The 57,309-nt window shown below is 70.4% G+C and carries 52 protein-coding genes and 5 pseudogenes (1 of these 57 running past the window's edge); 34 read left to right on the top strand and 23 right to left on the bottom strand.

Annotated elements, in window-relative coordinates:
* The first annotated feature begins 152 nt into the window (after window positions 1-152).
* From OG972_RS37655 to OG972_RS37695, 8 genes and pseudogenes are all read left to right on the top strand, one after another.
* A complete protein-coding gene (locus tag OG972_RS37655) occupies window positions 153-821 on the top strand; it encodes a DUF4097 family beta strand repeat-containing protein (protein WP_266989210.1) in 669 nt (222 codons plus the stop codon).
* 13 nt (window positions 822-834) lie between these two features.
* A complete protein-coding gene (locus OG972_RS37660) occupies window positions 835-1,815 on the top strand; it encodes an ATP-binding cassette domain-containing protein (RefSeq protein WP_266989212.1) in 981 nt (326 codons plus the stop codon).
* The gene (locus tag OG972_RS37665) at window positions 1,812-2,603 is read left to right on the top strand and encodes an ABC transporter permease (protein WP_266989214.1); all 792 of its coding nucleotides are present in this window, start codon (window positions 1,812-1,814) and stop codon (window positions 2,601-2,603) included. The genes OG972_RS37660 and OG972_RS37665 overlap by 4 nt, the downstream gene beginning before the upstream one ends.
* A 548-nt stretch (window positions 2,604-3,151) precedes the next feature.
* Entirely contained in the window at window positions 3,152-4,387 is a 1,236-nt protein-coding gene (locus tag OG972_RS37675; RefSeq protein ID WP_266990969.1) for a cytochrome P450, read from the top strand.
* A 153-nt stretch (window positions 4,388-4,540) separates the two neighbouring features.
* The gene (locus tag OG972_RS37680) at window positions 4,541-4,723 is read left to right on the top strand and encodes a hypothetical protein (protein WP_266989216.1); all 183 of its coding nucleotides are present in this window, start codon (window positions 4,541-4,543) and stop codon (window positions 4,721-4,723) included.
* Window positions 4,724-5,002: 279 nt separating this feature from the next.
* Window positions 5,003-6,669, top strand: a pseudogene (locus OG972_RS37685) (IS200/IS605 family accessory protein TnpB-related protein).
* 12 nt (window positions 6,670-6,681) lie between these two features.
* Window positions 6,682-7,360: pseudogene (locus OG972_RS37690) on the top strand (adenosylcobinamide amidohydrolase).
* A gap of 41 nt (window positions 7,361-7,401) precedes the next feature.
* Complete coding sequence (locus OG972_RS37695) at window positions 7,402-8,310, top strand: NAD(P)-dependent oxidoreductase (protein WP_266989218.1); 909 nt, start codon at window positions 7,402-7,404, stop codon at window positions 8,308-8,310.
* Here OG972_RS37695 and OG972_RS37700 read toward each other — a convergent pair.
* From OG972_RS37700 to OG972_RS37720, 5 genes and pseudogenes are all read right to left on the bottom strand, one after another.
* Window positions 8,274-8,801, bottom strand: coding sequence for a nuclear transport factor 2 family protein (locus OG972_RS37700; protein WP_266989220.1), 528 nt, complete (start codon window positions 8,799-8,801; stop codon window positions 8,274-8,276). The genes OG972_RS37695 and OG972_RS37700 overlap by 37 nt on opposite strands.
* Before the next feature lie 65 nt (window positions 8,802-8,866).
* Complete coding sequence (locus OG972_RS37705) at window positions 8,867-10,120, bottom strand: sulfite oxidase (protein ID WP_266989222.1); 1,254 nt, start codon at window positions 10,118-10,120, stop codon at window positions 8,867-8,869.
* 36 nt (window positions 10,121-10,156) lie between these two features.
* Window positions 10,157-10,324, bottom strand: a pseudogene (locus OG972_RS37710) (homoserine O-acetyltransferase); the annotation flags it as partial.
* A 291-nt stretch (window positions 10,325-10,615) separates the two neighbouring features.
* On the bottom strand, window positions 10,616-11,497 hold the full coding sequence (locus OG972_RS37715; RefSeq protein ID WP_266989224.1) for an RNA polymerase sigma factor SigF: 882 nt from the start codon (window positions 11,495-11,497) through the stop codon (window positions 10,616-10,618).
* Window positions 11,498-11,800: 303 nt separating this feature from the next.
* Window positions 11,801-12,337, bottom strand: a complete 537-nt coding sequence (locus OG972_RS37720) for a helix-turn-helix domain-containing protein (protein WP_266989226.1) — start codon at window positions 12,335-12,337, stop codon at window positions 11,801-11,803.
* 615 nt (window positions 12,338-12,952) lie between these two features.
* Here OG972_RS37720 and OG972_RS37725 point away from each other — a divergent pair.
* From OG972_RS37725 to OG972_RS37785, 13 genes and pseudogenes are all read left to right on the top strand, one after another.
* Window positions 12,953-13,876 (top strand): NADP-dependent oxidoreductase, encoded by a 924-nt coding sequence (locus tag OG972_RS37725; RefSeq protein WP_266989228.1) that lies wholly within the window; start codon window positions 12,953-12,955, stop codon window positions 13,874-13,876.
* Window positions 13,873-14,637 (top strand): GNAT family N-acetyltransferase, encoded by a 765-nt coding sequence (locus OG972_RS37730; protein ID WP_266989230.1) that lies wholly within the window; start codon window positions 13,873-13,875, stop codon window positions 14,635-14,637. The genes OG972_RS37725 and OG972_RS37730 overlap by 4 nt, the downstream gene beginning before the upstream one ends.
* 250 nt (window positions 14,638-14,887) lie before the next feature.
* Window positions 14,888-16,063, top strand: coding sequence for a PP2C family protein-serine/threonine phosphatase (locus tag OG972_RS37735; protein WP_266990971.1), 1,176 nt, complete (start codon window positions 14,888-14,890; stop codon window positions 16,061-16,063).
* Window positions 16,064-16,143: 80 nt separating this feature from the next.
* Window positions 16,144-16,815: a TetR family transcriptional regulator gene (locus OG972_RS37740; protein WP_266989232.1), complete on the top strand. Its 672-nt coding sequence runs from the start codon at window positions 16,144-16,146 to the stop codon at window positions 16,813-16,815.
* Complete coding sequence (locus OG972_RS37745) at window positions 16,812-17,585, top strand: SDR family NAD(P)-dependent oxidoreductase (RefSeq protein ID WP_266989234.1); 774 nt, start codon at window positions 16,812-16,814, stop codon at window positions 17,583-17,585. The genes OG972_RS37740 and OG972_RS37745 overlap by 4 nt, the downstream gene beginning before the upstream one ends.
* Window positions 17,586-17,642: 57 nt before the next feature.
* Entirely contained in the window at window positions 17,643-18,683 is a 1,041-nt protein-coding gene (locus tag OG972_RS37750; protein WP_266989236.1) for an NAD(P)-dependent alcohol dehydrogenase, read from the top strand.
* 109 nt (window positions 18,684-18,792) lie between these two features.
* On the top strand, window positions 18,793-19,134 hold the full coding sequence (locus tag OG972_RS37755; RefSeq protein WP_266989238.1) for a DUF6191 domain-containing protein: 342 nt from the start codon (window positions 18,793-18,795) through the stop codon (window positions 19,132-19,134).
* Between the two features lie 90 nt (window positions 19,135-19,224).
* A pseudogene (locus tag OG972_RS37760) lies at window positions 19,225-19,374 on the top strand (IS5/IS1182 family transposase); the annotation flags it as partial.
* 282 nt (window positions 19,375-19,656) lie between these two features.
* Window positions 19,657-19,785, top strand: coding sequence for a hypothetical protein (locus OG972_RS37765; RefSeq protein ID WP_266989240.1), 129 nt, complete (start codon window positions 19,657-19,659; stop codon window positions 19,783-19,785).
* 37 nt (window positions 19,786-19,822) lie between these two features.
* A complete protein-coding gene (locus tag OG972_RS37770; RefSeq protein WP_266989242.1) occupies window positions 19,823-21,106 on the top strand; it encodes an FG-GAP-like repeat-containing protein in 1,284 nt (427 codons plus the stop codon).
* A gap of 133 nt (window positions 21,107-21,239) precedes the next feature.
* On the top strand, window positions 21,240-22,907 hold the full coding sequence (locus tag OG972_RS37775; protein ID WP_266990973.1) for a transposase: 1,668 nt from the start codon (window positions 21,240-21,242) through the stop codon (window positions 22,905-22,907).
* Window positions 22,874-23,152 (top strand): FG-GAP repeat protein, encoded by a 279-nt coding sequence (locus OG972_RS37780; RefSeq protein ID WP_266989244.1) that lies wholly within the window; start codon window positions 22,874-22,876, stop codon window positions 23,150-23,152. The genes OG972_RS37775 and OG972_RS37780 overlap by 34 nt, the downstream gene beginning before the upstream one ends.
* 359 nt (window positions 23,153-23,511) lie before the next feature.
* The gene (locus OG972_RS37785) at window positions 23,512-24,255 is read left to right on the top strand and encodes a bifunctional 2-polyprenyl-6-hydroxyphenol methylase/3-demethylubiquinol 3-O-methyltransferase UbiG (RefSeq protein ID WP_266989246.1); all 744 of its coding nucleotides are present in this window, start codon (window positions 23,512-23,514) and stop codon (window positions 24,253-24,255) included.
* A 184-nt stretch (window positions 24,256-24,439) separates the two neighbouring features.
* Here the strand turns inward: OG972_RS37785 and OG972_RS37790 are convergent.
* The 5 genes and pseudogenes from OG972_RS37790 to OG972_RS37810 form a co-directional block, all read right to left on the bottom strand.
* Window positions 24,440-24,607: pseudogene (locus OG972_RS37790) on the bottom strand (transposase); the annotation flags it as partial.
* A 61-nt stretch (window positions 24,608-24,668) separates the two neighbouring features.
* Window positions 24,669-25,790, bottom strand: a complete 1,122-nt coding sequence (locus OG972_RS37795) for a bile acid:sodium symporter family protein (protein WP_266989248.1) — start codon at window positions 25,788-25,790, stop codon at window positions 24,669-24,671.
* A 39-nt stretch (window positions 25,791-25,829) separates the two neighbouring features.
* The gene (locus OG972_RS37800; protein WP_266989250.1) at window positions 25,830-26,525 is read right to left on the bottom strand and encodes a phosphatase PAP2 family protein; all 696 of its coding nucleotides are present in this window, start codon (window positions 26,523-26,525) and stop codon (window positions 25,830-25,832) included.
* Window positions 26,522-27,124 (bottom strand): phosphatase PAP2 family protein, encoded by a 603-nt coding sequence (locus OG972_RS37805; protein WP_266989252.1) that lies wholly within the window; start codon window positions 27,122-27,124, stop codon window positions 26,522-26,524. Before OG972_RS37805 ends, OG972_RS37800 begins: the two co-directional genes overlap by 4 nt.
* On the bottom strand, window positions 27,124-27,792 hold the full coding sequence (locus tag OG972_RS37810) for a DedA family protein (RefSeq protein WP_266989254.1): 669 nt from the start codon (window positions 27,790-27,792) through the stop codon (window positions 27,124-27,126). The genes OG972_RS37805 and OG972_RS37810 overlap by 1 nt, the downstream gene beginning before the upstream one ends.
* A gap of 215 nt (window positions 27,793-28,007) precedes the next feature.
* On the opposite strand from OG972_RS37810, the gene OG972_RS37815 reads away from it, so the two are divergent.
* Together OG972_RS37815 and OG972_RS37820 are read left to right on the top strand one after the other, a co-directional pair.
* Window positions 28,008-28,397 carry a BlaI/MecI/CopY family transcriptional regulator gene (locus tag OG972_RS37815; protein ID WP_266990975.1) on the top strand — a complete coding sequence of 130 codons (390 nt, stop codon included), beginning with the start codon at window positions 28,008-28,010 and terminating at the stop codon, window positions 28,395-28,397.
* The gene (locus OG972_RS37820; RefSeq protein ID WP_266989256.1) at window positions 28,394-29,335 is read left to right on the top strand and encodes a M48 family metalloprotease; all 942 of its coding nucleotides are present in this window, start codon (window positions 28,394-28,396) and stop codon (window positions 29,333-29,335) included. Before OG972_RS37815 ends, OG972_RS37820 begins: the two co-directional genes overlap by 4 nt.
* Window positions 29,336-29,741: 406 nt before the next feature.
* On the opposite strand, the gene OG972_RS37825 is transcribed toward OG972_RS37820, so the two are convergent.
* Both OG972_RS37825 and OG972_RS37830 read right to left on the bottom strand, forming a co-directional pair.
* The gene (locus tag OG972_RS37825) at window positions 29,742-31,025 is read right to left on the bottom strand and encodes an MFS transporter (protein WP_266989258.1); all 1,284 of its coding nucleotides are present in this window, start codon (window positions 31,023-31,025) and stop codon (window positions 29,742-29,744) included.
* 315 nt (window positions 31,026-31,340) lie between these two features.
* Window positions 31,341-31,838, bottom strand: a complete 498-nt coding sequence (locus OG972_RS37830) for an NUDIX domain-containing protein (protein WP_266989260.1) — start codon at window positions 31,836-31,838, stop codon at window positions 31,341-31,343.
* A gap of 222 nt (window positions 31,839-32,060) precedes the next feature.
* On the opposite strand from OG972_RS37830, the gene OG972_RS37835 reads away from it, so the two are divergent.
* Window positions 32,061-35,489: a phosphodiester glycosidase family protein gene (locus OG972_RS37835; RefSeq protein ID WP_266990977.1), complete on the top strand. Its 3,429-nt coding sequence runs from the start codon at window positions 32,061-32,063 to the stop codon at window positions 35,487-35,489.
* Window positions 35,490-35,563: 74 nt separating this feature from the next.
* Here OG972_RS37835 and OG972_RS37840 read toward each other — a convergent pair whose 3' ends face one another.
* From OG972_RS37840 to OG972_RS37870, 7 genes are all read right to left on the bottom strand, one after another.
* A complete protein-coding gene (locus OG972_RS37840) occupies window positions 35,564-35,974 on the bottom strand; it encodes a PTS-dependent dihydroxyacetone kinase phosphotransferase subunit DhaM (protein ID WP_266989262.1) in 411 nt (136 codons plus the stop codon).
* Entirely contained in the window at window positions 35,971-36,585 is a 615-nt protein-coding gene (gene dhaL, locus OG972_RS37845) for a dihydroxyacetone kinase subunit DhaL (RefSeq protein WP_266989264.1), read from the bottom strand. Before dhaL ends, OG972_RS37840 begins: the two co-directional genes overlap by 4 nt.
* A gap of 48 nt (window positions 36,586-36,633) precedes the next feature.
* Window positions 36,634-37,626, bottom strand: coding sequence for a dihydroxyacetone kinase subunit DhaK (gene dhaK, locus OG972_RS37850; protein ID WP_266989266.1), 993 nt, complete (start codon window positions 37,624-37,626; stop codon window positions 36,634-36,636).
* 623 nt (window positions 37,627-38,249) lie between these two features.
* Complete coding sequence (locus OG972_RS37855) at window positions 38,250-39,179, bottom strand: LysR family transcriptional regulator (RefSeq protein WP_266989268.1); 930 nt, start codon at window positions 39,177-39,179, stop codon at window positions 38,250-38,252.
* Between the two features lie 63 nt (window positions 39,180-39,242).
* Window positions 39,243-40,079, bottom strand: coding sequence for a formate dehydrogenase accessory sulfurtransferase FdhD (gene fdhD / locus OG972_RS37860; protein ID WP_266989270.1), 837 nt, complete (start codon window positions 40,077-40,079; stop codon window positions 39,243-39,245).
* A gap of 202 nt (window positions 40,080-40,281) precedes the next feature.
* On the bottom strand, window positions 40,282-41,475 hold the full coding sequence (locus OG972_RS37865) for an MFS transporter (RefSeq protein WP_266989272.1): 1,194 nt from the start codon (window positions 41,473-41,475) through the stop codon (window positions 40,282-40,284).
* Window positions 41,476-41,565: 90 nt separating this feature from the next.
* Window positions 41,566-43,857 (bottom strand): FdhF/YdeP family oxidoreductase, encoded by a 2,292-nt coding sequence (locus tag OG972_RS37870; RefSeq protein WP_266989274.1) that lies wholly within the window; start codon window positions 43,855-43,857, stop codon window positions 41,566-41,568.
* Between the two features lie 752 nt (window positions 43,858-44,609).
* Between OG972_RS37870 and moaA the strand changes: the two genes are divergently transcribed.
* From moaA to OG972_RS37895, 5 genes are all read left to right on the top strand, one after another.
* On the top strand, window positions 44,610-45,590 hold the full coding sequence (moaA, locus tag OG972_RS37875) for a GTP 3',8-cyclase MoaA (RefSeq protein WP_266990979.1): 981 nt from the start codon (window positions 44,610-44,612) through the stop codon (window positions 45,588-45,590).
* Between the two features lie 36 nt (window positions 45,591-45,626).
* Complete coding sequence (locus OG972_RS37880) at window positions 45,627-45,881, top strand: DUF6457 domain-containing protein (RefSeq protein ID WP_266989276.1); 255 nt, start codon at window positions 45,627-45,629, stop codon at window positions 45,879-45,881.
* Between the two features lie 94 nt (window positions 45,882-45,975).
* Entirely contained in the window at window positions 45,976-46,239 is a 264-nt protein-coding gene (locus tag OG972_RS37885; protein ID WP_266990981.1) for a MoaD/ThiS family protein, read from the top strand.
* A gap of 55 nt (window positions 46,240-46,294) precedes the next feature.
* The gene (locus OG972_RS37890) at window positions 46,295-46,741 is read left to right on the top strand and encodes a molybdenum cofactor biosynthesis protein MoaE (protein WP_266989278.1); all 447 of its coding nucleotides are present in this window, start codon (window positions 46,295-46,297) and stop codon (window positions 46,739-46,741) included.
* A 97-nt stretch (window positions 46,742-46,838) separates the two neighbouring features.
* A complete protein-coding gene (locus tag OG972_RS37895) occupies window positions 46,839-48,620 on the top strand; it encodes an FUSC family protein (protein WP_266989280.1) in 1,782 nt (593 codons plus the stop codon).
* A gap of 36 nt (window positions 48,621-48,656) precedes the next feature.
* Here the strand turns inward: OG972_RS37895 and OG972_RS37900 are convergent, their stop codons facing one another.
* Window positions 48,657-50,990, bottom strand: a complete 2,334-nt coding sequence (locus tag OG972_RS37900; protein WP_266989282.1) for an FdhF/YdeP family oxidoreductase — start codon at window positions 50,988-50,990, stop codon at window positions 48,657-48,659.
* A 310-nt stretch (window positions 50,991-51,300) separates the two neighbouring features.
* Between OG972_RS37900 and OG972_RS37905 the strand changes: the two genes are divergently transcribed.
* The 5 genes from OG972_RS37905 (at window position 51,301) to OG972_RS37920 (ending at window position 54,921) form a co-directional block, all read left to right on the top strand.
* On the top strand, window positions 51,301-52,713 hold the full coding sequence (locus OG972_RS37905) for an NF041680 family putative transposase (RefSeq protein WP_323135952.1): 1,413 nt from the start codon (window positions 51,301-51,303) through the stop codon (window positions 52,711-52,713).
* Between the two features lie 155 nt (window positions 52,714-52,868).
* Window positions 52,869-53,240, top strand: coding sequence for an encapsulin (locus OG972_RS49340; protein WP_323135925.1), 372 nt, complete (start codon window positions 52,869-52,871; stop codon window positions 53,238-53,240).
* Window positions 53,237-53,356 carry a hypothetical protein gene (locus tag OG972_RS49345; protein ID WP_323135962.1) on the top strand — a complete coding sequence of 40 codons (120 nt, stop codon included), beginning with the start codon at window positions 53,237-53,239 and terminating at the stop codon, window positions 53,354-53,356. The genes OG972_RS49340 and OG972_RS49345 overlap by 4 nt, the downstream gene beginning before the upstream one ends.
* A gap of 41 nt (window positions 53,357-53,397) precedes the next feature.
* Entirely contained in the window at window positions 53,398-54,033 is a 636-nt protein-coding gene (locus OG972_RS37915; protein ID WP_266989284.1) for a DUF1345 domain-containing protein, read from the top strand.
* 90 nt (window positions 54,034-54,123) lie between these two features.
* Window positions 54,124-54,921 carry an inositol monophosphatase family protein gene (locus OG972_RS37920; protein WP_266989286.1) on the top strand — a complete coding sequence of 266 codons (798 nt, stop codon included), beginning with the start codon at window positions 54,124-54,126 and terminating at the stop codon, window positions 54,919-54,921.
* Between the two features lie 197 nt (window positions 54,922-55,118).
* On the opposite strand, the gene OG972_RS37925 is transcribed toward OG972_RS37920, so the two are convergent.
* The 3 genes from OG972_RS37925 to OG972_RS37935 all read right to left on the bottom strand — a co-directional run.
* Window positions 55,119-56,117: a helix-turn-helix domain-containing protein gene (locus tag OG972_RS37925; protein WP_266989288.1), complete on the bottom strand. Its 999-nt coding sequence runs from the start codon at window positions 56,115-56,117 to the stop codon at window positions 55,119-55,121.
* 101 nt (window positions 56,118-56,218) lie between these two features.
* A complete protein-coding gene (locus tag OG972_RS37930; protein ID WP_266989290.1) occupies window positions 56,219-56,857 on the bottom strand; it encodes a hypothetical protein in 639 nt (212 codons plus the stop codon).
* Window positions 56,857-57,309: the final stretch of a S8 family serine peptidase gene (locus OG972_RS37935; protein ID WP_266989292.1), read on the bottom strand. Its footprint extends 3,219 nt past the window's final position; the window shows 453 of its 3,672 coding nt (coding positions 3,220-3,672); the start codon falls outside the window, past its right edge; its stop codon occupies window positions 56,857-56,859. Before OG972_RS37935 ends, OG972_RS37930 begins: the two co-directional genes overlap by 1 nt.

Below are 57,309 nucleotides of genomic sequence, written 5' to 3' on the forward strand. Positions count from 1 at the left end.
GACCCTCATTGCATTAGATCCAAAACCATTGCAACGATTATCTAGCTCTCACCTGCATCGATGCTGATAATTCGCAACGAATATATTGATGGATTCGTGAATGCAACGTAGCGTTTCCGGTGTTAGAAACAACGAGCCGACAGGAGAGCACCATGCAGAAGTTCGACACCCCCGCCCCGATCTCCGCCGTCCTCGACATCCCCGCGGGGCGCGTCCGGTTCATCGCCGCCGACCGGGCCGACACCGCGGTCGAGGTCCTGCCCGCGGACGCCTCGAACGGCCGCGACGTGAAGGCGGCGGAGCAGACCGAGGTCGAATACGGCGACGGCGTCCTGCGGATCGAGGCCTCGGCGAGGAACCGGATCCTCGGCAGCTCCGGATCCATCGAAGTGACCGTCCAGCTGCCCACCGGCTCCCGCATCGAGGCGAAGGCGGCCAGCGCCGAGTTCCGGGGCGTAGGACGGCTCGGCGACGTCGCCTTCGAGGGCGCGCAGGGCTCGGTCAAGCTCGACGAGGCCGCGAGTGCCCGACTCACCCTCCTCGCCGGCGACGTCTCGGTCGGCCGCCTGGGCGGCCCCGCGGAGATCAGCACCCAAAAGGGCGACATCCGGATCGCCGAGGCCGTGCGCGGCACGGTCGAACTGCGCACCGAGGCGGGCGAGATCTCGATCGGCGCCGCCCGCGGAGTCTCCGCCTCCCTGGACGCCGGCACCACCTACGGCCGGATCCACAACGCGCTCAAGAACACCGAAGGTGCCGCCGCCGGCCTGAACATCCACGCGACCACCGCCTACGGCGACATCGCCGCCCGCAGCCTCTGAAGGAGCACCCATCATGACCAACCTGGCCATCGCGGCGAACGGGCTGCGCAAGTCCTACGGCGACAAGGTCGTGCTCGACGGCGTCGACCTGGCCGCCCCCGAGGGAACGATCTTCTCCCTGCTCGGCCCGAACGGCGCCGGCAAGACCACCGCCGTGAAGATCCTCTCCACTCTCATCTCCGCCGACCCGGGCACCGGCGACATCCACATCGGCGGCCACAACCTGGCCACCGACTCCCAGGCGGTGCGTGCCGCGATCGGCGTCACCGGCCAGTTCTCCGCCGTCGACGGGCTGATCACCGGCGAGGAGAACATGCTCCTCATGGCGGACCTGCACCACCTCTCCAAGCGCGAGGGGCGGCGCGCCGCCGCCGAACTGCTGGAGCGCTTCGACCTGGTCGAGGCGGCGAAGAAGCCCGCCTCCACCTACTCCGGCGGCATGAAGCGCCGCCTGGACATCGCCATGACCCTGGTCGGCAACCCGCGGATCATCTTCCTCGACGAGCCGACCACCGGCCTCGACCCGCGCTCCCGCCACAACATGTGGAGCATCATCCGCGAACTCGTCACGGGCGGCGTCACCGTCTTCCTCACCACCCAGTACCTGGACGAGGCCGACGAACTCGCCGACCGCATCGCCGTGCTCAACGACGGGAAGATCGCCGCCGAGGGCACCGCCGAGGAGCTGAAGCGGCTCATCCCCGGCGGACACGTGCGGCTGCGCTTCGCCGACCCGGCCGCGTACCAGTCGGCCGCCTCCGCGCTGGGCGAGGTCACCCGGGACGACGAGGCGCTCGCGCTGCAGATCCCCAGCGACGGCAGCCAGCGCGAGCTGCGCTCCATCCTCGACTGGCTGGACTCCGCCGGCATCGAGGCGGACGAGCTGACCGTGCACACCCCCGACCTCGACGACGTGTTCTTCGCCCTGACCGGCACCGCCCCGCAGCCCGGCCAGTCCAGCCTGCCCAGCCAGCCCAAGGAGGCTGTCCGATGAGCTCCCTCTCCCTCGCCGTACGCGACTCGTCCACGATGCTGCGCCGCAACCTCCTGCACGCACGGCGCTACCCGTCCCTCACCCTGAACCTGCTGCTCACCCCGATCATGTTGCTGTTGCTCTTCGTCTACATCTTCGGCGACACGATGAGCTCGGGCATCGGCGGCGGCGGTCCGGACCGCTCCGCATACCTCGCGTATGTCGTCCCGGGCCTGCTGCTGATGACCATCGGCAGCACCGTGGTCGGAACCGCAGTGTCCGTCTCCAACGACATGACCGAGGGCATCATCGCCCGCTTCCGCACCATGGCGATCCACCGCCCTTCGGTGCTCGTGGGGCACGTCGTCGGCAGCGTGCTGCAGTCGATCATGAGCGTGGTCCTCGTGGGCGCCGTCGCCGTGGCCATCGGCTTCCGGTCCACGGACGCCACGGCCCTGGAGTGGCTGGCGGCGTTCGGGCTGCTCGTGCTCTTCGCCCTGGCGCTCACCTGGATCGCGGTCGGCATGGGCCTGATCAGCCCGAACGCCGAGGCCGCCAGCAACAACGCGATGCCGCTGATCCTGCTGCCGCTCCTCTCCAGCGCCTTCACCCCGGTCGACTCCATGCCCGGCTGGTTCCAGCCGATCGCCGAGTACCAGCCGTTCACGCCCACCATCGAAACCCTGCGCGGGCTGCTGCTCGGCAGCGAGATCGGCCACAACGGGTGGCTCGCCATCGTCTGGTGCTTGGGTCTCGCGGTGCTCGGCTACTTCTGGTCGACCTCGAAGTTCAACCGCGACCCGAAGTAACCGCCGTGACAGCGTGGGCCGCCTCCCGCAACTTGTCCCGCCCCAGGGCGGCGTACTCCGACACCGCGTCGGCGTACGCCGCCCGTCGGCGTTCTCGGCCGTCCGCCGGGCCCGCTCCGCCGACATCATCGGCTGGAACTCCCGTACCTCCCTGAGCCGTTCGGTCGGCGCGAGCAACCGCACTCCGGAAGGGTCGCCGCCGGCAAGGCCCGCCACGGCGAACCCATGCAGGGCGGTGCCGTGCCCTTCCAGGAGGTTCCGGCCGAGCCGGTCGTAACTCGGTCACAGGGGACCGGCCTTCGAGAGGCACCTGCGGAACGTCCTGCGCGCGTCAAGGCCCGACGGACGGTTCGACGATCTGATCCGTACCGAGCTCGCCATCCCCGCTGACCTGCTACCACCCCACCGTGCAACCGCACTTCGTATCCATCGCGCCCGCCGTAGGATCTGCCTCCTTGCCCCGGCCGCCGCCGGTCCGGAGCCGACGACCGTACAGGAGAGGCCCGTTGAACACCCCGCCGATACGCGATCAGGCCACCGCGCACCACATGGACCCGGCCGGAGGGTGCCCGCACGCCGACAACGCGCGGCTGCTCGCCCGGGGCGCCGTGGCGTCCGTCGTGCTCCCCGGCGGGGTGCCGGGGATGGCGGTGCTCGGGCACGACGCACTCAAGGAGTTCCTCGCCCACTCCGATGTCGCCAAGGGCGCAGCCCACTTTGCCGCGCTGGCCGAAGGGCGGATCCCCGACGGCTGGCCACTGCGGACCTTTGCCACCGTGCAGGGCATGACCACCGCAGACGACGAGGACCACCGGCGGCTGCGCTCGCTGGTCAGTACGGCGTTCACCGCACGGCGGGTGGAACACCTCCGGCCGCGCATCGAAGTCCTCACCACCGAACTGCTCGACCGTGTCGACGTCATGGCCGCCGAGGGGGACGGGACGGTGGACCTGCGCGCGGGGTTCGCGCTGCCGCTGCCGCTGGGTGTCATCTGCGAGCTCCTCGGGGTGGACGAGCGGCACCAGGACCGACTGCACCATCTGTCGAACCAGATCGTCTCCACCGACATCGGACCCGCGGAGGCCATGGCCGCCAACCGGGAGCTGGTGGAACTGCTGAGCACCGTTGCCGCCGCCCGGGCCGAGCAGCCCGGCGACGACCTGATCAGCGCGCTGATCGCGGCCCGCGACGAGGGTGGTGACCGGCTCAGCCAGCAGGAACTCATCGGCACCCTGCTGCTGATGATCATCGCCGGTCACGAGACCACGCTGAACCTGATCGCCAACGCCGTGCGCGCCCTGTGCACCAACCGGGACCAGCTCGGCCTGGTCACCTCGGGCCGGGCGGGGTGGCCGGACGTGGTGGAGGAGACACTGCGCTGGGACAGCCCGGTCAGCTACTTCCCCTTCCGCTACCCGACCCGTGACCTGACCCTCGACGGGACCGTCATCCCGAAGGGCACCCCCGTACTCGCCGGATACTCGGCCGCCGGACGCGACACCTCGGCGCACGGCCCGGACGCCGACCGCTTCGACGTCACTCGGCCGGCCAGGACCTCGGCGGCACGTCACCTCTCCCTCGGGCACGGGCCGCACTACTGCCTGGGAGCGCCGCTCGCGCGGATGGAGGCGACGATCGCGCTGGAACAGCTGTTCCGCCGCTTCCCGGCACTTGAGGTAACCGTCCCCGACGCGGAGCTGCCCCGCCACGCCAGCTTCGTCGGCAACGGCGTGCGGACCCTGCGGGTGCGGCTCCGGCCCGACACGGATTCCGTCGCGGGCTGAGGCCCGGCACCGCACGGCACACCACAGTGGCCCGGCAGCCGAACTGCCGGGCCACTGCCACGTCCGCACGCCTTCGTCCGTCCGCACCCATGGAGCCTCGACGCCGCAGGTCCCGCCCCGTGCATGGCCGCGCAGTCAATTCACGGGAAACCCTTGACACTCGGTGAAGGCGCCCGCATCGCGCCTGGTCACCACCCTGACCGCGCGCGGCCTCCTGCTCTGCGACGACAACAGCCGTCGCTACCGCCCCTGACCCGCGCCTACGCCCACGACGGTGTGCGCGCCGATGCCGCCGTCCTCGACCGTCTGATCGCGATGGCTCGCGACGAGATCTGACCCGCTCCGGCAGACAGGTGCGGCACCGCACGGAGGGGTGCCGCACCTGCCGCATATGATCGACAGATCGTTTCCGACCGTCGTCCTGCCGTGCCACCGGGGGGTGCGAGCTGCTGTCGGTTTGCTGCATTGAAGTGAGTTGTAGCGAGCGGGAGTGAGTCCTGTGGGTGGATTTGTGGGGGTGGGAACGGGGGTTCTGGGGTCGAATGGGCGACCTTGGTGGCTGCTGCTCGTTGGGTCGGGTGGTAGGTGTCCGGTCTGGAGGGTGGGGGTGATGTGGTGGGTGGTCTGCGGGAGTTGGCCGTGCCCTTCGTGGTGCCCGGGCCTTGCGGGGTGGCGGTCCGGGACCGCCTCAAACACCTCACGCCCCAGGATGAGAGGGTGCTGCGTGCGGTCGGTGAGCATCAGGGGCGCTGGCTTCCGGTGATCTCAAGGCCCGCTGTGCGGATGGTCTGGGGCACGGTGCGGACACCTGGGCGGCGCGTAAGCGGGAGCTGACCGGGGTGTCGTCGTCGCGGATCGCGGGTGCGATCACCAAGGCCACGCACGATCAGTGGGCGCTCGCACGCCGTTGCCAGGCAGCGCACATCCAGAACCTGGCGGCCGGGATCACGATGCTGCGGCACCGGCTGTCCCTCCCGGTCGGGGAGAAGGGCACCAAGCGTGCGGCGGGTGGTTACCGGTCGAAGGGCGAGTGGTTCCGCAAGTCCCGCCGCCTCGCGGCACTGAAAGCCAGGCATGCTGCTGCTGTGGCCGACTGGCAGGCCGGACGGGTCCGGGTGGTACGGGGCGGGAAACGTCTCCTCAACACCCGCCACCACCTCACCGAGGCCCAGCTCACCGAAGACCAGTGGCGACAACGCTGGGAGGCGGAACGCTGGTTCATCGCTGCCGACGGTGAGTCGGGCAAGCGGTTCGGGAACGAGACGATCCGCGTCACCCCGGACGGCGAAGTGTCCATCAAACTGCCTGCCCCGCTCGCGCACCTGGCCAACACCACGCATGGCCGGTACACCCTCACCTCCACCGTGGCGTTCGCGCACCGGGGCGCGGAGTGGGCCGACCGCATCGAAGCGCACCGGGCCGTCGCCTACCGCATCCACCTCGACACCGGCGGTGGCCGCTGGTATCTCACCGCATCCTGGCAACGCCCCGTGGTGCAGACCGTCCCGTTGGAGACTGCCCGCGCCCGGGGGATGATCGGTGTCGACACCAACGCCGACCACTTCGCCGCCTACCGGCTCGACCGGCACGGCAACCCGGTCGGCGGGCCGCATCGTTTCCCCTACGACCTGTCCGGTTCGGCCGGTCACCGTGACGCACAGATCCGTCACGCGCTGACCCGCCTGATCAACTGGGCCAAGTCTGTCGGTGTCGCCGCGATCGGCATCGAAGACCTCGACTTCGCGCCTGAGAAGACCCGGGAGAAGCACGGCCGCCGCAAGCGGTTTAGGCAGCTCGTCTCCGGTATCCCGACCGGCAAGCTCAAGGCCCGGCTGGTGTCGATGGCCGCCGAACACGGCCTGAGCATTGTCGCGGTCGATCCCGCCTACACCTCCCTGTGGGGTGGCCAGCACTGGCAGAAGCCGCTGGTCACCCCCCACCGCACCATGTCTCGTCACGATGCCGCGGGCATCGCGATCGGACGACGTGCCCTTGGATACCCGGTCCGGGATGGGGTATCCCCTGCTCGAACGCAGTTGAGAGCTTGGGGAAGGACGGCACCGCCCCCACGCGACCGGAGTGATCGTGTGGGGCATCGGACCGTCCAGGCCGGGTCAGGTGACCGGGGGCGTGAGGGAACCCGCCCACCCGCAACGGACCGGCCCCCTGGAGGACCGTCGCCGAGCGGGACGCGAAAGCGGGAACCCAGCGCATCCAACACCGTTCGGGATGCGCCCAGTACGCAACAGTGGTTCCAGGACTCACTCATGCGCACTGGTTAGGAACGGTGCACCATCCGTTCCGTACGCGTCCGCCCACCCGGACAACGGGGCGAGCTGCTGACCCGGCAGGAGGACGGTCTCGCCCTGAACCACCTCGTCTGGAGGCTCGGACCCGGCTGGCGGGTGTGCAGCAGCGCCGTACTCGGCGGCGGCATCGGGGATGCGCGAGTGGACCCTCAACGCCCAGGTGCCCGGCGGCTATCCGCGCCTCGACCCCGACTGGCACCTCGCCGAGATCGCCGCCGCCGAAGCGCTCACCGGTGCCGGTGCCGGACTGATGACCGCGGCCGATGTCACCGCGTACACCGTCGCCGACGAGGAGGGCGTGACCGCCACCGCCACCGCCACCACCGGTCTGGGTGTACGGGGCCTGGCCGCCGACCCGGCCGCGGGACACGCCGGGCCGCTGCCGCCCGGCACGGTGAATATCGTCGTGACCGTCCCCGTGGCCCCCTCCGACGCCGCCCTGGTCAATGGCGTCGCGACCGCCACCGAGGCGAAGGTCCAGGCGCTCCTGGACGCCGGACTCGACTGCTCCGGCACCCCCACGGACGCGGTCTGCATCGCCTCGCCGGAGCCTGGACCTGGCGCGGCCGGTGAACCCTTCGCGGGCCCGCGCTCGACCTGGGGGTCGCGACTCGCCCGAGCCGTGCACACCGCCGTACGGGAGGGCGCACTGCGGCACCCTTGACCTCGCACCACCCACGCGCCGACGAAGGGACCCTTGCTCTCATGACGTCCACCCCTGTCAACGCCATCCCCGAGCGGCCGACCGTGGCCGTCCTCGGCACCGGGATCATGGGATCCGGGATGGCCCGGAGCCTGCTCCGCGCCGGACTCGATGTCCGCGCCTGGAACCGTACGCAGGCCAAGGCTGCCCCCCTCACCGCCGACGGCGCCACGGTCACCGAAACGGCGGAGGAAGCCGTACGCGGCGCCGACGTCATCGTGACGATGCTGAACGACGGACTGTCCGTAGCCGCCGCGCTCACCGCTGCGGCGCCCGGGGTGCAACGCGGCCAGGTCCTGCTGCAGAGCTCCACCGTCGGGATCGACGCAACCGCCGAACTCGCCCAGAGAGCGGCGGACTTGGGGCTCGTCTATCTCGACGCCCCGGTTGCGGGTACCAAGCAGCCCGCGGAACAGGGTGCGTTGACGGTCTTTGTCTCCGGTCCGTCCGCCGTCCGCCCGTTGGTGAACCCTGTGCTGAACGCGATCGGACAGCGCACGGTCTGGGTCGGCGAAACACCCGGCGCCGCCTCGCGGCTGAAGCTCGTGGTCAACACCTGGGTGATCAACATGGTGGGCAGCATCGCCGAGTGCCTGAACCTCGCGGAGGGGCTGGGCGTCGACCCGCAGTCGTTCCTCGACGTGATGAAGGGCGGCCCGCTGGACTCGGCGTATCTCCAGGGCAAGTCCGCCGCGGTCCTCTCCGGCGACCTCACCCCGAGCTTCGCCCTGTCCACCGCGCTCAAGGACACCCGCCTCATCCTCGCAGCCGCCGAACGGACCGGGGTGACGTTGGATCTCGTCGCCGCGTCGGCGGACCGGTTCACGCGCGCGGAGGAGGCGGGACACGGCGGCGAGGACATGATCGCCACCTACTACGCGGGCCGCCCCGCCGAGAAGGACGACGACTGACCGTCCCCGGTCGCGGCGGGCGCCGGGGCCACGCGTTCCGTGGCCCCGCCGAACGCCAGGAACGTGGTGCGCGAGGCGATGAGCCAGACCCCGTCGACCTTGCGGAACGTGTCCTCGTAGTGCCCGACATTGGCGGGCAGGCGGGGCAACGGCAGGCCGTCGCCCCTGCCGTCGACCCGATAGGTCGCGAAGTACGTCGTCGACGAAGCGGACGTCGCCGATTCCACGGTGACCAGGATGTTCGTACACATCCGCCGGGACAGCCGGTCCGCCGGGCGGCCGTCGAAGTACGCACGCAACGCCTCGCGACCCTCGACACGCCGCCCACCGACCGGCCACTCCCAGGTGCCGTCGGGGGTGAACAGCTCGGCGACCGTGCCCGGTTCGCCGAGATCGAGCCGGCGGACGAACTCGATGACGAGACGTCCGCACGCCCGCTCGGCCAGCAGCAGTTCCAACGGATCGAGGGGCGCGGGGGAGTTGATCGGCATACCGAGTTCCTATCAGCCGGGTCCGGGAGACGCCAGGTCATTTCTGCCGACCGCACCTCGCTCCGTCAGACCACGCGCACCTCGTGCCGTACGACCGCGTCGAAGAGATAACCCTGCGTGTTATGGAGCGCCACATCGGGCTGGGTACGGCCCGTTCGGTCCGTCGCCCGTGCCAGCAGGACCGCAGAACCGCGCTCCTTCGGCAGCCAGTCGGCCGACCAGCGGACCCAGCTCCCGCTCCGGGGCTCGTCACGGAGCCGGGCGCGTCGCCACCGGGTGCCGCCGTCGGTGCTGATCTCGACGGTACGCACCGGCACCCCTCCCGACCAGGACCGTCCCGTCAGCACCTGGCGCCGGTGCACGGGAACCGACGCACCGGGCGGCAGCTCGAACGCGCTCTTCAGGGTCTGCCGGGTCAGCGGTGCGCTGCCCTCAGGCGGATACGCCGGGCCGAACAGCCGGTAGAGACCGGTGTTCCACGGTGAGAGCAGGGGCTCCGCACTCACCTCGATGTCGCCGACCCACTTGATGTTCGCGATGCCGACCCAGGACGGCACGATGAGCCGCACGGGGTAACCATGGTCGGGCGGCAGCGGCTCGCCGTTCATCTCGTACGCGAGCAGCACATCGTCCAGCGCCTTCGACACCGGCAGCGGACGCCGCACCCGCCCCAGGTTCGTCCCGTCGCTGATGACCTCGTTGTCGAGCCCGCGCGGCAGCACGTCCACCGCGTCCCTGCCGATCCCCGCCCGCCGCAGCACATCGGCGAGCCGTACCCCGCGCCAGCGAGCCGTACCGATCGCACCCAAGGTCCAGGCGGTGCCGCTGACCTGCTGGTTCTGCTGCGTCGCATAGAAGCTGCGGGCGTTCCCGGCGCACTCGACAAAAGCCGTGCGGGTGACAGACGGCAGGGCGAGCAGCTCCGTGTAGGTGAAGTCCACGGCCGGGCCGGTCAGCCCACTGCCCCATACGGAGAGCCGCCAGTCCGCCGCGTCGATCCTCGGCGTCACGGTGTGATTGCGTACGAAGAAGCGATCGGCGGGAGTGAGCAGCCCGGTGGACCGCAGCGCTGCGAAATTGGTTTCGGCATTGGTGCCGCGCACGGTGAAGAGCTCGGGCGGCAGCGGCTTCACGATGCCGGGAGCCGGCGCGACGGCCGCCTGTGCGGGGGCGGCCGCGGCGGCTCCGGCCGCCGACGCGGCCGCCACGAACTTCAGCAGATCGCGGCGGTCGATCCCGGCGGACCGCGCGACACCGCGCGACCACTGGCCCAGGCGCATCCGGTCGTATACGGCCTCGGACAGCGGAACGGATCTCATCAACACTCCAGGGATGGTGAGTGGACGGACAACAGGTCAGAGGGGTGGACCATCGGCGGAACCGGAGAGCAACTCCCATACCAGAGAGCCGACCTGGGGCGTCTCGATCAGGAAGCCGTCATGTCCGTATGGCGGTTGAAGGACCCGCAGGCGGTCCGCGCCGGGCAGTAGATCGGCCAACTCCGCCTGCTGATGCAGCGGATAGCGCAAAGCGTGGCAGTGGCTCCGTGGGGCGTCAACACGCCTGGACGCGCGGCAATCAGCGCGCAGGGGCCCGCTCCGGCACCCGGCCCGGAGCCGTCCGCCCCTGTTGCGTGTGGCGTCTGACCTGGGCTGTTGTTCCGATACAGGCAGGTGTACGGAGACCGGTCCTGACGGGCGGCAGCAGCTGCCCGGTCCGCGGTCGATTTCATTCGGACGTAATGTCCGAGCGGCCCGACGACATCGGGCCGCTCACTCGTGGCGCCTCACTCCTGGCACCTCACTCGTCGTCTCTCACTCCTCGACGAACATGCCGCTGCGGAGCTTCTGCAGGATCCGGCTCAGCAGCCGCGACACATGCATCTGGGAGATGCCGAGCACCGCGCCGATCTGCGACTGCGTCATCTCCTGACCGAAGCGCATGTCGATGATGCGACGCTCGCGCGCGTCGAGGTGGCCCAGCAGTGGGGCGAGGGTGTGCAGATTCTCGACCGTCTCCATGCCGGGGTCCGGGGAGCCGAGGGCGTCGGTGAGCGTGCGCCCCGGCGGGTGGAGCCGTCCCGCGCCTGCCGGATCGGACGGCATGTCCAGCGATCCCGCGGTGTACCCGTTGGCGGCGACGATGCCTTCGGCGACCTCGTCCTCGCCGATCCCGAGCTGCTCGGCGAGCTCCGGCACGGTGGGGTCGCGGTCGAACTCCGTAGCCAGTGACTCCTTGGCCTTGGCGATGTCGACCCGCAACTCCTGCATCCGGCGCGGCACGTGGACTGCCCAGCTCGTGTCGCGGAAGAACCGCTTGATCTCCCCGACGATGTACGGCACCGCGAAGGAGGTGAACTCCACCTCGCGGGAAAGGTCGAACCGGTCGATGGCCTTGATCAGCCCAATCGTGCCGACCTGGACGATGTCCTCCATGTCGCCGCTGCCGCGGTTCCGGAACCGGCCCGCGGCGAACCGGACGAGCGAGAGGTTCATCTCGATGAGCGTGTTGCGCGCGTACTGATGGGCGGGGGTGCCTTCCTCGAGGAGCTGGAGGCGGTCGAAGAACAGGCGGGACAGGACCCGCGCGTCCTTCGGGGCGACCTTCCCGGCATCCTCGATCCACGGAAGTTCGCCCGCCGAGCCGGTCATGCCCGGGGCGTCCGCACCGGCCGTCCGCGCTCTGTGCGCCGTCATCTCGTCACGCTCCCCTGGTCGTAGGCCATGAGGTGTATGCGCCTGCCCCCGGCAGGGGCACCCATGCGTGAAAGAGCGAGTCGATCCGGCCAATCGGCGTGAATGGCCGGGACTGTTCGTGATCCGGTGTCACATCCGTGCAGGTGAGGGGCGGAAGAACACAGAACCGCCCCACCGGTACGGGGGAGCCCGGTGGGACGGTCTCTATCAGACTGCCACAGGTGTCCGCCCAATGTGGCCCGACCGGTCCGTATCGATGGGCAGTTGAGTCGAAATCGATTCCGGACCGGGCAGCGGGGTGGGTCAGTCGCGCGGGTATCCCACGATGGTGTGGGTGACGGCGGGGGAGTCCTGCGTCGTGTAGTAGTGGCTGCTGAGCCCTGAGAAGCGCGCCGTGTCCCCCGTCTCCAGCAGATGCGGGATGTCGTCCACCACCAGTGTCACCTGGCCGGACATCACCAGCACGTACTCCACGGAGTCCGCGCCGTGCGAGCTGATCTGGCTCTGTGCATGCGGGTGCAGACGGGTCCGGTAGATCTCGATACGGCCCAGCTCATGGCCGGCGAACAGCAGATTGACCGAGGTCTCGTCGTCCGGTTCGTCCAGCGACGAGGCGCGGATGATCTCCGGCCGGAGCAGGGGCTGACGCAGGAGATCCGTGCAACTGGTGTCCAGCACATCGGCGATCCGCACCAGCACATCGACGGTCGGATTGGCTTCGGCACGCTCGATCTGGGACAGCAGTCCCTTGCTGACGCCGGTCGTCGCGGACAGTTCGCGCAGACTCCAACCACGCGCCAGACGACGGCGGTTGAGGTTCCCGGCCAGCGACGCACGCACCTTCCCCGCGCCGGGCTGCCGGGCGCCCGGTGGACGTGGGGCCGCACGCCCATCCCTGCGCCGGCGAGCCGAAGCAGGCGCCGTCGGCTGAAGTCTCCACCCGGTTCCGATGTCATCGGGAACCACCCATCTCGCAACTGTCCACTGGAACTGCCCAACTGGGCGGGGGCGGTATACGAATGCTGGGGAGGCGTCAAAGAGTGGCGCATGAACGTCCAGGTCGTGGACGCCCGGCAGGGTTCAATCACGGGGAAAGCATCAAAAAGGTGTTGAAAGGGAGTCGATCGAGGGCCGGTGGCTGGGCAACGGCCGGCGTACCGGTTCCGGAACCCGCTCGATGTACTCTGCCCCCCTCGCATGGCGGATGTTGATCGGCGCGTCGAGATCCGGGACGACCACCCTGGCGGGTCCACGGCATCCGGACGCCCCCGGTGCCGCCCGTCCGGCCCGCGGGACGGCTCCGACCTGCTCCTATGCCGCTCGATCCGGAATCATTGCGGCCCTGTGAACACTCCGGCACCCCGGGAATATGTGCATGCCGAATGGACTTTTCGTTGCTGTAGCCCACGGTGGCGGTGCCGACAGCCGATGCCACGAACCGGAGCGAGGGAGCTCATGCCCAAGGCGTACGTATTCACCCGCAACGGCGGACCTGAGGTGGAAGCCTTCGTCGAGCAGGAGGCGCCGGCCCCTGGGCCCGGGGAGCTCCTGGTCGCGGTCCGGGCGGCCGGAGTGAACCCCGTCGACTGGAAGCTCCGCGACGGGTACCTCCGGCCCGGCAGCACGGCGCCGGAGTTCCCCGCCGTGTTCGGCAGCGAGGTGGCCGGGACCGTCGAGCGGGTCGGCCCCGGAGTCGAGGGGTTCGAGGTCGGGGACGCCGTCTTCGGCAACCCGCTGAGCGGTGGGTACGCCGAGTACGCACTGCTGCCCGTCGCGGTGACCGCCCACAAGCCCGACAGTCTGCCGTTCACGGAGGCGGCCGTCCTGCCGGTCGCGGCCGCCACCGCGTACGACGGCCTCCGCCAGCTGGACCTCGAGCCGGGCTCGACACTGCTGATCACCGGCGCCGGAGGCGGTGTCGGCGTGGTCGCCGTACAGCTCGCACGCCACTTCGGCCTGCGGGTCGTCGGCACGTCGAGCGAGGCCAAGAAGGACTTCGTCGAATCGCTCGGTGCCGTGCACGTCCCGTCCGGCCCCGGCGTCGCCGAACGCGTGCGGGCAGCAGCACCGGACGGCATCGACGCCGTCTACGACCTCGTCGGCGGCGACGACCTGCGGGCCGTGGCCGAACTGGTCACGGACCGGAAGCGGCTGATCAGCGCCGGGGGCAAACCGCTGGCCGTCGAGCTCGGCGGGGCAGCCGTCGCCCGCGCCCGTACCGCAGCCGTACTCGACGAGGTGGCACGCCTCGTCGTCGACGGAGCCTTCACGACCTACGTGACACAGACCTTCCCGCTCGGCGAGGCGGCCGCAGCGCTGCGTGCGGTGGAGAGCGGACACACCCGTGGCAAGATCGTGATCGAGGTGGCTGCCGCATGAGCGTTCCGCTCCCCACGACCGCGTCCGGGCACCCGCTGGACAACCCGGCCCGCGCCTCGCTGACCGGACCGCACGCCCACTTCGCCGAACGCCGGGGCCGCGTCCTGCGCTACCCCACCGATGTGGCGCCCTGGCTCGCGCTTCCGGACACCCCGGATGCCGACGACTGGGCCGACGCCGCCGCCCTCGCCGGCCCCGGCGCATCGCTCACCCTCACCGCCCTGCGCGAACCGCCGCCCGGCGACTGGGAGATCACCTTTCACGCCGAGGGCGTCCAGCTGGTCGACGCCGGACTGGCAACAGCCCCGGATCCGGAGGCTGTCCGCCTGGGTCCGGCCGATGTGCCGGAGATGCTCGCCCTGGTCGAACGCACCCGCCCCGGACCGTTCCTGCCGCGCACCGTCGAGCTCGGCACCTACCTCGGCATCCGGCGCGAAGGGGCACTCGTCGCGATGGCCGGGGAGCGGCTGCACCCGACCGGCTACAGCGAGATCAGCGGTGTCTGCACCGACGAGCCCGCACGAGGCCAGGGACTCGCGGGCCGGCTCGTCCTCGCCGTCGCGCACGAGATCAGGGAGCGCGGCGACATCCCGTTCCTGCATGCCTCCGCGACCAACACGAACGCGATCAGGCTCTACGAGTCCCTGGGCTTCCGGCTCCGCCGCCGGACGTCGTTCCTCTCCGCCGTCGTGCCGCGGCAGCTGCCGGTGTCCGGACGCACCGGTGGTACGAGTGGCGGGCAGGTGGCAGCCCTGCACTGACGTGTGAGCCGTCTCTCCTCGCTGCCGGGTGGCGGAGGTCCTGCGGCCGGTGCCACGGGACCTTCGGCCCGGGACTTCCGGACCGCACCCCACCGGCAGACCCCGACCGAGGACCTTCGGCCCTGCCTCTGAGGCCGTTGGCCCCGTGTGCCCGCAGTCCGATCCGGGTGGACTGGATACGAAGGCCGGGAACAGGCCGGCACCGGTACGAGGAGGCAGTGGCGTGACGATCGGGGACCATCGTGCGGCGGTGGTGGGAACCGATCCGGGGGAGGCGGCGGTCTCCGCACCCCGGGTTGGCGACGCCATGCTGTTCGGCGGCCTGCTTCTGCTGACCGCCGTGATCGTGCTCCTCGACGTGCGTACCGGCGAGGATCTGCAGGTCGTGCCGCTGCTCGTCGTCGTGCCCGCCCTCGTCTCGGTCTTCGGCACCGTCCGGCAGACGGGGTACACCGCCGCCTGGATCATGGCGGTGGTCGTCACCTCCCGGCTGGTGTCCGGGGGAACGTTCTGGGACGTCGCCGTCGGCGTCGGCTTCACGGTCCTGGCCTGTGTCCTGGGAGTCGGCTCCTGTTTGCTGCGGATCCGCCATGCCACCGAGATCGCCCGGCTGCGCTCCGCGGCCGTCGCACTCCAGCGGCAGATCCTGCGCCCGCTGCCCGTCCTGACCGACCAGGTCGTCGCCCACGGGGTCTATGCGCCGATCGAGGAGGACCGACTGGTCGGCGGCGACATCTACGAGGTCGTCGAATCCCCGTACGGAACCCGGGTGATCATCGGCGATGTGCAGGGCAAGGGGATCGCCGCCATCGGTGCGGGGTTCGCCGCGCTCGGCGCGTTCCGGGAGGCGGCCATCCGCGAGCCCACCCTGACCGGAGTGGTGGACGCTCTGGAGGACGCGGTCGCCCGGCACAACACCTTCTCCGCCCAGACCGGCGAGGTCGAACGCTTCGTCACGGCCCTGGTCCTCGGCTTCGAGGGCGAGGACCGGGTGGAGGCCGTCAACTGCGGTCATCTGCCGCCCCACCTGCTGCACGACGGAGGGGCAGCCGCGGTCCCGCTGCGCCTGACCTCCGTACCGCTGGGCATGGTGGAGTTCAGCAGCGAGGCGCGCGGCGCGGAGCAGTTCGACTTCCCGGCCGGTGCGACGCTTCTGGCATTCACCGACGGAGTGACCGAGGCCCGCGACGCCTCCGGCGCCTTCTACCCGCTGGACACCCGGCTCGGCCGCTGGGCCGGGTACGGACCGAGTGAAGTGCTGGACGCGCTCCATGCGGACCTGGAGGCCTTCTCCGGCGGCGTACGACGCGATGACATCGCGATGCTCGCCCTGCGCAAGGCGCCGACCGGCAACCGGCGCCGACAGTCCGGGGCGATGTCCGGTCAGGGCGCCCGGAGGGCCGCACAGACCTTCAGCGAGTGGTGACGGACAGGCGAGCCCCGATATCCAAGTGTCCCGGCGAGACTCATGTCGCGCCGGGACATTTGTAGGTGTATCGTGCAGCCATGAATCCGGAACGGAAGACCCCGGAGAGGCGGAGCCGCAAGGCCCGTCGCACCAGGGACTCACTGGCGCAGGCCGCCTTCGAGCTCGTACTCGACCGCGGTCTGAGGAACGTGACGGTCGAGGAGATCGCGGAACACGCGGACGTCGACCGGCGCACCTTCAGCCGGTACTTCACGAGCAAGGAAGCCGCAGTCCTGGACCCGCTCCGGGGCGACGGCGACCGGGTCAATGACGCCCTGCGCGCCCGCCCCGCCGACGAGCCCCCGCTCACCGCCTACCGCCGCGCCGTCCTCGACTGGCTCGAAGACCCCGAGGCACAGGCCTGGCACCGGCGCCCCCGGATCTTCGACCTGCTGGTCGTCGCCGAGGAGGAGCCGACCCTCTACGCGGCGTTCCACCACATCCGGGTGGATGCCCAGGAGGACTCGGTCGCCATCGTCGCGGAGCGGCTCGGCGTCGACCCACGGCTGGACATCCGTCCCGCCGTCACAGTCGCCGCAGGCGCAGGGGCACTCCTCGCAGCCCAGGCCGCCTGGGTCCGCGGCGGACAGCCGGACGCCCTGCCCCGACTGGTCGGGCAGGCCTTCGACGCCCTCTGCGGAGAACTGCTCGCGCAGCGTCCCGCCGGGCCGGCGCCGCACAGCACCACGGAAGGAAACACACCATCATGAGCCTCTCTCTCACCCCCGCCGACCAGGAGTTCGCCGGCCGGACCGCCCTCATCACCGGCGGCGCCTCCGGAATCGGACTGGCGCTGGCCCACCGGCTGGCCGTGGGCGGCGCGGCCGTCGTCGTCGCCGACTACGACGAGGAGAACGCCCGCAAGGCCGTCGCCGAGCTCGAAGGCGCCGGCGCGAAGGCAGCCGCCGTCGCCATGGACGTGACCGACCCCTCCTCCGTGGAAGCGGGCGTGCAATTCGCCGTCGACACGTTCGGAGCCCTGCACCTCGCCGTCAACAACGCGGGCATCGGCGGCCCGAGCGCCCCGACCGGCGAGTACGCCGTCGAGGACTGGAACCGGGTCGTCGCCACCAACCTCAGCGGAGTGTTCTACTCCCTGCGGTACGAACTCCCCGCCATCGTCGCCGCGGGCGGCGGCGCCGTCGTCAACATGTCGTCGATCCTCGGTACCAACGGCTTCGCCGGATCCCCCGCCTATGTCGCGGCCAAGCACGGCGTCGTCGGTCTCACCAAGACGGCGGCCCTCGAATACGCCGCACAGAACGTCCGGATCAACGCCGTCGGCCCCGGCTTCATCGACACGCCCCTGCTGCGCAACACCGAAGGCCCGGCCCGCGACCACCTCATCTCGCTGCACCCGGCCGGACGCCTCGGCACCGCGGAGGAGGTCGCCGAACTCGCCGCCTTCCTGCTCTCCGACCGCGCCTCCTTCATCCACGGCAGCTACCACCTGGTGGACGGCGCCTACTCCGCGTCCTGAGTGACGTACGGGGGACACGGAAGCCGGAAACATTGAAGTGAGAGCGAGGAGAACCCCATGAAGGCCGTCCAATACCGCACCGTCGGCGCCGCCCCCGAGGTCGTCACCGTGCCCGACCCGGAGCCCGGACCCGGCCAGGTCCTGCTGAAGGTCACCGCCGCAGGCGTCTGCCACTCCGACATCGCGGTGATGAGCTGGCCCGCCGACCAGATCCCCTTCCCGTTGCCGCTCACCCTCGGCCACGAGGGCGTCGGCACCATCGCCGCCCTCGGCGACGGCGTCACCGGTCTCTCGGTCGGTGAGTCCGTCGCGGTCTACGGCCCCTGGGGCTGCGGCACGTGCATCAAGTGCGCCGAGGGCAAGGAGAACTACTGCCTGCGCGCGAAGGAGCTCGGCATCACGCCGCCCGGGCTCGGTTCGCCCGGCGCCATGGCCGAGTACATGATCGTCGACGATCCGCGTCACCTGGTGCCGCTCGGCGGTCTCGACCCCGTGCAGGCCGTGCCGCTCACCGACGCGGGGCTCACCCCCTACCACGCGATCAAGCGGTCTCTCCCCAAGCTGGTGCCCGGCGCCACCGCCGTCGTCATCGGCACCGGTGGTCTCGGCCACGTGGCGATCCAGCTGCTGCGCGCCATGACGGCCGTCCGCGTCATCGCCCTCGACGTCACGGAGGAGAAGCTCGCCCTCGCCCGCACCGTCGGCGCCCACGAGACCGTCCTCTCCGACGAGCACGCCGCGGCCAAGGTCCGCGAACTGACCGGCGGCGTCGGCGCGCAGGTCGTCCTCGACTTCGTGGGGGCACCTCCCACGGTCACCACGGCGGGTGCGGCGGCCGCGATCGACGCCGATGTCACCATCGTCGGCATCGGCGGCGGCGCCCTCCCGGTCGGCTTCGGCTCCCTGCCCTACGGGACGACGGTGACCTCCCCGTACTGGGGATCGCGCTCCGAGCTTGCCGAGGTCCTCGACCTGGCCCGCGCGGGATCGGTCGAGGTCCACGTCGAGACGTACACCCTGGACGAGGCGCCGCTGGCGTACGAGCGGCTGCACCACGGCAAGATCAACGGCCGCGCGGTCATCCTCCCCAACGGCTGATTTCTCCAGCGGTACACGAGGGAGTGCGGGCCGTCGCCGATGGGCGACGGCCCGCACGCTCGTGCTCCGGAGCGATGCGTACGCCCGGTGCTTCGGCGATACTCGACCAATGGAATTCGTGGCACTGATGACGCTGCCCGGACTGGTGATCGGGCTGACTCTGATCGCGTTCGTCGACCAGCTGATGCTGCGAGCCGGGCGGGCGGGGATGCTGCCGTGGCGTAACGGCGCGCGCCGGGGCCAGGTGTCGGCGACCGGATTCGAGCAGCTGCACGCGACCTTCTCGCCGGGCAAGCAGAGCGAACTCAAGGAGCGCCAGAGCGCCCTGCTGCTCCGTGACGACGAGGAGGACGGCGCCCCGCCGAACCGTTCCACCGTCGACCTCGACGGCGGCCGCGCCGTCATCCATCGCGCAGCGGCCACACCCTCGCAGGGCTCCGGCACGCTCTGAAGGCTGTCCCATACGGGTGTGGCCGCTGGGGGATGGGCGGGGTGATCTCAGCGGATGATCCGAAGTGGAGTGGACCTGGCAACGCGGTCGGCGATCTCACCGGCCCGCCGGCCAGGCGAAGACACGGTGCTGATCGTGGACGGCGCCCTGGTACCGACCCGTGACCGCAGCATCGCCGCCTCCAGCAAGAACCATCGGTACCCGACGAATCTGCAGGTCGTGATCGACGCCAACAGCCGCCCCGGTGTGCTGTCCCGGGACGTCGGTGACGCGCGACATGCTCCTCCTCGGTGCTTGAACAGATGAGGGCCTTCTGGGTCCGGTGTGGATGGCGACATCTGCACCGAGTCGCAGAAGGCCCTGCGCCGTCAGGGCCCACGCCGGGCCGACGTGTTCGGGCCACGCTCCCCTTTGGCGCCGCGCCTGTCAGGGGCCACGGCCGTGGGGAGGCCCGGCTGTGCGGCGGCGGTGCCCGCACGTCAGGTGACGAGGGTGTACAACCGTTTACCCATGCTGCCGGTCTTGTTTGCTGCGGTCCGGGAATTCCGCTCCACCGCCTCCGGCATCACCGCCCGCTCCTTCTCGCTCGCCGACGGCACGGTCGGCATGAGCACGGCCCTGGCCCGTTTGGGCGCGGCCTTCACCCACTGACCCCGACGCAGCACAGCGACAGAGCACTGGGAGTGACATGAACAGACGTGCACTGCGATGGAACCTCGGACTCGCCACCGCGCTCGCGGTGAGCAGCGCCATGACCACCCCTGTGATCGCGCACGCGCAGGGGATCGCGATCGGCCGGGCCGCCCCCGTCGCGGAACTCCCGGACGACTTCAACGGCGACGGATACTCCGATATGGCGGTCCCCGTGCCCTCGGCGACCGTCGGCGGCAAGGCGAAGGCCGGATATGTGGCCGTGATGTACGGCTCGTCGACGGGCCTGAAGGCCTCGACCAAGCAGGTGTTCCACCAGGACAGCGCCGGCATCCCCGGCGTTGCCGAGGCCGGGGACGCGTACGGAAGTTCGGTCACCACCGGTGACCTGGACGGCGACGGGTACGCCGATCTGGTCGTCGGCGCCTCCGGCGAGGATGTCGGCACCGTCACCGACGCGGGCTCGCTCGCGGTGATCTGGGGAGGGGCCAAGGGGCTGTCGGGTTCCGGTTCCGTGACACTGGCCGTCGGCGAGGGGTCCTACGACAGACTCGGGCGCACCGTCAGGGCCGGGGACTTCGACGGGGACGGCGACCTGGACGTCGTCGGCGTCGAGAACTACCTGAATCTGCGTGTGCTGTCCGGGCCGTTCGGCCGCGACGGCTCCGCGCAGGGCACGGCCCGGATCGCCGACATGGACGACATGCGCCTCCTGGACCTCGCCGCGGGCGACATCAACGGCGACGGGGTGACCGACCTTGCCGCGGTGGTCAACTCCGTCGACGAGTACGACTGGCGGCACATCCGCTACTGGACGGGTACGAAAACGGGACTGACCGCACCCGGCTCGGTCAAAGGTGCGAACGGCTACTGGCTCGAGGGCGGTGAGAGCCTCGACATCGGCGATGTGAACAACGACGGCATCGAGGACATCGTCGTGGGGCGGGCGGTCGACGGCTACGACAGCGACCTGGAGATACCGACCGCCAACGGCGGCATGATCACCTACGTCCCGGGCAGCAGATCGGGCCCGGTCGGTACGCGGGCGAAGGTCTTCAACCAGGACAGTGCGGGCATCCCGGGTGTCGCCGAGAACAACGACGCATTCGGTGACTCCGTCCAGGTCGCCGACATCGACGGCGACGGCTATGAGGACGTGTCGGTCGGTGTTCCGGGTGAGGACTTCGACGGCAGGAGCCAGGCAGGCTCGGTCGTCACCCTGCGCAGTACGGCCTTCGGCCTCACCGGCAGGGGAGCCAAGAGCTACTCGCAGGACACCGCAGGGGTTGCGAGCTGCTGTCGGTTTACTGCATTGAAGTGAGTTGTAGCGAGCGGGAGTGAGTCCTGTGGGTGGGTTTGTGGGGGTGGGAACGGGGGTTCTGGGGTCGAATGGGTGACCTTGGTGGCTGTTGCTCGTTGGGTCGGGTGGCAGGTATCCGACCGTGAGGGGGGTGGTGGATGGTCTGCGGAAGCTGACGGCCTCCTTCGTGGTGCCCGCGCCTGCCGGGGTGGCGATCCGCGACCGCCTCAAACACCTCACGCCCCAGGACGAGAGGGTGCTGCGTGCGGTCGGTGCGCACCAGGGTGCGCTGGCTTCCGGTGATCTCAAGGCTCGCTGTGCGGATGGTCTGGAGCACGGTGCGGACACCTGGGCGGCGCGGAAGCGGGAGCTGACGGCACGGTCGTCGTCGCGTATCGCGGGGGCGATCACCAAGGCCACGCACGACCAGTGGGCGCTCGCGCGCCGTGGCCAGGCCGCGCACATGAAGAGCCTGGCGGCCGGGATCAGGACGCTGCGGCACCGGCTGTCCCTCCCGGTCGGGGAGAAGGGCACCAACCGTGCGGCGGGTGGCTACCGGTCGAAGAGCGAGTGGTTCCGCAAGTCCCGCCGCCTCGCGATGCTGGAGGACCGGCACACGGCGGCTGTTGCCGACTGGCAGGCCGGACGGGTCCGGGTGGTGCGGGGCGGGAAACGTCTCCTCAACACCCGCCACCACCTCGCCCAGGCCCAGTTCACCGAAGAGCAGTGGCGGGAACGGTGGGAGGCGGAACGCTGGTTCCTTGCCGCCGACGGTGAGTCGGGGAAGCGGTTCGGGAACGAGACGATCCGTGTCACCCCGGACGGCGAGGTGTCGATCAGGCTGCCTGCCCCGCTCGCGCACCTGGCCAACGCCCAGCACGGCCGGTACACCCTCACCTCCACCGTGGCGTTCGCGCACCGAGGCGCGGAATGGGCCGACCGCATCACCGCGCACCGGGCCGTCGCCTACCGCATCCACCTCGACACGGAGCGAGGCCGCTGGTACCTCACCGCATCCTGGCAACACCCCGCCGTGAAGACCATCCCGTTGGAGACCGCCCGCGCCCGGGGCATGATCGGCGTCGACACCAACGCCGACCACTTCGCCGCCTACCGCCTCGACCGGCACGGCAACCCGGTCGGTGAGCCGCACCGCTTCGGCTACGACCTGTCCGGGTCGGCCAGCCACCGGGACGCCCAGATCCGCCACGCCCTGACCCGGTTGATCAACTGGGCGGTGCGTGCCGGGGTCGCCGCGATCGGCATCGAAGACCTCGACTTCACCACCGAGAAGACCCGCGAGAAACACGGCCGCAGGAAACGGTTCCGGCAACTCGTCTCCGGCATCCCGACCGGCAAGCTCAAGGCCCGACTGGTGTCGATGGCCGCCGAACACGGGCTTGCGATCGTCGCGGTCGACCCCGCCTACACCAGCCTGTGGGGTGCCCAGCACTGGCAGAAACCGCTGACCACCCCCCACCGCACCATGTCCCGTCACGATGCCGCGGGTATCGCGATCGGACGACGCGCCCTCGGGCACCCGGTCCGGGATGGGGTATCCCCTGCTCGAACGCAGTTGAGAGCTTGGGGAAGGACGGCACCGCCCCCACACGACCGGAGTGATCGTGCGGGGCATCGGACCGCCCAGGCCGGACCAGGTCACCGGGGGCGTGAGGGAACCCGCCCACCCACCACGGACCGGCCCCCTGGAGGACCGTCGCCGAGCGGGACGCGAACGCGGGAACCCAGCGCATCCAACACCGTTCGGGATGCGCCCAGCACGCAACGGTGGGTCCAGGACTCACTTACGCACACTGGTTAGGAACGGTACCCGGCGTCGCGGAGAACAACGACCGCTTCGGGGCGGCCGCCAAACTGGTCGACACCAACGCCGACGGTCGCGCCGAGGTGATCGTCGGCGCGCCCGGCGAGAACGCCGACGCCGGCTCGGTGTGGGTGTTCAAGTCCACTTCCTCCGGGGTGACACCAACCGGTTCGTTCACCTTCGGCGCGGGCACGCTCGGCATGGTCTCGACGCGCGCGCAGCTCGGCTCCACGTTCAACTAGGTCCTGGCCGGTCGATCTTCGTGGATCAGCCTGCGGCGTCCGGTGCGGTGCATCGCAAGGCAGAGGATCGTACGCGTACGTGGGCGTACGTGGGCGTACTTGGGCGAGTCCGACAACGCGGCGAGGTGCCGTGCCGGACATCGCGGGCCCACGAGGATCGGACGGACAGGGCCTACGGGGTCCCGTCTGCTCGAACTCGCGGTGCGGCACGTGATCGACGGTGGCACGGCTGTGGCTCTCGACCTTGACGGCCAACTGCTTCCACTGCCGCCCAAGGTCGCCCAGCCGGTCCGGGCCCTACGCCGGCAATGCCACAAATCACTGGACATCGCACAGGCCGGGCGGCGAACGTTGGCGGCATGGAGCAGGAGGGGATCTGGGACGGCGATGCCGCCCAGCGCTATGACACGCCCGGCACAGGCATGTTCGCCCCCGAGATCCTGGGGCCGACCGTGAACCGCCTCGCTGAGCTCGCAGGTGGCGGAGCAGCACTTGAGTTCGCCATCGGGACCGGCCGGGTGGCCGTACCACTCGTCGAGCGAGGAGTCCCCGTCACCGGCATCGAGTTGTCGCTTCCGATGATCCATCAACTGCGAACCAAGGCGGACGAAGCGACCATCCCCGTGATCGTCGGTGACATGGCGACTTCCGTGGCCCCTGGGAAGTACACACTCGTCTACCTCGTCTACAACACCATTTCCAATCTGCTCACCCAAGCCGAGCAGGTCGAGTGCTTCCGCAACGCTGCCCGCCACCTCACGCTCGGTGGTCGGTTCGTGATCGAGCTCTGGGTGCCCGAGCTGCGCAAGCTCCCACCGGGCCAGACGGCCACCGTCTGGGACTCCGAGCCCGGCTACATCGGTTTGGACACCTACGACGTTCTGCGCCAGCACGTCGTATCGCACCACTTCTCGTTCGACGACACGAAGCAGGCTCAGCTGTTCCGCAGCCCGCACCGCTACATCTGGCCTGCCGAACTTGACCTCATGGCTCAGCTGGCCGGATTCGAGCTGGAGACCAGGCACGCGGACTGGGCCGGCGCCGCGTTCACTGCCGAGTCGCGTTCTCACGTCTCCGTCTACCGAATCCCGCCGAATCAGTAGGCTCGCACGGTCCGGTATGGCGGCGCGCCGCGTACCCGAGCACAATCCCGGGCGTGACAGCGCGGTCCCACCGGTACTCCATCCCTGATCTTGCGTGGGTATCCCCGGCTTCAGCCGGGGAGGGAAACGCATCCTTGGTCCGGAGGCGCGAAGCGCCGGAGTTCGCTGCGCCTTGGGGTGACGGTCAGGCAGGTCGCTTCTGCCCTTCGATGTACTGGCGGATCACGGTCAACGGTGCACCGCCGCATGATCCCGCGAAGTAGGAGCGGGACCAGAACAGCGACCCCATGCCGATCCGGTTGATCCGGCCCGTGTACTCAGCTCGCAGGTACCTGGAACTGACGCCCTTGACGTGGAAGTCGGCCACCCCTCACCTCCCGGGATCCCTCGAGACCCGAGAGGCGTGAGGGGAACTACGGGACAGCCTCTATGGCTTCGGGCGCGGCGGTCCTGCGGCGCAGCATCGAGTCGGCCAGACCGGCACCGCATTTCTGGAGCAGGCTGTACGCGAGGACCGGCAGCAGCACGTGGGGGCTGCCGGAAAGGTTCGTCGCAGCCAGCACCGCACCGGCGCTGCTGTTGTTCATCCCGCAGGTGAGCGTGATTGCCACGGTGTCGGCCGGGTCGGCCCGTACTGTACGGGCCAGGCACCAGCCGATTGCGAACGACGCCGCACACAGCACAGCCGCCACGACCACCGACGCCACCAGCAGCGCGGGCCGTGGGTTCAGCAGGAACCCGCCCAGTGCGCCCGACGCATTGCTGTAGGTGAGCAGCAGTGCGTCGACCAGCCCGAGCAGTCCGATCCACGGCAGATGCCGGGCGAGCGCCCCGGCGGGCAGCACCTGCTGGACGAGGAGCCCGGCGGCACACGGCACGATCACGCTGATCACCGCGAACGCCCCGCCGTTCACCGCGGCCAGCCTCGACAGGTCCTGTGCGTAGTGGCCGACCGTCACCATCGACGCGGCCGAGAGTGTCAGCGGGATGGTGAACGGGCTCAGGAGCGTGGAGGTCAGGACGATACCGACGATCAGCGACTGGTTGCCGCCGGCCCGGCTTCCCCAGACCGTGGCGCCGCCCGCAACCGGTATGGCACCCACCAGGGCCAGTCCTGTGAGGAGCCCGCTGCAGCCGTCCGTGTCGGGGAGCCGCCCGAGCGCCACCGCCATGCATGGCAGCAGTGCGAGCGGGATCAGCGTATTGGCGAAAGTTCCGACCAGCAGTGGCAGCGGTCGGCGCAGGAGTCGCGGCAGATCCCGGGCGGGCACCCGTAATGCCGCGGTGAAGAGCAGCCAGGCGAGGAGGAGCGACGGCAGCGTGAGAGGCGTCCGGGCCCCGCCGGGTGCGGACACCGCGCCGAGATCCAGCTGCCGCATGGCGAGACCGGCCTGCGGTAAGAGGGCTGCGGTGGCGTAGGCGGCCACTATCGCCCAGGTCAGCCGGTGCTGAAGGAGCGCGAGTGCACGCGTGAGCGCGGGCGGACGCGTGACGTGGTTGGTTCGGACGAGGGGCACGACCGGTGGACGGGGCATCGCACTGGACCTCTGTGAGGGTGGACCGGGACCGGCGGGTCACCTGCGGTGTGCGGGCAGTGCCGTCCGTATCAGCGCGGCTCCGAGCCCCAGCCAGAAGGCGGCGAACAGCCAGCCGGCCACCACATCGGTCACCCAGTGCACCCCGAGCAGGACCCGGCTCAGCCCGACGGCCGCGGCCCAGCAGCCGACCAGGACGGCGGCGACGCGGCCGGCCCGGCTCCCGTACGTCCGGTGGCCGATCGCCACCACCAGGAGTCCCGCCATGAGCGCGGACGTCGTCGCGTGCCCGGACGGGAAGGCGAACCCGGAGGCGTGCGTCGCCCAGTCGCCCACCGGCGGGCGGGACCGGTTGATCGCTTCCATCAGCCCGTAGCGCAGCGCCTGCCCCAGCAGCAGGAAGGCCAGGGCGCCTGTCGCGTACCCCAGACGGCGACGCAGGTTCCGGCCCGCGATCAGTCCGGCGGCCACCGCGGCGGCGTACGGGAACACGCCCGTACCCGTCGCCGTGACCGCCCTGGCCACTGTGACCAAGGCGGAGGGCCGATGGTGCAGGGACCATGCGTGCGCAGCCCGATCGACGGGCAGCACGGCCCCGTGCCGGGCCGTGAGGACCACCGCCGTCAGGCCGAGGAGACCGACGAACCCGATCAGTACGGCCCCGAGCGCCGTACGGATACAGGGATCGATCGGGTCCGCAACGGCCCGGCGCCCGGCCTCCGCGTCCTTGGTCACCGCGCCGCCACCAGTGGGCGCAGCCTGGTCTCGCGCAGCCGCACCACGACCGGGGCGAAGCGCCGGGCGGCGACGGTCAGCGGCCAGGCCACGAGCGCGCCGGTGACCAGCCCGATCAGCACGTCGTGCGGATAGTGCACGCCGATCCAGACCCGGGACGCGGCCATCAGCAGCGCCGCGGGCACAGCTATGGCACCGAGTCGGCGGTCGGTCAGCAGGATCGCGACCGCCGCGGCTGCGGCGATGGCGGCGTGATTGCTGGGGAAGGACCAGTCGCCGAGCGGAGGGCACGCTTCCACCGTGACCGCATGCAGGGTCTGGCAGGGCCGCTGTTCATGGACGGCCATCTTCAGCAGGTCGTTGGCCACATAGGCGGCCACCACGACCAGGGGCGCACAGAGCGCCATTGCCAGGCGGGCGGGGGCGTCGGAGCGGGACCGCCACCAGGCGACGAGCATCAGCAGGGCGAAGAGCGCGAGACCGAAATCGGACCAGATACGGATCGCGGAGTCCAGAGCGGCGGGGGAGCGCTGGGCGAGCTCGGTGATCCAGGTGTAGAGGCCACCGTCGAGGGAGGTGGCGGCAGAGGCGAGCAGCATCAGCTGTGGTCTCCTTCGGCGGTGCGGCGGCCGCGCGAGCGCATCAGCTCGGCGGCGAGGGGGATCAGGGAGACAATGACCACGACGGCGACGATCGGCAGCAGGTAGCGGTCGACATTGGGCACCGACGACCCCAGTCCGTAGCCGGCGAGCACCAGTGCGACGGTCCACACCAGTCCGCCGACGATCTGCCAGATCGTGAAGAGCCGGGCCGGTACGTTGAGCGCCCCGGCCAGCGGGTTGAGCACCGTGCGCACCACAGGGACGAAGCGCGCCAGCACGATCGCGCGCGCGTGTCCGTACCGTTCGAGCAGTTCCTCGGCGCGAGCGGCCCCCTCATGCAGCCGCTTGGCCCGGCTCCGGGCCAGCAGGGTGCGACCGCCGCGGCGCCCGATCCAGTACCCGGTCTGGGCGCCGAGGAGTGCGCCGACCACGGCAGCGATGAGTACCTGTGGCAAGGAGAGGTGGACCGCGCCGTGGGTACCGGGCACGCTCAGCAGCCCCGCCGTGAAAAGCAGGGAGTCGCCGGGGAGGAAGAAGCCGACGAGCAGTCCCGTCTCCGCGAACAGCACGACCGCGATGCCGAGCGCGCCGAACGTGGCGAGCAGCGATCCTGCGTTCAACAGGTTCACTGCCTGCGGCACGGCCGCCAGTGAGGATACGGACACGGCGGAAGGCCTCCCATAATGGTGACTGGGCGCACCGACGGGACGCCCGACTGACTACAGTGCTGTAGACGGTCTACGTCACTGTAGACGCTCGGAGCGGGAGGAGAGTTCCCATGTCTCAGGTGCAGGGGATATCGAGCGAGGATCCGGACCCTCGCGCGGGCGGCAAGCCGACCCCTGGGCCGGGCGTGGAGTCGGCTCAGGCCTCCGCTTCGGTGCCCGGACCGGCACCGGAGCCCTCCTCGGCGCCGGAACGGCGACCGGCCGGCGAGCTGGAATCCACTGTTCTCGCGGCTCTGTGGGCGGCTGACTCCCCGCTCACCCCCGGTCAGGTGCAGGGCGCCCTCGGCGCGCCCCTCGCCCGCACCACCGTCACCACGATCCTGACCCGGCTGTACGAGAAGGGCACGGTCACCCGCACCCGCGCCGGGCGCGGCTTCGCCTACACCCCCACCGAGGATGCGCCCGGCCTCACTGCCCGCCGGATGCACAGCGAACTGCAGAAGGAAGAGGACCGCAGCACCGTGCTGGCCCGATTCGTCTCGCAGCTCACCGACGAGGACGAGCAGCTGCTCCGCGAACTGCTCGACGGAGACGCCCGATGATCTACGCCGTATGGGTTCCCCTGCTCATGCCGTTCGTCGCGGTTCCCGCCGCGCGCCGTCTGGCGGACGCCCTGGCGCCCCTGCGTGCCGTTCGGCTGCTCGCCTCGACGGCCGTGGGTCTCGCCCTGTGCAGCACGCTCGCCCTGGTGCTGCTGGTGGTGCCCGGCGCGACCCAGCTGTCCGCGGTCGCCGCGGTCGGTGAACTCGTCAAGCCGCTCGCCGCGGCGCCCGCCGCCGTGACCGTCCCGCTCGCCCTCGCCGCCCTGGCCCTGCTGTCCGGCTGCACCGCCGCGGTGGTCCGTACCGCCCGCCGCCACTGGGTGGAGCTGCAGCGCGCCAGGCAGTCGGCCGAGTGCTCCGGTGGTGAACTGGCCGTCCTGCGCGACAGCCGCCCCGACGCCTATGCGCTGCCCGCGCTCCCGGGCAGCCCTGGCCGGATCGTCGTCACCACCGGCATGCTGCGCGCCCTGGACCCCGCCGAACGGGACGCCCTGCTCGCGCACGAGCGTGCCCATCTCGCGGGCCGTCACCACCTCTTCCTCGCCGCTGCCGAGCTCGCCGCCCTCTGTCATCCCGCTCTGCGCTCGCTGCGCGCGCCCATGGGCTACGCACTGGAGCGCTGCGCCGACGAGGCCGCGGCCGTCGCTGTCGGCGACCGGCGGGTCGCCGCGCGCGCGATCGGCCGCGCGGCGCTCGCCGCTCGGGCGGCGGAAGGGGTGCGGGCGCGCCCTCGCGTGGCGCTCGCCGCGGCGGCGGGCCCCGTTCCGCGCCGGGTCGCGGCGCTGCTCGGCCGGGCCACCCACCGGCCGGGCGTCGGCCGCGCCGCGGCGGCCGCGCTGCTGGCCTGCCTGATCCTGTCCGGGGCCGCCGCACTCGAAGCGACGAACGATCTGCACAGCAGCATCGAGGTCGCCCAGGGCGAGGTCCCGCAGCGCTGACCCGGCGAGGTGCCTGCGGCGTGCGTGGCGCACGTTCTCCCATCCGCCTCAGAAGTCGGCAGCCGTCGTGGGCGACGCGACACGGCGGCACGCGGTGCCCGTGCTTGCTCACCCTCTACAAGATCCCGGGCCGGGACTGCGCCACCTGGTCGGCGGACGGGGCATCCGACACGGCCGAGTACAAGGTGTGATCGAAGCCGTCGCCCGCGGCATCGGCGGCCACGACGCCTGGCCTGGCCGACGCGTCGACCCCGGCCGAAGTCGAGTGCTTTCATCGCCCAAGGGTTCGGCGCGCCAGCGGTGCGCACGGCCTGAGACCGAGCGAGTGTTGTCGAACCGTTGATCCGCAGGACATCCGGCCGTACGGGCACGCCATCCGAGGTTCCCGGGCCATGCGCGACGCCGGTCAGGGGTGGCCAGGTATCCCCTCCGGACGGGGCCGGCGGACTGGGGAAAGCAGAGCCACTGCCGCGATGAGCAGGCAGCAGACGCCGGCGGCCAGACCCACCGGTGCCGTTCCATGGCGCTGTGCGGCCCAGGTGAGAACGGCCGCGCCGACCGGGGCTGCCGAATAATGGATGGTCCAGAACGCCGAGGTCACCCGCCCCAGCAAGTGCTCAGGCGTCACTTCCTGGCGTAAGGACATCGAGCACGTGCCCGCCATGCTGGTGCAGCCCAGGAATGTTGCGGTCAAGACGGCAGTGCCTGCCACGCTGTCGGCCCGGCCGATGCCCGCCACGGCGAGTCCGCAGACCGCGACGGTGCCGATCCATGTTGCGCCGAAGCCGAGCCTGCGGCGGACCGGGGCCACGAGGAGGGCTCCGGTGATCGTGCCCATCGCTCCGGCTGCGAAGACGGTTCCGACCGCGCTGTCGCTCTGGCCGAGGTCGTGCTTGAGGTGGTAGATGAGCAGGTCGTTCAGGCCGAGAGTCAGGAAACTGAAGACGGTCAGAAGGACGGTCAACGCTCGCAGCACGGGGTGTCGGCGCAGGAAGGTCACCCCGGCCAGCAGGTCGTCCCACAGCCTCGGCCGAGCCGCTCCTGCCTCCGGCGCCGCGCTGGTCCGAGCCGCGCGCGTGCCGCCCGGGAACCGTACGAAGCTCACACAGGCTGCCGACAGACCAAAGCTCGCCGCATCCACGCCGACAGCGGCTGCCGGGCCGAACCAACCCGCCACCACGCCCGCGCACAGCGGGCCGATCACCCCAGCCGCTGCGGCCGTCGCATTGAGTCTTCCGTTGGCCTCCGTGATCCGCCGGCCACCCACCAGGCTGCGGACGACGGTGACGTACGTGACGGAGAACAGCATCCCGACAGCCTCACCCAGAGGCAGCAGCACGTAGAGCAGCCAGGTCTGCGGGCCCAACGCCCATACCAGCGGTATCAGTGCGTACAGCGCCATGCGGACCACATCGCACGCGATCAGCAGCTTCCTGCGGTCCACCCGGTCCACCACGACGCCGGCGAAAACCCCTGCGAGGAGCGAGGCCGCGCCGGCTACGGCGGTGAGCAGGCCCATCTGCGCCACGGATCCCGTCGCGTGCAGCACCAACAGCGGCAGCGCAATCAGGGCGAACGAGTCCCCGACGACCGAGAGGGTCTGCGCCACCCAGAAGATGCCGAAGTTGCGGTCACGCCACAGCGGGCGTGACCCTTCCGATGAAGGGCCGTTGACGGCGGGTTCAGACATATCGAGGAGCGTATGGGGGACTTGTGCGGCGCACACCCGATTTCTGCAGGTCAACACGTTGTTCTGTGAGGGTGTGAGGTGGCCCGCGGCTGTGCTTTCTCGTCACTTCGGCCGAGGGCTGTGCCGGGCCGCAGCCGGGACCTTCCCCGGTTGAACGGCGGATCCTCGATCGCCGACCCGGGGCAGAGCGTGAGGCGCACACTGCCCGTCACCACGGCCGGTGAACAACGGAAGTGACCCGCGAGTCCCAACGTCCTTTCGGCTACGGGGTTTCCGTATCGCCGTTCCGCGACCGGGCGGCCCGCGCGCAGCGGCTCAGTGCCCGTCCGGCGCCTGCCCGCCGCGCACATGGTCCCGCAGCCGGTCGACGAAGACCCGTTGGCCGGCGACGAGACGCTCCGCCGCCTCCTGCGGTGTCCACCAGGCGAACCGGTCGATCTCCGGGAACTCCCGCTGCACGCCCGACCCCCGGGGCCACTCCATGGTGAACGTACCCGGCTCGGCCCGGGCCGGATCGGCATCACCCTCCAGAGCCCACACCACCACCGTCTTGCCTCCCGCCTGGCGGGACTCACCGAGCGGCACCCACTCCCCGTCCGGCGCCGGATGGCCGAACTCCTCCTCGAACTCACGGCGGGCAGCGGCCTCGGGTTCCTCTCCGGGCCCGTACTCACCCTTGGGGACGGACCACGAGGCAACGTCGCGGCCCGCCCAGAAGGGGCCGCCCATGTGCCCGAGGAACACCTCGAACCCGGCGCCCCCGTCCGTCGACCGGAACAGGAGAAGACCCGCACTGCGCTTCTGAGACGACATGTCGTCAAGTCTTCCCAATGATCAGGGGTGTCATCGACTCGCCGCACCCTGTTTCCCCTGAGGTTCCCGAGGCCCTCTGGTGCGTGGCGGTGCGCGCGGCCATGCTGTCCGCCGACAGCGCTTACTGCCCGCGCAACCATCGCCATTCCAGGAGGATTTGTGGGCCCTGGCATAGTCGGCAAAGCAACGCGTCCGCTCGTGCTCCTCGCGGCGGTGTCCGCGATGACGGTGGGAGCCGTTGCCCCTGCCGTCGCCGATTCGACCCCCGACCCCCGACCCCGTAACTCCGCCGAAGTACTCAGACCCGTCGCCCCGCCGGCAGCGAGCCATGCGGCAGGCGACTCCCGATCCGTCGTGGACGGCGACGGCATCGAGACCGCCCGCACCGCGCGCCCGGTCGCCCCCGGAGTCCGCCTCAGCTCGTACGACCGGCTCGAATCCGACAAGTGGCTGCGCGTCGACTCCCTCTCCGTCGACCTCGACGGCAGTGGCGTACAGGCCGACTACCTCTCCACCGGCAAGGTCTCCGACCGGCGCACGGTCTCGCAACTCGCCGCCGGACACGACGCGGGCCCCGGCCGCCGGACCGTCGCCGCGATCAACGCCGACTTCTTCGACATCAACCAGACCGGTGCGCCCGAAGGCGTCGGAATCAAGGACGGCGTGCCCGTCCAGTCACCCGCCCCTGGAGTCAACCGGGCGGTCGGCATCGGCCCCGGCAGCGCGGGCCGCATCCTGAACCTGTACTTCGAGGGCACACTCACCCTGCCCTCCGGACAGCGGCCGCTCACCGCCTACAACGCCGCCAATGTGCCGAGCGGGGGAGTGGGCGCCTACACCCCGGCCTGGGGAACCGCAGACCGTGCACTCACTGTCGACAAGGCGACTCCCGTCGCCGAAGCGGTCGTACGCGACGGCAAGGTCGTCTCCGTGTCGGACACCCCCGGCTCCGGCGCCGTCCCCGACGACACCACGGTCCTCGTCGGACGCGAGGCCGGAGCCGCCGCACTCACGTTGCTCCGGCCGGGCGACCCCGTGTCGCTGACCTACCGGGCACGCACCGACAGCGGCGACGTACCCCGCACCGCCGTCGGTGGCCGGGAACTCCTCGTCGTCGACGGCGTCGCGCAGAACCACGACGGAGAGGGCAACAACACCGCCGCCCCGCGCACCGCCGTCGGCTTCTCTCAGGACGGCAGCACGATGCAGATCCTCACCATCGACGGCCGGCAGGCCGACAGCGGCGGTGTCACACTCACCGAACTCGGCCAGATGATGCGGCGGGCAGGCTCGTACAGCGCGCTCAACCTGGACGGCGGCGGCTCCTCGACCCTCGTCGCGCGTGTGCCCGGCAGCGACGCGCTGCAGGTGGAGAACAGCCCGTCCGACGGCACCGAGCGCACTGTCCCCAACGGCCTCGCCCTCACCGCCCCCGACGGCAGCGGCCGCCTCAAGGGCTTCTGGGTCGAGACCCGAACCCCGGCCGGTACCGCACCAGGCGTCGACCCCGTCAAGGGCGGCCACCCCGAGCGGGTCTTCCCCGGACTCACCCGCAGCCTCACCGCGACCGGATACGACGAGACGTACGGCCCTGCCACCGGCATCCCGCACTGGCACACCGCCCGCAACAACGTCGGTACGGTCGACGGCAACGGGCTCTTCACCGCACGCCACAGCGGCACCACGGAGGCGCGCGCCGAACTGGGATCCGCCCGCGGCAGCACCGCGCTGACCGTCCTCGACAGGCTGGCCCGGATCCAGCCGACCACACAGCGGGTGGGTCTCGCGAACGCCGAAGCCACCGGTACCTTCGGCATCGTCGGACTCGACGCGCACGGCACCAGCGCCCCCGTCGAACCCCGCGACGTCACCCTCGACTACGACCACGCGCTCTTCGACATCCGTGATGACGGCAAGGGCAACTTCACCGTCACCTCACGCACCGGCGGCGGCGCCGGACAGATCAGGGCGACCGTCGCGGGCACCACCACTGTCCTCGCCGTCAGCGTCGGCCTCGCCGAGCAGGCGGTCTCCGACTTCGACGACGCCGGGTCCTGGAAGTTCAGCCAGGCCCGGGCGAGCGGATCCCTCTTCGCCACCCCCGACGGCCACACCGGCACTGGACTCGGACTCACGTACGACTTCACCCGGTCGACCGCGACGCGCGCCGCGTACGCCGCCCCGCCCCAGCCGGTCACCGTGCCGGGACAGCCCCAGTCGTTCAAGCTCTGGATCAAGGGCGACGGCAAGGGCGCCTGGCCGACGCTGCACCTCAAGGACGCCGCGGGCTCCGACCAGTTGCTCCGCGGACCGTACGTCACCTGGACCGGCTGGCGGCAGGTCACCTTCGCCGTGCCGACGGGCGCGGCCATGCCGCTCAGCGTGTACCGCTTCTACCTCGCCGAGACGGCGGCCGCCCAGCAGTACACCGGTGAGATCGTCATCGACGACCTCACCGCCCAGGTGCCGCCCACCGTCGACCTGCCCGAACAGGCCGTGACCATTGATCCGTTGATCGATCCGGCCGCAGTCACCGAAGCCCGGGACTGGCAGTTCGCGGTGATGTCGGACGCCCAGTTCGTCGCCCGCGACCCCGACAGCGCCATCGTCACCCAGGCGCGGCGCACCCTGCGAGAGATCAAAGCGGCGCGGCCCGACTTCCTGGTCATCAACGGCGACCTCGTCGACGAGGGATCACCGGCGGACCTCGCCTTCGCGCGCCAGATCCTGACCGAGGAACTCGGCGACTCCCTGCCCTGGTACTACGTGCCCGGCAACCACGAAGTGATGGGCGGGAAGATCGACAACTTCATCACCCAATTCGGTCCCGCCCAGCGGACGTTCGACCACAAGGGCACCCGGATCATCACGCTCGACACCTCCAGCCTCACCCTGCGCGGCGGGGGCTTCGCCCAGATCAAGGAGGTGCGCGCCCAGCTCGACGCGGCTGCGAAGGACCCTGACGTCGACTCGGTGATGCTGATCGAGCACGTTCCGCCGCGCGACCCGACGGTTCAGAAGGGCAGCCAGCTCGGGGACCGCAAGGAGGCGGCCCTGGTCGAACAGTGGCTCGCCGACTTCCGCCGTACGACGGGCAAGGGCGCCGCATTCATCGGCAGCCACGTCGGGGTCTTCCACGCCTCGCACGTCGACGGCGTGCCGTACCTGATCAACGGCAACTCCGGGAAGGCACCGGCCGGACCGGCGGACGAGGGAGGCTTCACCGGCTGGTCCCTCGTCGGCGCGGACCACGTCTCGCCCGGCGAACAGGCCGCCGCGCGGGAGAAGCCGTGGCGGGGCACGCCCGACTGGGTCTCGGTGCAGACCCGGGCGCATGTCGACACGCTGACCCTGGACGCCCCGTCCGTGCTCGGCGCGGGACACACCGCGAAGATCACGGCGACCGTCACCCAGGGCACCCGCAGCGTCCCGGTCGCGTTCCCGCTGGCCGCCGACTGGACCGGGTCACCGAACGTCCACATCGGCGACCGGGACAGCGCCCGCCACCGGCACACAGCGGTCTTCGACCCGTCCACCGGCACCCTCACGGCGCTTCGGCCGGGCACGATCACGCTCGCGGTGACGGTCAACGGCACGACGCAGCTGACCCGGATCCGGATCGCCGCGGCGGGCACCGCCACGGCAGCCTGACGCAACACGCGCACCGCACGGCGGTCCCGCACCCGGTTCCACGACCGGGTGCGGGACCCCGTACTTCCGGTCTCTCACAACTTGCGGTAGCCGTACGCCTCGGTCGCCGCGGCCTCCACCGCGGCAAGATCACCGCCCGCCGACGCCGTGACCAGTGCGGCGACCGCGCCCTCCACGAACGGTGCGTCCACCAGCCGTGCCCCGTCCGGCAGTTCGTCTCCCTCGGCCAGCATCGCCTTGACCGTGAGCACCGCACTGCCCAGGTCGACCAGCACCGCGATGCCCACGCCGCCGTCGACCTTCCGGGCCGCCTCGGCGATGAGCTCCGCACTGGTGCCGAGCCCACCCGACGGCGTACCGCCGGCCGCGGCCACGGGCGCCGTCGCACCACCGGCTGCCAGCCCCTTGGCCAACTCGGCCACCGCCTCGGCCACCGGCCCGCTGTGCGACACCAGCACGATTCCTACCTGCTTCTCCTCGCTCACGAGCCGCCTCCACCGCGTTCGTACGACTCCGCCAGCGTGGCGATCAGCAGCGCGGACGACGTCGCCCCCGGATCCTGATGCCCGATGCTCCGCTCACCCAGATAGCTGGCCCTGCCCTTGCGCGCCTGCATCGGCACGGTCGCGGTCGCACCCGCCTCGGCCGCCTCCCGGGCAGCGGCGTACGACGTACCGAGCGCTTCCACACCCGGCAGCAGCGCGTCGAGCATCGTCTTGTCCCCGGCCTGCGCACCGCCCAGCTGTCCCACGGCGGCGACACCCGAGGCGAACGCCTCGGCCAGCTGCTGATCCGTCACGGCGGGCGCATCGCCCAGCGCCTTCCCCGTACGCCGCAGCAGCGTCCCGTACAACGGCCCCGACGCCCCGCCGACCGTCGAGATCAACTGCCGCCCCGCAAGCACCAGTACGGCCCCCGGCGTCTGCGGGTCCTCCTTCTCCAGCACCGCGGTCACCGCGGCGAATCCACGCTGCATATTGCTGCCGTGATCGGCGTCCCCGATCGCAGAGTCGAGCTCGGTGAGGCGGTCCGCCTCACGGTCCACAGCGGCCGCGGCGGCGGCCATCCACCGGCGGAAGAAATCAACGTCGAGCACATGGATCTCCTTGTCCCTGGAACAACGTCATGGGCGCACGGCCGCTGCTCAACGGCCCCAGCGGAGCGCGGGCGTCTCGACCGGCGCGTCCCAGAGCCGCAGCAGCTCCTCGTCCACCTGGCAGAGCGTCACCGAACAGCCCGCCATGTCGAGCGAGGTCACATAGTTCCCCACGAGCGTACGAGCCACGACGACATGCCGCTCGGACAGCACCCGCTGCACCTCGGCATTGAACCCGTACAGCTCCAGCAACGGCGTCGCCCCCATCCCGTTGACCAGCAGGAGCACCGGATTGTCCGGCCGCAGATCCTCCAGAATCGCGTCCACTGCGAAGTCCGCGATCTCCCCCGACGTCATCATCGGACGCCGCTCGCGCCCCGGCTCGCCGTGGATGCCGATGCCCAGTTCGAGCTCGCCCGGCGGCAGATCGAAAGTGGGGGAGCCCTTGGCCGGCGTGGTGACGGAGCTCAGCGCCACCCCGAAACTCCGCGACGCCTCGTTCACCCGCCGGCCGATGGCCTCCACCCGCTCCAGCGGCGCACCCTCCTCGGCCGCCGCCCCGGCGATCTTCTCGACGAACAGGGTCGCCCCCGTGCCCCGCCGCCCGGCCGTGAACAGACTGTCCGTCACGGCCACGTCATCGTTGACGAGCACCTTCGCGATCTGCACACCCTCGTCCTCGGCGAGCTCGGCGGCCATCTCGAAGTTCAGCACATCGCCGGTGTAGTTCTTGACGACGAACAGCACCCCCGCGCCACTGTCGACGGCGGCTGCGGCGCGCACCATCTGGTCCGGAACGGGCGACGTGAACACTTCCCCGGGACAGGCGGCGGACAGCATCCCGGGCCCGACGAACCCGGCGTGCAACGGCTCATGCCCGGACCCGCCCCCGGAGACGAGCCCCACCTTTCCGGCGACGGGCGCGTCACGCCGTACGACGACACGGTTGTCCACATCCACGGTCAGCTCGGGATGGGCAGCGGCGATGCCGCGCAGGGCGTCCGCTACGACGGTCTCGGGGACGTTGATCAGCATTCTCATACGTGTCTCCTGGCAGCGCTGGCAGATGTCACTGTGACCGGTGTCTTTCCTGGTCGGAGTGGGTGACGTCAGTTGTAGATCTTGGCGGTTGTCGGCCTCGGTAGCGGTGGGTGGCGGTACTGATGCCGACCCGATGCCGACTTTCGTGACGGGGTGTCAGGTGGCTGGCCGGGTTCGACCGGTTTGCAGGTGCAGACCCAGCGCCTTCAGCAGTATCGGCGGTTTGGGCCGACGATCACAGACCGCGGCGATCGGTGCGTCCCGTCGGCTATGCCACCGGCGAGATCGATGGCGGCAGGGCGCTGCTCCTCGAGGCCCGATTACAGGGCGCGGTGAGGCGCACGTTCGAGCCGGCCGGGTCGGCCGGCTGCCGGTATTGCGGGAGCGATGGCGAGCCGTGGTGATCGGCTCATCCATCTGCGCCCCTGGCGGTGGCGCGACGGGCTGTGATGGTGCACAGCATGAGCGCGGTCGGCGGTGGCACGGCGCCGCCCGGGCTGGTCGCCTCGCAGACCACCCCGGGCGGCGCGACCACCTCGTACCGACGCGAAATAGTGGCGCTCGTCCTTCGAGCCGTGGCCGTACGACAACGGACCGCACTGCCCCCCAGTGCGGCCCGTTGTCTACTGCGGTCCGGGGTCTCCGGGGAGGCGTTCCAGGGCGGCGGCCACATCGGTGCGGCGCGCGATCTCCGTGAGGGCGCGGGCCATGACCGATCCCGGCTCCCGGGCGGTGACCACCAGCCCGACCGGCACCGTCCGGGCGGGCTCGACCATCGGCACTGCCCGCATGCCGTGCGGCACGCCGAACACATGCAGCCAGGTGTGCGGCACGATACTGGCCCACCGCCCCGTCCTGACATGGGCGAAGAGGGCACCCACGGAATCGGTCTCGACCCGGGGCGTCGGCCGCAGCCCGGCCTCGGCGAACACCTTGTCCAGCACCTGACGCCCCTGCATGGCCTCGGTCAGCAGGCAGAGCGGCAGCCGTGACGCCTCCGCCCAGGTCGCCGTCGTCCCATGGGCGAGGCCGTCGGCGACGTCGGTCAGCAGCACGTACCGCTCCTCGTACAGCGGGACCGCCTGGAAGTTCTCGGAAAGACCTCTGTGCAGATACGTGATTCCGGCGTCGATCTCGAAGTTCTGAAGCTGCCGGAGGATGTCCTCCGACTGGAGGTCCGCTATGACCTCCACGGTGACCCGGGGATGCGCCACGCAGAACGGGCCGGTCAGCTGTGCGACGGCGCCGGACGCGGTCGGGACCGAGCCGACCCGCATCCTGCCGCTCAGACCGTTGCGCAGGGCGCCGACCTCGCTCTTGAGGGCGTCCCGGTCGGCGAGGATCCGCTGCGCCCACACCACGATGCGTTCGCCCTCGGGCGTGAGGCCCTCGTACTTGCGGCCGCGCCGGACCAGCGGTACATCCAGCTCTTCCTCGAGCTTCCGGATGGCCTCGGAGAGAGCGGGCTGAGAGACGTAGCAGGCCTGGGCGGCACGGGCGAAATGGCGCTCCCGGGAGAGGGCAACCAGGTACTCGAGTTGACGGAACAGCACCCCATGGGTCTACCGGACCACTCGTCGGAAAGCCAATCGGCGTCGCCGCGGTGTCGGTACGTGTCAGGCCACGGGCTGTGGTTGCAAGCGCTCGGCGCCGGTGTAGACGTTCATCGAGGCGCCGCGCAGGAATCCGACCAGCGTCAGCCCGCTTTCCGCGGCGAGGTCCACGGCGAGCGAGGAGGGGGCGGACACGGCCGCCAGCATGGGGATTCCGGCCATCACCGCCTTCTGCACCAGCTCGAAGGAGGCCCGGCCGCTCACCATCAGCACCGTCTTGCGCAGCGGCAGCAGTCCCGACCGCAGGGCGTGGCCGACGACCTTGTCCACGGCGTTGTGCCGGCCGACGTCCTCCCGCAGGCACAGCAGCTCGCCCTCGGCACTGAACAGTCCGGCGGCGTGCAGACCGCCGGTGCTGTCGAACACCCGCTGGGCCGCCCGCAGGCGGTCGGGCAGGGCCGTCAGCGCCTCCGGTCCGATGCGCAGCGGATCCTCGGCGACGGACCAGGCCGCCGTGGTGCGCACCGCGTCCAGGCTGGCCTTGCCGCACAGCCCGCACGAGGACGTGGTGTAGAAGTTCCGCTCCAGCGAAGGGTCCGGGGCAGCCACGCCTCGGGCCAGGGCGACATCCACCACGTTGTAGGTGTTGCCGCCGTCGGCCGTGGCGCCCGCGCAGTAGCGGATCCCGGCCACGTCGTCGGCGGCGTGCACCACGCCCTCGCTCACCAGGAACCCGGCCGCGAGGTCGAAGTCGTCGCCCGGCGTGCGCATCGTCACGGTCAGCGGCCGTCCGCCGACGCGGATCTCCATCGGCTCCTCGGCGGCCAGGGTGTCGGGGCGATGGGAGGGCTCCCCTTCCCGGATGCGCAGTACGCGCCGCCGCACGGTCACTCGTCCCATGATTCGCTCCTCTCCTCGGAGCCCTGCTCCGAGGCTGTTGTGCGGTTGAGCCGGTTCATCGGTGGACTGGTTCGACCACGGATGGGCGAACCGGACGGTGTCACCGCGGCGCCGCCGGCCGCGGCTCTGGCGTCGACGGTTCGGCCGCTGCCCGACCGTCGACGGTATGACCTGCGGCGGACCCCGCAGTCCTTCCCCGCCGTCACGGCAGGTCCCGACGGCTGTACCGTGCCGTGATGACCAGGCACAGCAGGCCCGCGGCTGCCAGGCCCGCGAGCAGGGTCGGGTAGGAAGCGGCCCCGGCTGTGACGGCGAGCAGGAGCGGCGTGAGAAAGCCGCTGTAGGTGGCGCCGTGATAGAGCGATGCCGCCGAGGTTCGGTCCTTCGACGGCGCCAGCCGTTCGATCTCTCTCAGTCCTGAGGCCAGGGTGAGGCCGTACCCGGCCCCGAGGAAGACCGCCGCGGCCAGCACGAGGCCCGCGGAGTTCCAGTACACGGCGCACGCGCTCACCAGAAGGCCGCCGATCACGGCGACCATCGCGGCAAGTGTCGCCCGCGCGCTGCGCGCGTGATCCAGCCGGGCGGCCAGGGGCTGGACGGCGAGGCCCACCGTGAGCGTCAGTGCCGTCACCAGGCCGCTGAACACCGGCGCGTACCCCGGAACTCGGTCGGCCACCAGCGGCGGCAGCACGACGTACGCCACGGTGGACGCGGTGAAGACCGCCGGGCTCGCCGGAAGTACGACCCGCATGAACCGGGGGTGCCTGACGGCCCCGCGGCACAGGCCCGCGGTGAGCGGCTCCACCCCGGCGCCGGGGGTTACCGGCGAGGTCTCCGGCACGTGGCGGGTCGCGCCGAGCACCAGCAGGGCCAGCAGTGAGTGCACGAGACAGGGCACCACCATCGGGTGCGGCAGCCATTCGGCCAGGGCGCCGGCCGTCAGCGCTCCGGTGGCGAAGCCGCCACCGGTGGCGTAGGTCGCGCGGCGGGCACCGGCGGCGGGGCGCAGCGCCCCGGCGGACAGTTCCCGCAGCCAGGTGGCGCCCGCGGTCAGGATGACGCCTGCCGCGACGCCGGTGGCCAGGCGGCTGACGTACACGGCGGTCTGGTCCACGGCCGCCGCCGCCAGAAGGGTGCTGGCAGCGGCGGACAACGCCAGCGCGAGCCGCACCACACGCCGTCTTCCAAGTCGCTGCGCGGCCGGGCCGCCGAGCAGCAGGCCGGGGAGCATTCCCAGCAGGTAGGTGGTGAACATGGCGGCGACCGGGACAGGGGGCCAGTGCTCCTGGGTCCGGTACACCACGGCGAGTGGGGTGAACTGGTTCGCTCCCCAGCCGCCGACGAACACCGCGGCAGCCGTCGGAAGCCAAGGGCGCGCGGCGTGAGATGCGGGCATGCCGGAAAGTACCTTTCTGAACGAGGTGCTTCGTGCCGGTTCTCGAGGTGCGGTGGCTCTTCCCTGACCTCGGGGGAACACGGGGCCGGCTCATTCGGTGCCGCGTGCGGGTTCCAGGCGGACCACGACGCCCTTGGAGGTGGGGCAGTTGCTGATGTCGGCGACGCTGTCCAGCGGCACCAGGACGTTGGTCTCGGGGTAGTAGGCCGCCGCGGAGCCGCGGCTGGCGGGGTAGGCGACGACCCGGAAGCTCTCCGCGCGGCGTTCCTTCCCGTCGTGCCAGACGCTCACCAGGTCCACCACCTCGCGGTCGGCGATGCCGAGGGCGTCCAGGTCGGCGGGGTTGACGAGCACGACCCGGCGGGCGTTGTGGATGCCGCGGTAGCGGTCGTTCGGGGCGTACCAGATGGTGTTCCACTGGTCGTGCGAGCGCAGAGTCTGCAGCAGCAGGTGCCCCTCGGGGACCTGCGGCATCGTGAACTCGTTGCAGGTGAAGACGGCCTTGCCGCTCGGGGTGCGGAAGACCCCCTCGTTCACCGGGTTGGGCAGCTTGAAGCCGCCGGGCTCGGCCACCCGGGCGTTGAAGTCCTCGAACCCCGGCACGACACGGGATATCCGGTCGCGGATGGTGCCGTAGTCATCCTCGAACTGCTCCCAGGGGATGGACGGTTCGTCTCCCAGGGTCCTGCGCGCCAGCCGGCTGATGATCGCGACCTCGCTGAGCAGGTGGGGGGAGGCGGGCGGCAGCTTCCCCCGGGAGGCGTGGACTTCGCTCATGGAGTCCTCGACGGTGATGAACTGCTCGCCGCCGGCCTGGAAGTCCCGGTCGCTGCGGCCCAGGGTGGGGAGGATGAGGGCCGTGTCGCCGCACACGGTGTGGGAGCGGTTGAGCTTGGTGGAGATATGCGCGGTGAGCCGGCACTTACGCATGGCCGCCTCGGTGACCGCGCTGTCGGGGGTGGCCCGTACGAAGTTTCCGGCGACGCCGAGGAAGAACCTGGCCCGGCCCTCGTACATGGCCCGAATGCCGTTCACCGAGTCCAGTCCGTGATGGGCGGGTGGGGTGAAGCCGAACTCGCGCTCCAGGGCGTCGAGGAACTCCTGCGACATCTGCTCCCACACGCCCATGGTGCGGTCGCCCTGGACGTTGCTGTGGCCGCGCACCGGGCACACACCCGCGCCGGGCCTGCCGATGTTGCCGCGCACCATCAGAAAGTTGATGACTTCACGGATGGTGGGCACCCCGTGCTTGTGCTGGGTGAGCCCCATCGCCCAGCACACGATGATCTTCTTGCTCCGCAGGACCCGGTCGTGCACCTGCTGGATCTCCTCGCGGGACAGCCCGGTCGCCGTGAGGACGTCCTCCCAGGAGACCTTCCGCGCGTGCTCGGCGAACTCGGCGAAGCCGGTGCTGTGGGTCCGGATGAAGTCCTGGTCGAGCACGGTGCCCGGCGCCGCGTCCTCGGCCTCCAGCAGCATCCGGTTCAGGGCCTGGAACAGCGCGAGGTCGCCGCCGGCGCGGATGTGCAGGAACTGGTCGGCGATCGGCGTGCCGCGGCCGAGCACCCCGCGGGCCTTCTGCGGGTGCTTGAAGCGCATCAGTCCGGCCTCGGGCAGCGTGTTGACCGCCACGACCTGCCCGCCGTTGCGCTTGGTCTCCTCCAGCGCCGAGAGCATCCGGGGGTGGTTGGTGCCCGGGTTCTGCCCCACGACGAAGATCAGGTCGGCGTTGTGGATGTCGTCCAGGGAAACGCTGCCCTTGCCGGTGCCCAGCGACTCCTGCATCGCGAACCCGCTGGACTCGTGGCACATGTTGGAGCAGTCCGGCAGGTTGTTGGTGCCGTACGCGCGGGCGAAGAGCTGGAGAAGGAAGGCGGCCTCGTTGTTCAGCCGGCCGGAGACGTAGAACAGCGCCTCGTCGGGGGAGTCCAGCCGCCGGAGTTCTTGGGCGAGCAGGCCGAACGCCTCGTCCCAGCCGATCGGCTCGTAGTGGGTCGCGCCGGGCCGCTTGACCATGGGTTCGGTCAGCCGGCCCTGCTGGTTGAGCCAGTAGTCGGACTTGGCGTCGAGCTCGGCGACCGAGTGCTCGCGGAAGAAGTCCCGTGTGACGCGCCGTGAGGTGGCCTCGTAGTTGATGTGCTTGGCGCCGTTCTCGCAGTACTCGTTCATGTGCCGCTTGCCCGGCGCGGGCTCGGGCCAGGCACAGCCCGGGCAGTCGATGCCCTTGGGCTGGTTGATGTTCAGCAGCGTCAGTGCGGTGCGGCGCACGGACGTCTGGCCCAGGGAGTACTCCAGCGCGTGTGTCACCGCGGGCAGGCCCGTCGCCCAGGTCTTGGGCGGGGTGACCCTCAGGTCGTCGCTCGGGTCCTCGATGCCGCTCATGATCTGGTCTGCCTCTTTTCCCTGTGTACCGGCCAGGATCGTGCGTCGAATACTCGCGTACTCGCGTGCGCCGTCTGCGAATGTCCAGCTCCCGCCGCCGGAGCAGCTTCCGCCGAGCCCCGACGGAAAGTCAAAGAGGGGTTTTCGATGAGCTGATAGGTGCGGCTTATTACCTCGCCGAGCGCAGGTCACAGGCAGTCTGTGCGGCCAGATAAGCGCCGCCGATCACGTAATCGAGAATCCCTCTTTGACTTCTTCGGGGAATTCGCCGAGGGTGATCGGCGAGCGATTAATCCGGTGCCGGCAATGAAGGGAAACAGGGTCGAATTCCGGCGTCTGATATCTCGGCGGCAGTTCGTGAAGCAGTGAACGTCATCGCCTTCCGGGCGGCACCGTGGAGTGAGGAGAGACCTGCCGTGGACCTGGTTTTGGCCAGGGCCGCGAGGGCTGGGCGTTCCGCTGCTCCGGCGCCACCGTGGTGGCGGCCGTGGCCACACATCCCTGCCCAGGCGGCCCATTACACCCCCGAACCCGACTTCGCCGACGCCCCGTGAAACCCGACGCGCCATGAAGCCCCTTGCCCCCGCCTGCGCAGCCACGCCCGATCTCGCACCGCATGACTGCCTCCGGGCAGAGGAAGAAGGCAGACCGTGCCCCGACCGCACCCCGACCAGCGCAGCGACCCCGCCCGGACCGGTTCGTTGCGGCACCACTCCGCCGGGCGGCTCACCGCTGCCCCGAGCCCGGCCCCGCTGGTGGACCGCTTCGGCCGGGTCCACACGGACTTGAGGGTGTCCCTCACCGACCGGTGCAACCTGCGGTGCACGTACTGCATGCCCGCCGAGGGCCTGGGCTGGCTGCCCCGTGCCGAAGTGCTCACCGACGACGAGGTCGTGCGCCTCGTTCGCGTCGCCATCCAGCGCCTGGGGATCACCAAGGTGAGGCTGACCGGTGGTGAGCCGCTGCTGCGCCGGGGCCTGCCCGGCCTGGTCGCCCGCCTCTCCGCCCTGGACGCGGCCCCTGAACTGTCGCTCACCACCAACGGCATCGGCCTGGCGCGCAGTGCCGCCGCCCTGAGCGAGGCCGGGCTGAACCGGGTCAACCTCAGCCTGGACACCCTGCGCGCCGAGCGGTTCGCCGCGATCACCCGGCGCGACCGGCTCACCGACGTGCTCGACGGACTGCACGCCGCCCGTGCCGCGGACCTCTCCCCGGTCAAGATCAACGCGGTTCCGGTCCGCGGGGTCAACGACGACGAGATTGCCGATCTGGCTGCTTTCGCCGTCGAACACGGTTACCGGATGCGGTTCATCGAGTCGATGCCCCTGGACGCGCAAGGCGCCTGGGACCGCGACCGGATGGTCACCGCCGAGGAGATCCTGGAACGCCTCGGCGAGCGGCTCGACCTGGTTCCGGTCGGGCGGCAGGACAACGCGCCCGCCGAGGAGTGGCGGATCGCCGGCACGGACGCGGTGGTGGGGGTCATCGCCAGTGTCACCCGCCCGTTCTGCGGCAGCTGCGACCGGGTGCGGCTCACCGCGGACGGGCAGCTGCGCAACTGCCTCTTCGCCACCGAGGAATCCGACCTGCGCGCACTGCTCCGCGGCGGCGCCGACGACGCGGCACTGGAGGCGGCCTGGCGGACCTCGGTCGGGGGCAAGGGCCCCGGCCACGCCATCAACAGCCCGGAGTTCCGCCGCCCGGAGCGCCCCATGTCGGCCATCGGCGGCTGACGAAGGAAGACGAGAACCGAGGAAGCGGTGAGCTGGATGCGTCAATGGATCGCCGCGGCCGAGGCCGAACCGGGTGTCGACCTCGATGTCGACATGGCCGGACTGCTCGACATGACCAAGGTCGACGCCCATGGTGTGCGCCCCGCCGCTCCGCTGACGGCGTTTCCGGTCGGCTGTGCCGCAGCCCGCGCGGGTGGCGGGCCCGAGGCGGTCGCCGCGGCCAACCACAGGGTGGCGGCGCCGGCGGAACGCTGGGCGGCGGAGCGCGAGAGTGATTCGGGGACCGCATGACCACGGCGCGTATGAGCGGCGCGGGCGGCACGCCACAGCGGGCGGCCCGGACCCACAACCATCCACCACAGGAGGCACAGCCGTGGACACATCGATGACGCCTGCCGGCACCATCCGCTACTGGGCGGCGGCGAAGGCGGAGGCCGGCGCGACGGAGGAGTCCTACCGCGCGGCGACACTCGCGGAGGCACTGGAGCAGGCCCGGTCCCGCCACGCCGACCGGCCGCGCTTCGCCCAGGTGCTCGGATACTGCTCGTTCCTCGTGGACGGCCACCCGGTCGGCGGCCGCGACCATGCCGCGGTCCCTCTGGCCGAAGGCGGAACGGTCGAGATACTGCCCCCGTTCGCGGGCGGCTGAGGCCCTTGCCGCGCTCCGAACCCGCCCCACGCCGCTCTTCCCCAGGATCTGAATCATGACGAACATGCCGGACGCCCCCCGTCACCCCATCCGCCTGCTCGAACTGAGGGACACCCCGCTCTCCCTCGACGAGGTGTACGCGGCGGTGGGCGACGACGCCGCAGGCGGCACCGCCGTCTTCGTCGGCACCGTGCGCGACCACGACGGCGGCAAGTCGGTGGCCTCCCTCGAGTACAGTGCCCACCCCAGCGCCGGGCGCGAGCTGCGCCGGGTGGCCGAGAAGGCCGCCACCGACTTCCCGGTCCGCGCTCTCGCCGCCGTACATCGGATGGGCCATCTGGCTGTCGGCGACATTGCGGTGATCGCGGCCGTCTCCTGCCCGCACCGCGGGGAGGCGTTCGCCGCCTGCAGCCGCCTGGTCGAGGACCTGAAGCACGAGGTGCCCCTCTGGAAGCACCAGATCTTCGCGGACGGTGACGAGGAGTGGGTCGGCGCGTGCTGAGCGCCGCCGTGCCACCGGCGCGGGCCTCCCCGGCACACCCGTGCCTTCAGCGCTCCATGACCCGCCCGGCAGCAGACGCAGGTGATATACACCGCGTATGCCCCGTTTGCGTCTTCTGTTCACTGCTGTGATCGGGAGCAGCCGGAGGCGTTCGGCAGCCCGTGTGGGGCGCGCGCTCTCCCCGCGTGGCGCGCTCGCCCTGCAGAGCGTGGACGGTGCCCTGTCCTTCGCCCTGCGTGCCGCGCTGGCCATGGCGCTGCCCGCGCTGCCCATGGCACTGGCCGGGCGGGCCGACCAGGCTGTCTACGCCATGCTGGGCTCCTTCACCACCACGTTCGGCCGCAACCTGCCCTACGCGCGCCGTGCCCGCGTGCTCGCGCTGGTCGCGGCAGCCATGACGGCGTGCGTGGGCTGCGGTTCGGCACTCGCCGCGTGGGCCCATCCACGGGACGGGGGAGCAGGTGCCGCCGTGGTGGTCGCGGCGATGGCCGCGGTGGCCGGGATCGCGAAACTCGCCTGTGACGCGGCGCGCCTGAGTGGGTTGGGCGCGGTGCTGCTGCTCTTCTCCTTCGCCGTGGCGGCCAATGGTTCGCCGGCCCCGGCCGACGTCCTTCCCCATACCGCCCTGGCCGCGTTGGGTGCGGCCGTGGCCTGGGTACTGGCCGTGTCGGGCTGGTTCGTGCACCCGGATCGTCCACAGCGTCTCGCGGTGGCCGCGGCTCTGCGCGAGCTCGCGGACCTGGTGGAGGCAACCGGCGCGGGGGACGGAAGCGGGCTCGTCCGGCACCGGGCGACGGCCGCTGTTCTACAGGCGTATCGGACTCTGGGTCTCCTGCCTCCGACAGCCGCCGAGCGGGGCGGCCGGGGCGGCACGTGCGTCCGTCTGACCGACCTCTCCTGGTCGCTGCTGATCGGCGCCGCCCGCCGGCCGCCGGACGACCCCACCCGCCTGGCGCGGGACCTGCGCCGCCAGGTCCGCCTGCTCGTGAGCCGTCGCCACCGGGTTCCGCGACTCCTGCCCGAGCTGTCGCCCCCGTCCCTGGTCGCCCAGGCCGGCATGGCCTCCGTGGCGGGCCCCGAGCCGGTTCCGGCCGATCCGACGGCCCGGCGCGCCGCCGAACTGCGCGCCGCGGAACTGGTGACGGGGCGGCGCCCCGGCGGCCCCGGCCACGTGTCGGTCCTGCTCGTTCCCGCCCTGCGGATGGCCATCGGCACCGGTCTTGCCGGAGGGGCGGCCCTTCTTCTGGGCCTCGGCCACGCCTACTGGGCGGCGATCTCCGCCGCCGCGGTGCTGCATTCGATCAACGTCCGCACCGCGGCACAGCGCGCCGTCCAGCGCACTTTGGGCACGGTCGCCGGACTGATGCTCGCTCTCGGCGTGCTGTCCGCGCGCCCCGACCCTGTGGTCCTCGTCCTGGTGATCGTGCTCCTGGAGTTCCTGCTGGAGTACGTCGTGGCGCGCAACTACGGTCTCGGCGTCGTCTTCCTCACGCCGCTGGCTCTGCTGCTGTCCGACCTGGCCTCTCCCTCACCTGCCGGAGCCCTCGTCGAGGACCGGGCGCTGAGCAGCCTCCTCGGGATCGCCATCGCGCTGGCGTGCGCGCTGTTGGTGGTCCACGACCACGCGGCGGTCCGAGCGGAGCGCGCGCTGGCCGCGTGCACGGTGGCGTCCGAGCGTGCCGAGCAGGTGCTGGACGTCCGCTCGGAGCCGTCGTACCCGATCGTCCAGACGCACCTGGCGGCAGCTGTGGTGGAGTTGCGGGAGGCCGACGACGCCGCGGCGGGCGAGCTCTGGCCGGCGGAGATCGATCCCACCGAACTCGCCGCCGCGGAGCAGCGTGCCTATCACCTCCTGGAGCGGCTCGTCCGGGGACGGTGATGCCACGCGGCGTGCCGCCGGTGCGCGCTCCCTGCTTCAGGCGGCGGGGCTGATGGTGACCTTGACGTGCTTCATGATCGGCTGGTCGCTCTGGGTGCTGTAGTCGCCGAGTGCGCACAGCACGTTCATCTCGGGCATGTAGCCGGCCGCGCAGCCGCGAGGGATGTTGTAGGGGACGGCGAGGTAGCCGCTGAGGGACCGCTGACTGCCGTCCTTCGCGGTGCTCGTGATGTCGACCGGGCCGAGGTCGGTGATGCCGCGCTCGCGCATGTCGGCCCGGTTCATGAAGACGAGCGTGCGCAGGTTCTTGATGCCGCGGTAGCGATCGTTGTCGGAGTAGATGGTGGTGTTCCACTGGTCGTGGGACCGCACGGTGCCCAGCGCCAGGGTGCCGGGAGCCGGGACGACGTCGGGCAGTGCGGCGGTGGAGAACTCGGCGCGTCCGGACGGGGTGAGGAAGACCAGTTCACGAGCGGGCTGCTTGATGCGGAAGCCGAGCGGCAGGCGCACGCGGCGGTTGAAGTCCTCGAAGCCGTCGAGGACCTTGGCCATGGTGTCGCGGATGCGGTCGTAGTCCTCGACGTACCGCTCCCAGGGCGTGGCGCTGTCGGGCAGGGCGGCCCGGGCCATGCCGGCGATGATGGCCGGCTCGGACAGCAGGTGCGAGGAGGCGGGGCGCTTCATCCCGATCGAGAGGTGGACCATGCTCATCGAGTCCTCGACGGACGTGCTCTGGATGCCCTTGCGTTGATGGTCCTTCTCGGTACGGCCGAGGCACGGCAGGATGAGGGCCTGGCGGCCGTGGACGACGTGGCTGCGGTTCAGCTTGGTGCTCACCTGGACGGTGAGGTCGCAGTTGCGCAGCGCTGCGTAGGTGTACGGGGTGTCCGGCGCAGCGAGGGCGAAGTTGCCGCCCATGCCGACGAACACCTTCACATCGCCGCTGTGCATCGCCTTGATCGTGTGGACGGTGTCCAGGCCGTGCTCACGGGGCGGCTCGATATCGCAGACCTCGGCGAGGCGGTCCAGGAACTCGTCGGTGGGGCGGTGGTCGATGCCGCAGGTGCGGTTGCCCTGGACGTTGCTGTGCCCTCGTACGGGGGAGGGGCCCGCTCCTTCGCGTCCCAGATTGCCGCGCAGCAGAAGCAGGTTGACGATCTCCCGGACGGTGTCGACGCCGTGCTCGTGCTGGCTGATGCCCAGGCACCAGCTGACGATGCTTCGGTCGGCCTCGCCGTACACGCGCGCCGCTTTGAGGATGTCGGCGCGGCTCAGCCCGGACTGGTTCTCGATCTCCTCCCACGAAGTGGCCTCGCACAACGCGCGGTATTCCTCGAAGCCGGCGGTGTGGCGGTCGATGAACTCCTGGTCCAGAGCCTTGGGGTCGGATTCGGACTGCTCCAGGATCGCCTTGGCCATGCCGCGCAGCAGGGCCATGTCGCCGCCGATGCGGGGCTGCAGGTTCAGCGTGCTGGTGCGGGTCGTCTTGAAGAGGGCCATGTCCGTGAAGTCGTGCGGGACGATGGTACGTGTGGCCGCCGCCTCGACGAGCGGATTGATGTGCACGATCTGGGCGCCGCGGTGGTAGGCCTCGGCGAGGGCGGTGAGCATCCGAGGCGCGTTGGAGGCGGCGTTGACGCCCAGGATGAACAGCGCGTCGGCCGCCTCCCAGTCCTTGAGGTCGACGGTCCCCTTGCTGGTTCCCAGGGACGCCTGGAGGGCGCGGCCGCTGGCCTCGTGGCACATGTTGGAGCAGTCCGGCAGGTTGTTGGTGCCCAGTTCACGGGCCATCAACTGGTAGAGGAACGTAGCCTCGTTGCCGAGCCGGCCGGAGGTGTAGTACGACGCCTGATTGGGGTTGTCGAGGCCGCGCAGGGTACGGCCGACCACCTCGAACGCGTCTTTCCAGCTGATCGGGACGTAGTGGTCCGTATCGGGGTCGTAGACCATCGGTTCGGTCAACCGCCCCTGGTTCTCCAGGTCGTAGTCGCTCCACCCGGCCAGCTCCGTCACCGAGTGCGCGGCAAAGAACTCGCGCCCGACCCGCTTGCGGGTCATCTCCCAGGTGACGTGCTTGATCCCGTTCTCGCAGATGTCCAGGTGCAGACCCTTGGTGTCGTCCGGCCACGCGCAGCCCGGACAGTCGAACCCGGTGTTCTCGTGGTTCATCCGCATGATCGCCCGCGGCCCGTCCACCAGCGCACCCTCGCGCACCAGGAAACGGGTCACGCTCTTGGCCGCGCCCCAGCCTGCGGCGGGATGGTGGTAGGGGTGAAACTCTGGATCCTCCTCGGGGGTGGGTCCCACGCGGGGCTCCAGGGGTTCCTGTTCGTCAGTGTTGGCGCTCAAGACTCTCAACCCTTCCACCATGCGTGCATGAGTGGATAGAACGGCACTTTCGGGCAGGCTATGCCCGCTGGTACCCGCTCGCCATTCGACCTTTGGGAGACTGGGCGGTGCCGGATGTTCCGGTAGGGGTGTGCCGCCGCGCTGCACCCCGGTTCACGCGCGGCTACTCTGCTTTTTGTTTAACCTCGCCGGGTCACCTGACCTGCTGATCTTGCCTTGTTTCTGAGACAGCAGGACGGCCGTTCTTCACGCTTCGAGGTGTCGAGCAACGTCGCGTGAAGGAACGGCCGCTGTGAAGAGTCTGGCCCCTGCAGGTCCCGCTGACGCAGCACTGAGCGTGCTGTCCCACTTTCGTGTCGAGTTCTACGACTGCCTCTACTCCCGTGCGGATGCGCTCTTCGAGCTGACCGACGCAGTGCTGTGCGCGGACGGTCCGGTGACGTCGCTGGCCGAGCTGACGCTGACGGCCGAGCACCGGCGCGGGCACGGGGCGATGTACGACGCGGTCAACCACGGCTGGCTGGAACCACGCCGCCTGCGCAGGCTCCTCGCCTCCACACCGCTGCCGCGTGCCGCCGACGGGCGGATCGTCCTCGCGGTCGATGTGAGCAACTGGCTGCGTCCCGACGCCCCGACCAGCCCGGACCTGCTGTTCTGCCATGTCTACGGGCGAGGCCGCAGCGCCGACCAGTTCATCCCCGGCTGGCCCTACTCCTTCGTCGCCGCCCTGGAAACAGGACGCACATCGTGGACCGCTGTGCTGGACGCGATCCGCCTGGGCCCTGCCGACGACGCCACGGCGGTGACTGCCGCCCAACTCCGCGACGTCTTCACCCGGCTCCTGCGAGCCGGCCAGTGGAAGCCCGGTGACCAGGACATTCTCATCGTCATGGACTCCGGCTACGACGTCACCCGCCTCGCCTACGTCCTGGCGGACCTGCCCGTCGAGCTGGTCGGCCGGCTGCGCTCGGACCGGGTGATGCTCCGTGACGCCGGACCGCGCCGTTCCACTCCGCGCGGCGGGCAGCCCCGCAAGCACGGCGGTGTCCTCACCTTCTCCAAGCCGGACTCCTGGCACACCCCCGACCAGGCCACCACCTGCACCACCACCCGCTACGGCACGGCCGAAACCCTCGCCTGGGACCGGATGCATCCCCGCCTGACCACCCGCGGCCCCTGGCTCGACCACTGCGGTGAACTCCCCCTGATCCACGGCACGTTGATCCGGCTGAAGGTCGAGCACCTGCCCGGCGACCGCGACCCGAAACCGGTCTGGCTGTGGTCCTCACGCACCGCGATGACCAGCACGGACGTCGACCTGCGCTGGCAGGCATTCCTGCGGCGCTTCGACCTGGAGCACACCTTCCGGCTGTTCAAGCAGACCCTCGGCTGGACCGTCCCCAAGGTCCGCGACCCACACACCGCCGACCTGTGGACCTGGCTGATCATCGCCGCCCACACCCAACTCCGCCTCGCCCGACCGCTCGCCGAGGACCTCCGCCGCCCCTGGGAACGGCCAGCCGAACCCCGCCGTCTCACCCCCGCCCGCGTCCGCCGGGGGTTCCGCCACCTCCGCGCGAAGACCGCCCGTCCCGCAGGAGTGCCCAAACCCTCCCGGCCCGGCCCCGGACGCCCACCCGGCTCCAAGAACCGCAGGCCAGCCCCACGGCACGAACCCGGGAAGACCGTGAAACGAGCCGAAACCCTCACCGAACACGTCCGCCTGAAACAGCAGCGAGGTTAAAGATCAAGCTCTGACACTGTTCCCCTTTATTGCTTTTGCGCCTTAGTATCCGTCGTCGGGAGTGTCATGGCCGTGTCCCAGCCCGTCGTCACGCCTCCCTCCAGGGCAGCGGTCCTCCCGGTGGCCACCATGGCCCCCGGTGGTGAGGCCATCGCGTGCGAGGGGCTCCAGGATCTGGCGGGTCCGACCCGTTCCGTGGCGTTCCGTTCGACCCGGCCGGCCCGGGGCTCGCCGCCGTCGACGGACTGCGCGCACGGTCGTCGAACCCGGTGCTGAGTCTGCCCGCCGAGCCGCGCGACTGTCCCGACGCGGTCAGCCGGGCTCTGACATCGCTGCGACTGGCCGGGATCGACGGCCCGTACACGCTCCCGCTCGGCACCGACGAGTACCGTGCGGTCAGCGAGACCTCCGACCACGGCTGTCCGATCGCGGCTCACCTCGACCGGATGCCGGACGGTGCCCGGTCTGAACGCCGGCCCTCAGCGGTGCCTTCGTCCTGTCCACCCGCGGCGGCGACTTCGAACTGAGCCTCGGCCAGAACGTGGCGATCGGCCGCACCGGGCACGACGTGAGCGGTGTCGAGCTGTACGTCCACGAGACGCTGACGTACACGGACGAGGCCGTCGTCGTACTGGAAGCGTGACACCCTTCACTGAGCTGCCGAGGCATCACTCTCGAGGCCCCATGAACCACTGGCTGATGCTTTCCGCCGTTCCCCGACTCGCGGGCGCGGCGGTCGTCGGAGTGGTCGTCGGAGCGGTCGTCGGCGTCCTGACCCACCCACCCCTGGGAATCCTCGCCGGGATCGCCGCGGCGGAAATGTTCTTCGTCGTGACTGGGTGGATCGCCTTGTGGCCCATGGACGCCGCCACCACCCATCGCAACGTCCGGCGCGAGGAGTTCCGGCCCGTCGTCGAGGAACTCGCCGTCGTCGTGGCCGCCGTGTGCGGACTGGTCAGCATCGTGGCGCTGCTTCTGGTCGGCCACTCGGGCCTGAGCCACGCCGCGGCCGCGACGGCGCTCTGCGGCGTGTTCATGGCCTGGGCGGCACTCCACCTGATGTACGCCGCCCGCTACGCGTACATCTACTACCTGCCACCCGGGGGCGGGATCGACTTCAACACCGACGACCCGCCGCGGTACAGTGACTTCCTCTACTTCAGCTACAACCTCGGCATGACCTATCAGGTCTCCGACACCGACGTCTCCAGTTCCACGATCCGCGCGGTCGCCCTCCGGCACTGCCTGCTCTCCTATGTCTTCGGCGCCAGCATCCTGGCCACCACCATCAACCTTGTCGCCGGAATCGTCACGGGCTGACACGAGTGCGGTCCCGTACGGTCAACGGTCCAGCGCCTTGACCGCATAGTTTCGCCAAGTTGGTGGCTCCGTCTCGCTATTCTGCACAGCGTGATCAACTCATACGCGAGCTTTGACGATGCCGGGGTCGCGATAGCTGGCGCACGTGCCGGCGCGGATGTGGTGCGCACCATGTACGGACAGCGGCTCACTCGCATCGACAAGAGTGCTGGGGACTTCGCCACCGCCGCCGATGTGGAGGCTGAGAAGACGATCCTCGGCGTCATCCGTGCCGCTCGGCCCGATGATGCGGTACTCGGCGAGGAAGGCGGGCAGCACGGTGCGACCGACGCCGTGCGCCAGTGGTTGGTGGATCCCTTGTGCGGCACGCTGAACTACGCCGTGGGCAACATGTTGGTGGCCGTCAACGTGGCGCTGCGCAACGGGGCGGCGGCGGTCGCCGACCCGTTCAGCGGCGAGGTCTTCTTCACCGACGGTGAGACCGCCTGGGTGCGTCACGACGGGGCCGATGCGCAGTTGGCGCCCACGCCCGCTACCCGGCTGGTGGACGTCAACCTGGATCCGCCGTTCCCGAGTGCGCCCGGCTTCCGGGCCGTGGACCTGCTGGCCCACCCCGAGTTCGTCGAGCGGTTCCGGCCGCGTGTCGTGTCCACGACGCTGGCGTTGGCCTGGGTCGCGGCCGGCAAGCGCGCCGCGTACGTCACTGATGGCGGTGACCTGTCCGGGAGCGTGCATTTCGCCGCTGGCATCGCTGTGTGCCGGGCCGCCGGCTGTGTAGTCACTGGGATCGACGGCGCCCCGATCGGCCCGGCCGGCCGCGGACTTGTGGTGGCCGCTGACGCCGAAACTCACGGGCTGCTGATGTCGATGATGCGCAGGCGCAGCTAAGGGGTTAAGGGGTGTCCCGTAGTCCCTGGCGGGACAGCCCCCTTCGTTCGATGCGGCCGACGGCACCACACCGCCGGCCGAGTCCCTGACGGCCTCATGCTCGATCGTTGTCTCGCTCACTTGGCGTCTCTCCCCTGATCAGCAGATCCGCCGTTGATTGGACACCCCCGCGCACCTCATGCTCGACCGCCTCGGATTCACACCCTGGTATTGCCGTCCTGCTCGGCTTCGAGCCAGCCCAGCCGGGCCGCCTGGAAGCCCAGCTGCATGCGATTGTGCACCTTCGCGACGTCCATCAGGTACCGGATCCGGCGCTGCACCGTCCGCAGGGAAATGCGCAGTTGGGTGGCGATCGCTTGGTCGGTGAGGCCGGCCAGCGACAGGCTGAGGATTTGTGCATCCAGGTCATCGATGGCGGGCGCGTTCCCCAAGGTAACTGCAGTGGTGACAAATTGCGTCGCCTTCTCCCATTCGGACTCGAACAGTGCTATTAGCGCGTCGAGCAGGCTGCTCTCGTGTAGGAGCAGGGCTCCCGACTTTGCGGCATTGGCTGAACCGATGAGCGGAACAATGGCGAACTCGCGGTCCACGATGAAGAGTTTCAGTGGCAGCGTCTCAGTGATTCGGACCTCCTCTCCTGCGGCCCGCGCCTGGACGATCTCGTCGAACGACGGGGCTCCCCCGTCGAGCATCGCGCTTTCGAGTATCACGCGGTAACGGACACCGCGCGCCATGACCGAGCCGTCGGTCAGGTTGCCGGTCGAAAAGACCGGCGCCTTCGCGAAATTCATGACCTCTTTCCGTGCGCCGAGTTGTATGCGTCCGACGCGCTCGCGGATGGCCTCGCTGCCGTGGATCACGTCGACGACGTCCGCGACGCCGCGCCCGAGGGTGGCCGCGCGATAGATCTCGTCGAGGGAGTCGAGTTCGAGTTCCGCCAGCTTGAGCTCGTTCTGTCGCTGGACCAGGACGGCCCGTAGTGCCGCCGCCGGCGGGGAGGCCACGAACCGGGTGGTGTCCCCGAGGCTGCGCGCGGCGAGCCCACGGTCTTCGAGGATGCCGAGGACGCGCACCACCTGGCGGGCGTCGCAGCCGACGAGTTCGGCGAGTTCGGCGGGAGTGGCGGAGGCTACCGAGATCAGCGTGTGGTAGGTCTCTGCCTCTTCGGGGGTCAGCCCCAGCACGTCTGACAGCATGATGTTCCTCCACGAAATCGCGAGAGACGGCCGGGGCGAAACTCACGTCTCGCCCCGGCCATGACCCCCTCCGGGTTGGTTCACCGCTTCAGCGGTTCACCTCAGCGCAGTTGGTACGCCTTGGGAATCGTCTGCTTGACGGTGTCCCCCGCACTGTCGGTCGCGGTGATCCGCAGTCCGACTCCTCCGGGAGCCTCGTCACGCTTCGGGTGCTTGATTTGCGCGGTGAACGTGTTCTGCCCGTCGGCCTTGGTCATTGCCGGCTGCCAGGTCTTGCCACCGTCGACGCTGGCCTCGACCCGCAGCTCGGTCACGGTCGGTGGCTTGCTGAGCCGATCCTGGTAGTAGCCGGTGACGGTGACGCGGTGGGTGCCGTCGGCCTTGGCGGTGTTGTCCAGATCCAGGCCCAGGTTGTACCGCAGGAAGATCAACGGCTCCGGTCGGCACATACCTGGATCCTTGACGATGGCGTCCGCGATGCACGGCTGCGACGTCGGCGCGTCAGGCTTGGTCGGCCGGTCGGACATGTACTCCCACACGGTCTTGACCCCGTTGGTTTCCGCCTCGAACGAGTATCGGGCTGATTGCGTAGGCAGGTCATACGTGATGACGTCAGCACTACCGCAACCCGCCACCGCAAGCACCGCTACGGCTGTCAGCGCCGCCAGGTTCACTGTCCGGCGCCACCTCGATGGCGCGGTCGCGTTCATCGGACCGGTCTCCTTTCTCGCTTCGGTCATCACCGCTTGCTCCCCGACACCAGGTCCGGCGCGTTGCCGGGCTCGCCGAGCTGGAAGGCGAACTCGAGCGGGACGAGCCGTTGCTCGAGTTCGTCGCCGGCCTGGTTGGAGAGGCTGACGTCGCAGGTGGTACAGGTTTGCATCCCATAGAGGAGCGGGAACAATGGCGTTTCGTTGACCATGCCGATCACGGCCTGGCGACCGCCTCCGCTGCCGGTCAGGTACATGGTTGGCCAGAAACGGTCGGCCTCCCGGCAGCCGGCGCACGGCAGGCCGGTGCTGGTGGTGAAGCCCGACTTGGTGCGGACCTGGGGCACCGCGCCGGGCAGGGACGGACCCGCGTTCCAGTCGATCGTGTTCTTCCTGTCGAGCGCCAGGTCCTGAGTTTCGCCCTGGCCCGTTCCACTCAGCGCGGACGGCGCGATGTAATGCCTGGTGGCCAGCTCAAATGT

It is taken from the genome of Streptomyces sp. NBC_01669, assembly GCF_026339735.1.
Taxonomy (GTDB): domain Bacteria; phylum Actinomycetota; class Actinomycetes; order Streptomycetales; family Streptomycetaceae; genus Streptomyces; species Streptomyces yanii.

Excerpts from the sequence above, each read along its gene's own strand:
- OG972_RS37655 (WP_266989210.1), top strand. The coding sequence starts at position 153 with ATGCAGAAGTTCGACACCCCCGCCCCGATCTCCGCCGTCCTCGACATC.
- OG972_RS37660 (WP_266989212.1), top strand. The coding sequence starts at position 835 with ATGACCAACCTGGCCATCGCGGCGAACGGGCTGCGCAAGTCCTACGGC.
- OG972_RS37665 (WP_266989214.1), top strand. The coding sequence starts at position 1,812 with ATGAGCTCCCTCTCCCTCGCCGTACGCGACTCGTCCACGATGCTGCGC.
- OG972_RS37675 (WP_266990969.1), top strand. The coding sequence starts at position 3,152 with ATGGACCCGGCCGGAGGGTGCCCGCACGCCGACAACGCGCGGCTGCTC.
- OG972_RS37695 (WP_266989218.1), top strand. The coding sequence starts at position 7,402 with ATGACGTCCACCCCTGTCAACGCCATCCCCGAGCGGCCGACCGTGGCC.
- OG972_RS37700 (WP_266989220.1), bottom strand. The coding sequence starts at position 8,801 with ATGCCGATCAACTCCCCCGCGCCCCTCGATCCGTTGGAACTGCTGCTG.
- OG972_RS37705 (WP_266989222.1), bottom strand. The coding sequence starts at position 10,120 with ATGAGATCCGTTCCGCTGTCCGAGGCCGTATACGACCGGATGCGCCTG.
- OG972_RS37715 (WP_266989224.1), bottom strand. The coding sequence starts at position 11,497 with ATGACGGCGCACAGAGCGCGGACGGCCGGTGCGGACGCCCCGGGCATG.
- OG972_RS37725 (WP_266989228.1), top strand. The coding sequence starts at position 12,953 with ATGCCCAAGGCGTACGTATTCACCCGCAACGGCGGACCTGAGGTGGAA.
- OG972_RS37730 (WP_266989230.1), top strand. The coding sequence starts at position 13,873 with ATGAGCGTTCCGCTCCCCACGACCGCGTCCGGGCACCCGCTGGACAAC.
- OG972_RS37740 (WP_266989232.1), top strand. The coding sequence starts at position 16,144 with ATGAATCCGGAACGGAAGACCCCGGAGAGGCGGAGCCGCAAGGCCCGT.
- OG972_RS37745 (WP_266989234.1), top strand. The coding sequence starts at position 16,812 with ATGAGCCTCTCTCTCACCCCCGCCGACCAGGAGTTCGCCGGCCGGACC.
- OG972_RS37750 (WP_266989236.1), top strand. The coding sequence starts at position 17,643 with ATGAAGGCCGTCCAATACCGCACCGTCGGCGCCGCCCCCGAGGTCGTC.
- OG972_RS37755 (WP_266989238.1), top strand. The coding sequence starts at position 18,793 with ATGGAATTCGTGGCACTGATGACGCTGCCCGGACTGGTGATCGGGCTG.
- OG972_RS37770 (WP_266989242.1), top strand. The coding sequence starts at position 19,823 with ATGAACAGACGTGCACTGCGATGGAACCTCGGACTCGCCACCGCGCTC.
- OG972_RS37785 (WP_266989246.1), top strand. The coding sequence starts at position 23,512 with ATGGAGCAGGAGGGGATCTGGGACGGCGATGCCGCCCAGCGCTATGAC.
- OG972_RS37795 (WP_266989248.1), bottom strand. The coding sequence starts at position 25,790 with ATGCCCCGTCCACCGGTCGTGCCCCTCGTCCGAACCAACCACGTCACG.
- OG972_RS37805 (WP_266989252.1), bottom strand. The coding sequence starts at position 27,124 with ATGCTGCTCGCCTCTGCCGCCACCTCCCTCGACGGTGGCCTCTACACC.
- OG972_RS37820 (WP_266989256.1), top strand. The coding sequence starts at position 28,394 with ATGATCTACGCCGTATGGGTTCCCCTGCTCATGCCGTTCGTCGCGGTT.
- OG972_RS37825 (WP_266989258.1), bottom strand. The coding sequence starts at position 31,025 with ATGTCTGAACCCGCCGTCAACGGCCCTTCATCGGAAGGGTCACGCCCG.
- OG972_RS37830 (WP_266989260.1), bottom strand. The coding sequence starts at position 31,838 with ATGTCGTCTCAGAAGCGCAGTGCGGGTCTTCTCCTGTTCCGGTCGACG.
- OG972_RS37835 (WP_266990977.1), top strand. The coding sequence starts at position 32,061 with ATGACGGTGGGAGCCGTTGCCCCTGCCGTCGCCGATTCGACCCCCGAC.
- dhaK (WP_266989266.1), bottom strand. The coding sequence starts at position 37,626 with ATGAGAATGCTGATCAACGTCCCCGAGACCGTCGTAGCGGACGCCCTG.
- fdhD (WP_266989270.1), bottom strand. The coding sequence starts at position 40,079 with ATGGGACGAGTGACCGTGCGGCGGCGCGTACTGCGCATCCGGGAAGGG.
- OG972_RS37865 (WP_266989272.1), bottom strand. The coding sequence starts at position 41,475 with ATGCCCGCATCTCACGCCGCGCGCCCTTGGCTTCCGACGGCTGCCGCG.
- OG972_RS37870 (WP_266989274.1), bottom strand. The coding sequence starts at position 43,857 with ATGAGCGGCATCGAGGACCCGAGCGACGACCTGAGGGTCACCCCGCCC.
- OG972_RS37880 (WP_266989276.1), top strand. The coding sequence starts at position 45,627 with ATGCGTCAATGGATCGCCGCGGCCGAGGCCGAACCGGGTGTCGACCTC.
- OG972_RS37885 (WP_266990981.1), top strand. The coding sequence starts at position 45,976 with ATGACGCCTGCCGGCACCATCCGCTACTGGGCGGCGGCGAAGGCGGAG.
- OG972_RS37890 (WP_266989278.1), top strand. The coding sequence starts at position 46,295 with ATGACGAACATGCCGGACGCCCCCCGTCACCCCATCCGCCTGCTCGAA.
- OG972_RS37895 (WP_266989280.1), top strand. The coding sequence starts at position 46,839 with ATGCCCCGTTTGCGTCTTCTGTTCACTGCTGTGATCGGGAGCAGCCGG.
- OG972_RS37900 (WP_266989282.1), bottom strand. The coding sequence starts at position 50,990 with ATGGTGGAAGGGTTGAGAGTCTTGAGCGCCAACACTGACGAACAGGAA.
- OG972_RS37915 (WP_266989284.1), top strand. The coding sequence starts at position 53,398 with ATGAACCACTGGCTGATGCTTTCCGCCGTTCCCCGACTCGCGGGCGCG.
- OG972_RS37925 (WP_266989288.1), bottom strand. The coding sequence starts at position 56,117 with ATGCTGTCAGACGTGCTGGGGCTGACCCCCGAAGAGGCAGAGACCTAC.
- OG972_RS37930 (WP_266989290.1), bottom strand. The coding sequence starts at position 56,857 with ATGACCGAAGCGAGAAAGGAGACCGGTCCGATGAACGCGACCGCGCCA.